This window comes from Streptomyces sp. NPDC098101 (genome assembly GCF_044760185.1).
GTDB lineage: Bacteria > Actinomycetota > Actinomycetes > Streptomycetales > Streptomycetaceae > Streptomyces.
In genome coordinates this window covers 1-57,671 of the sequence record NZ_JBIWAS010000009.1, presented here as the reverse complement: position 1 = coordinate 57,671, position 57,671 = coordinate 1, and the positions used below count along the sequence as shown (strand labels likewise).

47 protein-coding genes (1 of these 47 running past the window's edge) are annotated in these 57,671 nt (G+C 72.4%); 25 read left to right on the top strand and 22 right to left on the bottom strand.

What is annotated here, in order from left to right:
• From ACIQVI_RS30545 to ACIQVI_RS30530, 4 genes are all read right to left on the bottom strand, one after another.
• Window positions 1-670, bottom strand: the 5' portion of a protein-coding gene (locus tag ACIQVI_RS30545) for a slipin family protein (RefSeq protein WP_403601736.1). Its footprint begins 248 nt before the window's first position; the window shows 670 of its 918 coding nt (coding positions 1-670); the start codon lies at window positions 668-670; the stop codon falls past the left edge of the window.
• A gap of 120 nt (window positions 671-790) precedes the next feature.
• Entirely contained in the window at window positions 791-1,687 is an 897-nt protein-coding gene (locus ACIQVI_RS30540; RefSeq protein WP_351972360.1) for an aminoglycoside phosphotransferase family protein, read from the bottom strand.
• 32 nt (window positions 1,688-1,719) lie between these two features.
• On the bottom strand, window positions 1,720-2,136 hold the full coding sequence (locus tag ACIQVI_RS30535) for a ferritin-like domain-containing protein (protein WP_351972359.1): 417 nt from the start codon (window positions 2,134-2,136) through the stop codon (window positions 1,720-1,722).
• Complete coding sequence (locus ACIQVI_RS30530) at window positions 2,133-2,684, bottom strand: hypothetical protein (protein WP_351972358.1); 552 nt, start codon at window positions 2,682-2,684, stop codon at window positions 2,133-2,135. Before ACIQVI_RS30530 ends, ACIQVI_RS30535 begins: the two co-directional genes overlap by 4 nt.
• Window positions 2,685-2,869: 185 nt before the next feature.
• Between ACIQVI_RS30530 and rimP the strand changes: the two genes are divergently transcribed.
• From rimP to ACIQVI_RS30485, 9 genes are all read left to right on the top strand, one after another.
• Window positions 2,870-3,367: a ribosome maturation factor RimP gene (gene rimP / locus ACIQVI_RS30525; protein WP_351972357.1), complete on the top strand. Its 498-nt coding sequence runs from the start codon at window positions 2,870-2,872 to the stop codon at window positions 3,365-3,367.
• Between the two features lie 2 nt (window positions 3,368-3,369).
• Window positions 3,370-4,371 (top strand): transcription termination factor NusA, encoded by a 1,002-nt coding sequence (gene nusA / locus ACIQVI_RS30520; RefSeq protein ID WP_121833982.1) that lies wholly within the window; start codon window positions 3,370-3,372, stop codon window positions 4,369-4,371.
• A 74-nt stretch (window positions 4,372-4,445) separates the two neighbouring features.
• Window positions 4,446-4,727 carry a YlxR family protein gene (locus ACIQVI_RS30515; protein WP_078489512.1) on the top strand — a complete coding sequence of 94 codons (282 nt, stop codon included), beginning with the start codon at window positions 4,446-4,448 and terminating at the stop codon, window positions 4,725-4,727.
• Window positions 4,728-4,872: 145 nt separating this feature from the next.
• Entirely contained in the window at window positions 4,873-7,956 is a 3,084-nt protein-coding gene (gene infB, locus ACIQVI_RS30510; RefSeq protein ID WP_403601730.1) for a translation initiation factor IF-2, read from the top strand.
• Between the two features lie 148 nt (window positions 7,957-8,104).
• A complete protein-coding gene (locus ACIQVI_RS30505) occupies window positions 8,105-8,398 on the top strand; it encodes a DUF503 domain-containing protein (RefSeq protein WP_030217805.1) in 294 nt (97 codons plus the stop codon).
• A gap of 29 nt (window positions 8,399-8,427) precedes the next feature.
• On the top strand, window positions 8,428-8,868 hold the full coding sequence (gene rbfA / locus ACIQVI_RS30500) for a 30S ribosome-binding factor RbfA (protein WP_053643343.1): 441 nt from the start codon (window positions 8,428-8,430) through the stop codon (window positions 8,866-8,868).
• Window positions 8,865-9,764: a tRNA pseudouridine(55) synthase TruB gene (gene truB, locus ACIQVI_RS30495; RefSeq protein WP_403601725.1), complete on the top strand. Its 900-nt coding sequence runs from the start codon at window positions 8,865-8,867 to the stop codon at window positions 9,762-9,764. Before rbfA ends, truB begins: the two co-directional genes overlap by 4 nt.
• Window positions 9,765-9,969: 205 nt before the next feature.
• A complete protein-coding gene (locus tag ACIQVI_RS30490) occupies window positions 9,970-13,740 on the top strand; it encodes a trypsin-like peptidase domain-containing protein (protein WP_403601722.1) in 3,771 nt (1,256 codons plus the stop codon).
• A 31-nt stretch (window positions 13,741-13,771) separates the two neighbouring features.
• Window positions 13,772-14,740, top strand: coding sequence for a bifunctional riboflavin kinase/FAD synthetase (locus ACIQVI_RS30485; protein ID WP_161371341.1), 969 nt, complete (start codon window positions 13,772-13,774; stop codon window positions 14,738-14,740).
• A gap of 13 nt (window positions 14,741-14,753) precedes the next feature.
• On the opposite strand, the gene ACIQVI_RS30480 is transcribed toward ACIQVI_RS30485, so the two are convergent.
• The 9 genes from ACIQVI_RS30480 to eccE form a co-directional block, all read right to left on the bottom strand.
• Window positions 14,754-15,794: an ABC transporter ATP-binding protein gene (locus ACIQVI_RS30480; RefSeq protein WP_403601719.1), complete on the bottom strand. Its 1,041-nt coding sequence runs from the start codon at window positions 15,792-15,794 to the stop codon at window positions 14,754-14,756.
• On the bottom strand, window positions 15,791-16,756 hold the full coding sequence (locus tag ACIQVI_RS30475; protein WP_351973435.1) for an ABC transporter ATP-binding protein: 966 nt from the start codon (window positions 16,754-16,756) through the stop codon (window positions 15,791-15,793). The genes ACIQVI_RS30480 and ACIQVI_RS30475 overlap by 4 nt, the downstream gene beginning before the upstream one ends.
• Window positions 16,753-17,727, bottom strand: a complete 975-nt coding sequence (locus ACIQVI_RS30470; protein ID WP_351973434.1) for an ABC transporter permease — start codon at window positions 17,725-17,727, stop codon at window positions 16,753-16,755. Before ACIQVI_RS30470 ends, ACIQVI_RS30475 begins: the two co-directional genes overlap by 4 nt.
• Window positions 17,724-18,785 (bottom strand): ABC transporter permease, encoded by a 1,062-nt coding sequence (locus tag ACIQVI_RS30465; protein WP_403601715.1) that lies wholly within the window; start codon window positions 18,783-18,785, stop codon window positions 17,724-17,726. The genes ACIQVI_RS30470 and ACIQVI_RS30465 overlap by 4 nt, the downstream gene beginning before the upstream one ends.
• Before the next feature lie 3 nt (window positions 18,786-18,788).
• On the bottom strand, window positions 18,789-20,636 hold the full coding sequence (locus tag ACIQVI_RS30460; RefSeq protein WP_403601938.1) for an ABC transporter substrate-binding protein: 1,848 nt from the start codon (window positions 20,634-20,636) through the stop codon (window positions 18,789-18,791).
• Between the two features lie 192 nt (window positions 20,637-20,828).
• A complete protein-coding gene (locus ACIQVI_RS30455) occupies window positions 20,829-23,966 on the bottom strand; it encodes an SCO5717 family growth-regulating ATPase (protein WP_403601712.1) in 3,138 nt (1,045 codons plus the stop codon).
• Between the two features lie 386 nt (window positions 23,967-24,352).
• Complete coding sequence (locus tag ACIQVI_RS30450; protein ID WP_053643325.1) at window positions 24,353-24,586, bottom strand: DUF397 domain-containing protein; 234 nt, start codon at window positions 24,584-24,586, stop codon at window positions 24,353-24,355.
• Window positions 24,587-24,735: 149 nt separating this feature from the next.
• Window positions 24,736-25,455 (bottom strand): hypothetical protein, encoded by a 720-nt coding sequence (locus ACIQVI_RS30445; protein ID WP_121830590.1) that lies wholly within the window; start codon window positions 25,453-25,455, stop codon window positions 24,736-24,738.
• Window positions 25,452-26,840, bottom strand: coding sequence for a type VII secretion protein EccE (eccE, locus tag ACIQVI_RS30440; protein WP_403601934.1), 1,389 nt, complete (start codon window positions 26,838-26,840; stop codon window positions 25,452-25,454). The genes ACIQVI_RS30445 and eccE overlap by 4 nt, the downstream gene beginning before the upstream one ends.
• A gap of 140 nt (window positions 26,841-26,980) precedes the next feature.
• On the opposite strand from eccE, the gene eccB reads away from it, so the two are divergent.
• The 7 genes from eccB to ACIQVI_RS30405 all read left to right on the top strand — a co-directional run bounded on the left by eccB (window position 26,981) and on the right by ACIQVI_RS30405 (window position 34,344).
• Entirely contained in the window at window positions 26,981-28,504 is a 1,524-nt protein-coding gene (gene eccB, locus ACIQVI_RS30435; RefSeq protein ID WP_403601707.1) for a type VII secretion protein EccB, read from the top strand.
• The gene (gene mycP / locus ACIQVI_RS30430) at window positions 28,501-29,763 is read left to right on the top strand and encodes a type VII secretion-associated serine protease mycosin (protein WP_403601704.1); all 1,263 of its coding nucleotides are present in this window, start codon (window positions 28,501-28,503) and stop codon (window positions 29,761-29,763) included. The genes eccB and mycP overlap by 4 nt, the downstream gene beginning before the upstream one ends.
• Before the next feature lie 201 nt (window positions 29,764-29,964).
• Entirely contained in the window at window positions 29,965-30,435 is a 471-nt protein-coding gene (locus ACIQVI_RS30425) for a hypothetical protein (RefSeq protein WP_403601701.1), read from the top strand.
• A 6-nt stretch (window positions 30,436-30,441) separates the two neighbouring features.
• The gene (locus ACIQVI_RS30420; protein ID WP_403601698.1) at window positions 30,442-32,241 is read left to right on the top strand and encodes a hypothetical protein; all 1,800 of its coding nucleotides are present in this window, start codon (window positions 30,442-30,444) and stop codon (window positions 32,239-32,241) included.
• Between the two features lie 25 nt (window positions 32,242-32,266).
• Window positions 32,267-33,514: a S8 family serine peptidase gene (locus ACIQVI_RS30415; protein ID WP_403601695.1), complete on the top strand. Its 1,248-nt coding sequence runs from the start codon at window positions 32,267-32,269 to the stop codon at window positions 33,512-33,514.
• 112 nt (window positions 33,515-33,626) lie between these two features.
• The gene (locus ACIQVI_RS30410; protein ID WP_383318045.1) at window positions 33,627-33,989 is read left to right on the top strand and encodes a WXG100 family type VII secretion target; all 363 of its coding nucleotides are present in this window, start codon (window positions 33,627-33,629) and stop codon (window positions 33,987-33,989) included.
• A 55-nt stretch (window positions 33,990-34,044) separates the two neighbouring features.
• Window positions 34,045-34,344, top strand: coding sequence for a WXG100 family type VII secretion target (locus ACIQVI_RS30405; RefSeq protein WP_121830596.1), 300 nt, complete (start codon window positions 34,045-34,047; stop codon window positions 34,342-34,344).
• Window positions 34,345-34,408: 64 nt separating this feature from the next.
• Here the strand turns inward: ACIQVI_RS30405 and ACIQVI_RS30400 are convergent, their stop codons facing one another.
• From ACIQVI_RS30400 to eccCa, 7 genes are all read right to left on the bottom strand, one after another.
• Window positions 34,409-34,894, bottom strand: coding sequence for a hypothetical protein (locus ACIQVI_RS30400; RefSeq protein WP_403601691.1), 486 nt, complete (start codon window positions 34,892-34,894; stop codon window positions 34,409-34,411).
• Between the two features lie 161 nt (window positions 34,895-35,055).
• Entirely contained in the window at window positions 35,056-37,359 is a 2,304-nt protein-coding gene (locus ACIQVI_RS30395; protein WP_403601688.1) for a hypothetical protein, read from the bottom strand.
• Between the two features lie 11 nt (window positions 37,360-37,370).
• Window positions 37,371-37,868, bottom strand: coding sequence for a hypothetical protein (locus ACIQVI_RS30390; protein WP_403601686.1), 498 nt, complete (start codon window positions 37,866-37,868; stop codon window positions 37,371-37,373).
• A 28-nt stretch (window positions 37,869-37,896) separates the two neighbouring features.
• Window positions 37,897-38,517 carry a hypothetical protein gene (locus ACIQVI_RS30385; RefSeq protein ID WP_403601683.1) on the bottom strand — a complete coding sequence of 207 codons (621 nt, stop codon included), beginning with the start codon at window positions 38,515-38,517 and terminating at the stop codon, window positions 37,897-37,899.
• Window positions 38,518-38,578: 61 nt separating this feature from the next.
• Complete coding sequence (locus ACIQVI_RS30380) at window positions 38,579-40,756, bottom strand: hypothetical protein (protein WP_403601680.1); 2,178 nt, start codon at window positions 40,754-40,756, stop codon at window positions 38,579-38,581.
• The gene (locus tag ACIQVI_RS30375) at window positions 40,756-41,211 is read right to left on the bottom strand and encodes a hypothetical protein (RefSeq protein WP_403601678.1); all 456 of its coding nucleotides are present in this window, start codon (window positions 41,209-41,211) and stop codon (window positions 40,756-40,758) included. Before ACIQVI_RS30375 ends, ACIQVI_RS30380 begins: the two co-directional genes overlap by 1 nt.
• Window positions 41,212-41,320: 109 nt before the next feature.
• On the bottom strand, window positions 41,321-45,286 hold the full coding sequence (eccCa, locus tag ACIQVI_RS30370) for a type VII secretion protein EccCa (RefSeq protein WP_403601675.1): 3,966 nt from the start codon (window positions 45,284-45,286) through the stop codon (window positions 41,321-41,323).
• Between the two features lie 269 nt (window positions 45,287-45,555).
• Between eccCa and eccD the strand changes: the two genes are divergently transcribed.
• The 6 genes from eccD (at window position 45,556) to ACIQVI_RS30340 (ending at window position 52,727) form a co-directional block, all read left to right on the top strand.
• Window positions 45,556-47,055, top strand: coding sequence for a type VII secretion integral membrane protein EccD (gene eccD / locus ACIQVI_RS30365; RefSeq protein ID WP_403601672.1), 1,500 nt, complete (start codon window positions 45,556-45,558; stop codon window positions 47,053-47,055).
• A gap of 175 nt (window positions 47,056-47,230) precedes the next feature.
• Window positions 47,231-47,521, top strand: coding sequence for a 30S ribosomal protein S15 (gene rpsO, locus ACIQVI_RS30360; protein ID WP_015036567.1), 291 nt, complete (start codon window positions 47,231-47,233; stop codon window positions 47,519-47,521).
• Between the two features lie 376 nt (window positions 47,522-47,897).
• On the top strand, window positions 47,898-50,114 hold the full coding sequence (locus ACIQVI_RS30355) for a polyribonucleotide nucleotidyltransferase (RefSeq protein ID WP_403601668.1): 2,217 nt from the start codon (window positions 47,898-47,900) through the stop codon (window positions 50,112-50,114).
• Window positions 50,111-51,490 carry a pitrilysin family protein gene (locus tag ACIQVI_RS30350; protein WP_351971495.1) on the top strand — a complete coding sequence of 460 codons (1,380 nt, stop codon included), beginning with the start codon at window positions 50,111-50,113 and terminating at the stop codon, window positions 51,488-51,490. The genes ACIQVI_RS30355 and ACIQVI_RS30350 overlap by 4 nt, the downstream gene beginning before the upstream one ends.
• 26 nt (window positions 51,491-51,516) lie before the next feature.
• Complete coding sequence (dapB, locus tag ACIQVI_RS30345) at window positions 51,517-52,269, top strand: 4-hydroxy-tetrahydrodipicolinate reductase (RefSeq protein WP_403601664.1); 753 nt, start codon at window positions 51,517-51,519, stop codon at window positions 52,267-52,269.
• Window positions 52,270-52,274: 5 nt separating this feature from the next.
• Window positions 52,275-52,727 carry a hypothetical protein gene (locus ACIQVI_RS30340; RefSeq protein WP_403601661.1) on the top strand — a complete coding sequence of 151 codons (453 nt, stop codon included), beginning with the start codon at window positions 52,275-52,277 and terminating at the stop codon, window positions 52,725-52,727.
• Here the strand turns inward: ACIQVI_RS30340 and ACIQVI_RS30335 are convergent.
• Both ACIQVI_RS30335 and ACIQVI_RS30330 read right to left on the bottom strand, forming a co-directional pair.
• Window positions 52,717-53,280 carry a hypothetical protein gene (locus tag ACIQVI_RS30335; protein WP_351971498.1) on the bottom strand — a complete coding sequence of 188 codons (564 nt, stop codon included), beginning with the start codon at window positions 53,278-53,280 and terminating at the stop codon, window positions 52,717-52,719. The two genes, ACIQVI_RS30340 and ACIQVI_RS30335, sit on opposite strands and share 11 nt — an antisense overlap.
• A 54-nt stretch (window positions 53,281-53,334) precedes the next feature.
• Window positions 53,335-53,574 carry a hypothetical protein gene (locus ACIQVI_RS30330; protein ID WP_121830615.1) on the bottom strand — a complete coding sequence of 80 codons (240 nt, stop codon included), beginning with the start codon at window positions 53,572-53,574 and terminating at the stop codon, window positions 53,335-53,337.
• Between the two features lie 198 nt (window positions 53,575-53,772).
• Between ACIQVI_RS30330 and thyX the strand changes: the two genes are divergently transcribed.
• The 3 genes from thyX to ACIQVI_RS30315 all read left to right on the top strand — a co-directional run bounded on the left by thyX (window position 53,773) and on the right by ACIQVI_RS30315 (window position 57,395).
• Window positions 53,773-54,513 (top strand): FAD-dependent thymidylate synthase, encoded by a 741-nt coding sequence (gene thyX, locus ACIQVI_RS30325; RefSeq protein WP_351971499.1) that lies wholly within the window; start codon window positions 53,773-53,775, stop codon window positions 54,511-54,513.
• A 178-nt stretch (window positions 54,514-54,691) separates the two neighbouring features.
• Window positions 54,692-55,591, top strand: coding sequence for a 4-hydroxy-tetrahydrodipicolinate synthase (dapA, locus tag ACIQVI_RS30320; protein ID WP_351971500.1), 900 nt, complete (start codon window positions 54,692-54,694; stop codon window positions 55,589-55,591).
• A 118-nt stretch (window positions 55,592-55,709) separates the two neighbouring features.
• Complete coding sequence (locus ACIQVI_RS30315) at window positions 55,710-57,395, top strand: ribonuclease J (protein WP_351971501.1); 1,686 nt, start codon at window positions 55,710-55,712, stop codon at window positions 57,393-57,395.
• Window positions 57,396-57,671 lie beyond the last annotated feature (276 nt).

The following is a 57,671-nucleotide window of genomic DNA, read 5'->3' as shown; positions in this document are numbered from 1 at the left end:
TCTGCAGCAGCCGCAGCTGGAGCGCCGCCGGCTGGTCGGACATCATCGCCGCCGCCTCGGACAGCTTCTTCGACGCCTGGAGCTCCGCGTCCGCGTTGATCACCCGCGCCCGCCGCTCCCGGTCCGCCTCCGCCTGCCGGGCCATCGACCGCTTCATGGTCTCCGGCAGCGACACGTCCTTGATCTCGACCCGGTCGATGGCGACGCCCCACCCCATCGCCGGGCTGTCGAGCATCAGCTCCAGGCCCTGATTGAGCTTCTCCCGGTTGGACAGCAGGTCGTCGAGGTCGCTCTTGCCGATGATCGACCGCAGCGAGGTCTGCGCCATCTGCGAGACCGCGAACCGGTAGTCCTCCACCCGTACGAGGGCGTCCGCCGGGTCGACCACCTTGAAGTACACGACCGCGTCCACCCGGACCGTCACGTTGTCCCGGGTGATGCCCTCCTGCGCGGGCACCGGCATCGTGACGATCTGCATGTTCACCTTGTGCATCCGGTCGACCACCGGAACGATCATCGTGAACCCGGGGGAGCGCACCCGGCCGCGCAGCCGGCCGAAACGGAAGACGACCCCGCGCTCGTACTGCTTGACCACCCGCGCCGCCGCGCCCGCGTACACCGCCGCCGCCGCGCCCGTGGCGCCCACCGCCATGAGCAGCTCTTCGATCATCACGGCCCCCTGGAGTCGGGCCGAACGCCGATGCCCGGCTGCCCGGCGAACGGTACAAAAGGGGTATTCCCCTCCAGTCCGCCCGTGAACAGTCCGTCTGCGAACAGCCCGTCCGCGCCCTTACAGCCAGCCCGCGAACTCCAGGAGCAGCTCCGCGTCCTGCCGCCGCCCCGCCGTCAGCGCCCGCGTCCCCGACTCCACCGCGCGGAACAGGGTCCAGCCCCGCAGCCGCTCCCGGTCCAGGTCCAGGGAGTCCGCCAGCTTGTTCACCCGCCGCCGGGCCGCCGAGGCGCCCGCCGAGGCCGCCACCAGGTCCTCCACCCGGTCCCGCACCAGCCGGGCCAGGTCGTAGGCCCGCTCGCCGACCAGTGGCTCGGGCCCCACGGCCAGCCAGGGCGCCCGGTCGCCGGCCAGGACCTTGCCCTGCCGGAAGTTGCCGTGCAGGAGCGCCGTCTCGGCCTCCCCGGCCACCAGCTCCTCGCGCGCCGCGAGCGCCGCCGCCGTCAGCCCGCCCGCCACCGGGTCGGACCGGTACGGCTCCATCGCCTCCGCCTGCCGGGCCGTCCGCACGGCCACCGACTCGAAGCCGTGCTCCGCCGGGGGCTCGACCCACAGCTTCCGCACGGTCCCGGCCGCCTCCAGGAGCGCCTTCGCCTCCGGCAGGGAGCGCAGGGACACCTCGGGGTGGAGCCGTTCGAGCAGGATCTCCTGACCGGTGCCTCCGAGCAGCCGCACCGCGCCCCAGCCGTTCCAGTGGGCGAGCGCCTCCCGCTCCCGGTCGGGCCGGGCGAACGGCGGCGCCACCTTGAGCGCGGCGGGGGAGCCGTCGGGCCGCCGGACGAGCACCACCAGGCTGCTCCGCCCGCCGGGGGCCATCACCCGCCCGGCCTCCAGGGAGCCCCGGTCGAGCGCGGTCCGCGCCCGCTCCGGCAGCTGCCCGAGCCACTCGGCCGCGAGGGCCTCCCCGTACGTCTCACCGAGCGTCCGGACGAGTCGCTGCGGTGGTTCGAAAGCCATGCGTACGCTGTTCCATTCGGTCGGGGCGGGGCTCAGGCCCGCTCGGCGAGCCCAGGAAAGGTTACGTCGCCGCCGCGCCAGCGCACGGCGCGTACCGCCGCCTCCCTGAGCGCGGCGGCCGCCTCCCGCCGGGCCGGGCCCTCGGTGGCCCGCACCAGGTCGGAGTAGACGCCCGCCACCCGGTCCTCCAGGACGGCGGCGAGCCGCACCGCGTCCGCCGGGTCCGTCACCCGGAACGGCAGCGCGTACGCGGCGGCCGCCACCACCGGCGCGCCACCGAGGTCCCGCACCGCGCGGCGCAGCACCTCCCGGCGGGCCCGGTGGGCCTCGTACGCCGCCGTGGCCTCCGCCCGGCGCTCCGCGCCGATCCGGCCGCCGACGGCCCCGTACCCGTACACGGCCGCGTGCTCGGCGGCCAGCGCGGCCTGGGTGGCGTCGAGGGCGCTCACGCGCGGGCTCCTTCGCTCAGCAGGTAGGCGTGGACGGCGCCCGAGGCCGCCACCGAGGCGAGCAGCCGGGCGTACTCGGGCGGGGCGGCGAGCAGCGCGTCCGCGTGTCCGTCGGAGGAGGTCCGCTCGGCCGCCGCCAGCTCCTTGAGCGCCGTCGCGGGGTCGGACGCGACCGGGACGGGCGCGGGGGAGGGCGTGGGGCGCGCGGAGGCGGAGGGCGTCGGGGAGGCCGCGGCGGGCTCCACCGCGCCCGTGCCGCCCTCGCCGAGCGCCTTCACGTGCGCCGCCACCGAGCGCCGCAGCGGGGCCAGCCGGGGCGCCAGGGCGGGGTGCGCGGCGAGCACCGCGTCGTACCGTTCGAGCAGTCCGCGCGCGACCGTCACCGAGCGTGCCCGCAGCGCCGCCTCGGCGCGCGCCACCCGTTCGGCCTCCCGCTCGGCGGCGCTCGGCCGCCGGGGCCCCTCCTCACCGGAGGTACAGCCCACCAGGGCCGTCGCCCCGGCGGCCGCCCCCGCCGCGAGGAGCGCGCGTCTGCCCGTCGTCGTCACGCCTTCTCCCTCGGCCGCCGTCCACCGTCGAGGATCCGTACGCATCGGAAGACCGTTCGGATCACCGCAGGCGAGCGTACCCGCGGGCCCCCGGGCGATGGACGGCAACACCCTCCCGGACCGGATACCCTTTGGTCTGACACGCGACGACACACAACAGCACACGCGGCCGAGGAGTCACCCGGATGAGCACCACCCAGAGCGACAGGCTGCGCGGACTCGTCGAGCCGCTCGTCCGCGCAAAGGACCTGGATCTGGAAGAGATCGAGGTGTCCCGGGCGGGCCGCCGCGGACTGCTGAGGATCGTCGTCGACTCGGACGAGGGCGTGGAGCTGGACGCCTGCGCCGAGCTGAGCCGCGCGATCTCCGAGAAGCTGGACGAGACCGACGCGATGGGCGAGGGCGAGTACGTCCTCGAAGTCAGTTCCCCCGGCGCCGACCGCCCCCTCACCGAGCACCGCCACTACGTGCGCGCCACCGGCCGGCTCGTCCGGCTCCAGCTGGCCGACGACGGCGAGCTGGTCGCCCGGATCCTCGCCGTGGACGAGGACGGCCTCGACCTCGAAGTGCCGGGCGTGAAGGGGCGCAGGCCCACCGCCCGCCGGGTCGAGTTCGCCGACGTCTCCAAGGCGCGTGTCGAGATCGAGTTCAACCGCAAGGACAAGAAGGAAGAGGAGGCGTAGCCGTGGACATCGACGTGAAGCTTCTCAAGGGCTTGGCGCATGAGAAGGAGATCTCCTTCGACCTGCTGGTCGAGGCGATCGAGTCGGCCCTCCTCATCGCCTACCACCGCACCCCCGACGCCCGCCGCCACGCGCGCGTGGAGCTGGACCGGCACACCGGCCACGTGACCGTCTGGGCCAAGGAGGACCCCTCCGAGCTGGAGGAGGGCCAGGAGCCCAAGGACTTCGACGACACCCCCTCCGACTTCGGCCGGATCGCGGCGAGCACCGCCCGCCAGGTGATCCAGCAGCGGCTGCGGGACGCCGAGAACGACGTGACCTTCGGCGAGTACGCGCGCCGCGAGGGCGACGTCGTCGCCGGTGTCGTGCAGCAGGGCAAGGACCCGAAGAACGTCCTGGTCAAGCTGGACGACAAGCTGGAGGCCATCCTCCCGGTCCAGGAGCAGGTGCCGGGCGAGGAGTACACCCACGGCCTGCGCCTGCGGACGTACGTCGTCCGGGTCGCCAAGGGCGTCCGCGGCCCCTCCGTCACCCTGTCGCGCACCCACCCCAACCTGGTGAAGAAGCTCTTCGCCCTGGAGGTGCCGGAGATCGCGGACGGCTCGGTCGAGATCTCGGCCATCGCCCGCGAGGCCGGCCACCGCACCAAGATCGCCGTCCGCGCCACCCGTTCGGGCCTGAACCCCAAGGGCGCCTGCATCGGCCCGATGGGCAGCCGCGTCCGCAACGTGATGGCGGAGCTGCTCGGCGAGAAGATCGACATCGTCGACTGGTCGGACGACCCGGCCGAGATGGTGGCGAACGCGCTCTCCCCGGCCCGGGTCTCCAAGGTCGAGATCGTCGACCTGGCCGCCCGCTCGGCCCGGGTGACGGTGCCGGACTACCAGCTCTCCCTGGCGATCGGCAAGGAGGGCCAGAACGCCCGCCTCGCCGCCCGGCTCACCGGCTGGCGGATCGACATCCGTCCGGACACCGAGCAGACGGACCAGGACGACCGGGCCTGAGACCGTTTTTGGCCAACGACTGTTCGATTCTTGCCCCGAACGGGCGGGGTCGGTACGGGGAGGTAGACTTAATCGTGTCTGGCCGGACGCACGCCCGCGTGTGCCCTGAGCGAACCTGTGTGGGATGCCGGGAGCGAGCGGCCAAGAGCGATCTGCTGCGGATCGTGGTGAATAAGGACGAGTGCGTTCCGGATCATCGCGGTACGCTGCCCGGCCGGGGTGCGTACCTGCACCCCGCCGTGGTCTGCCTCGATCTGGCGGTCCGCCGCCGAGCGTTCCCGAGGGCCTTCAGGGTCCAGGGCCCGCTCGACACCGCGGCACTCCGCCACCACGTCGAGCGATCGGCACAGCAGTGAAGAAGTACGGCACGGAACACCGTGCGGTCAGGTACCTCGCGAGTTGGAAGTAGGTCGAGATTGCGATGAGCACTCGATGAGTACGCGATGAGTACGCCCATGAAGTAGCGACGGTCCGGCGGTAACCGGACCTCAAAGGAGCGAAGTGGCTAAGGTCCGGGTATACGAACTCGCCAAGGAGTTCGGCGTGGAGAGCAAGGTCGTCATGGCCAAGCTCCAAGAACTCGGTGAATTCGTCCGTTCGGCGTCCTCGACGATCGAGGCGCCGGTCGTGCGCAAGTTGACTGACGCTTTGCAGGGTCCCGGCGGCAACGCCGGCAAGACCGCTGCCAAGCCCGGCGCGCCCCGCAAGGCGACGCCCACCCCCGCCGCGCCGAAGCCGGCGCAGGCGTCCCCCGCGCCGTCCCCGGCGCAGACGGCTCGACCCGCCGCCCCGAAGCCTGGCGCGCCCACCCCGGCGCCCAAGCCCGCGGCCGCGGAGAAGCCCTCGACCCCGGCCCCCGCCGGCGGTCGTCCCACTCCGGGTCCGAAGCCCCCGGCCGCGCCGAAGCCGGCGCCGGCCTCCCCGGCTCCGACGACCCCGGAGTTCACCGCGCCTCCGGCGGCCCCGGCCGCCCAGCAGCAGCGTCCCGCCGGCGCGACCCCGGGCCCCCGCCCGGCCGCCCGTCCGGGCCAGCAGGCGCCCCGCCCGCAGGGCCAGGGCGCTCCGCGCCCCGGCGGCCAGCAGGCCCCCCGTCCGGGCGGTGCCCGTCCGGCCGGTCCCCGTCCGGGCAACAACCCGTTCACCTCGGGCGGCTCCACCGGCATGGCGCGTCCGCAGTCGCCGCGTCCCGGTGGCGGTGCCCCGCGTCCCGGCGGCCCCGGTGCCGTTCCGGGCGCCCCGCGTCCGCAGGGCGGCCCCGGCGGCGCCCCGCGTCCGCAGGGTCAGGGCGGCGCCCGTCCGACCCCGGGCGGTATGCCCCGTCCGCAGGCTCCCCGTCCGGGCGGCGCGCCCGGCGGCAACCGTCCGAACCCGGGCATGATGCCGCAGCGTCCCGCTGCCGGCCCGCGTCCCGGCCCCGGCGGTCGTGGTCCCGGTGGCCCCGGCGGCCGTCCGGGTGGTCCCGGCGGTGGCGGCGGCGGTCGTCCCGGCTTCGCCGGTCGTCCGGCCGGTCCCGGCGGTGGCGGCGGCGGCTTCGCCGGCCGTCCCGGTGGTCCCGGTGGCGGCGGCGGTCGTCCGGGTGGTCCCGGCGGTGGCGGCGGCTTCGGCGGTCGTCCCGGCGGCTTCGGCGGTCGTCCCGGTGGTCCCGGTGGCCGTGGTGGCACGCAGGGCGCCTTCGGCCGTCCCGGCGGTCCCGCGCGTCGCGGTCGCAAGTCGAAGCGTCAGAGGCGCCAGGAGTACGAGGCCATGCAGGCCCCGTCCGTGGGCGGCGTGATGCTTCCCCGCGGTGGCGGCGAGGTCATCCGCCTGTCGCGCGGTGCGTCCCTCACCGACTTCGCCGAGAAGATCGGCGCCAACCCGGCGTCGCTCGTCGCGGTGATGATGAACCTCGGCGAGATGGTCACGGCCACGCAGTCCGTCTCCGACGACACGCTGCAGATGCTCGGCGACGAGATGAACTACACCGTTCAGATCGTCAGCCCCGAGGAGGAGGACCGCGAGCTCCTCGAGTCCTTCGACATCGAGTTCGGCGAGGACGAGGGCGGCGAAGAGGCCCTGGTCTCCCGTCCGCCGGTCGTCACCGTCATGGGTCACGTCGACCACGGAAAGACCCGACTGCTCGACGCGATCCGCAAGACGAACGTCGTCGCGGGCGAGGCCGGTGGCATCACCCAGCACATCGGCGCCTACCAGGTGGGCACCGAGGTCAACGGCGAAGAGCGTCGCATCACCTTCATCGACACCCCGGGTCACGAGGCGTTCACCGCCATGCGTGCCCGTGGTGCGAAGTCGACCGACATCGCGATCCTCGTGGTCGCGGCCAACGACGGCGTCATGCCGCAGACGATCGAGGCGCTCAACCACGCCAAGGCCGCCGGCGTCCCGATCGTCGTCGCGGTCAACAAGATCGACGTCGAGGGCGCGGACCCGACCAAGGTCCGCGGTCAGCTGACCGAGTTCGGTCTGGTGGCCGAGGAGTACGGCGGCGACACGATGTTCGTCGACATCTCCGCCAAGCAGGGTCTGCACATCGACTCCCTGCTCGAGGCCGTCGTCCTCACCGCCGACGCCTCGCTCGACCTGCGGGCCAACCCGAACCAGGACGCGCAGGGCATCGCGATCGAGTCCCACCTCGACCGCGGCCGCGGTGCGGTCTCGACCGTCCTGGTCCAGCGCGGAACGCTGCGCATCGGCGACACCGTGGTGGTCGGCGACGCGTACGGCCGCGTCCGGGCGATGCTCGACGACAAGGGCAACAACGTCGAGGAGGCGGCCCCGTCGACTCCCGTCCTGGTGCTCGGTCTCACCAACGTGCCGGGTGCCGGCGACAACCTCCTGGTGGTCGACGAGGACCGTACGGCGCGTCAGATCGCCGAGAAGCGCGCGGCGCGCGAGCGCAACGCGGCCTTCGCCAAGCGCGTCCGCCGGGTGTCCCTCGAGGACCTCGACAAGGTGCTCAAGGCCGGTCTCGTCCAGGAACTCAACCTCATCATCAAGGGCGACGCGTCCGGTGCGGTCGAGGCCCTGGAGGCCTCGCTGCTCCAGCTCGACGTCGGCGAAGAGGTCGACATCCGCGTCCTGCACCGCGGTGTGGGTGCGGTCACGGAGTCGGACATCGACCTGGCCATGGGCTCCGACGCCATCGTCATCGGCTACAACGTCCGCGCGGCCGGCCGTGCCGCGCAGATGGCGGAGCGCGAGGGCGTCGACGTCCGGTACTACTCGGTCATCTACCAGGCGATCGAGGAGATCGAGGCGGCGCTCAAGGGCCTCCTCAAGCCGGAGTACGAAGAGGTCGAGCTCGGTACGGCGGAGATCCGCGAGGTCTTCCGCTCGTCCAAGCTGGGCAACATCGCCGGTGTCCTCATCCGCTCCGGCGAGGTCAAGCGCAACACCAAGGCGCGCCTCGTCCGCGACGGCAAGGTCATCGCCGAGGACCTCACGATCCACGGTCTGCGCCGCTTCAAGGACGACGTCACCGAGATCCGCGAAGGCTTCGAGGGCGGTATCAACCTCGGAAACTTCAACGACATCAAGATCGACGACGTCATCGCGACGTACGAGATGCGCGAGAAGCCGCGCGCCTGATCGCGTCCGATCGCAGCAGTGAGCCGGGGCCGGTCGGCGGAAAGTATTCCGTCGATCGGCCCCGGCCGTTGCGTGTAGCGTTTCCGGTGTCCCCGCCGAGTGGTCGGCGGGAGCACCGAACCCGAACCGGCGGGACATCCGGACACACATGTACGTGGGGACACTGTCCTTCGATCTGCTCCTGGGCGACGTACGGTCGCTGAAGGAGAAGCGCTCCGTCGTCAGGCCGATCGTCGCCGAGCTCCAGCGCAAGTTCGCGGTGAGCGCGGCGGAGGTCGGCGGCCAGGACCTCCACCGGCGGGCCGAGATCGGCGTCGCGATGGTGACGGGGGACCCGGGACACCTCAGCGACGTGCTGGACCGGTGCGAGCGGCTCGTCGCCGCCCGGCCGGAGGTGGAGCTGCTGTCGGTGCGCCGCAGGCTCCACACTGATGAAGACTGATCGAGCAAGGCGAAGAAGGAGAAGGACCAGTGGCCGACAACGCGCGGGCGAAGAAGCTGGCGGACCTCATCCGGGAGGTGGTCGCCGAGAAGCTGCAGCGCGGCATCAAGGACCCCCGCCTGGGTACGCACGTGACCATCACGGACACCCGCGTCACCGGTGACCTGCGGGAGGCCACGGTCTTCTACACGGTCTACGGCGACGACGAGGAGCGGGCGAGCGCCGCCGCCGGCCTGGAGAGCGCCAAGGGCGTCCTCCGTTCGGCCGTGGGCCGGGCCGCGGGGACCAAGTTCACCCCGACGCTGACCTTCGTGGCCGACGCCCTCCCGGAGAACGCGCGCACCATCGAGGACCTCCTCGACAAGGCGCGGGCCTCCGACGCCCAGGTGCGGGAGGCGTCCTCGGGCGCCGGTTTCGCGGGCGACGCCGACCCCTACAAGAAGCCGGGCGAGGACGAAGCCGCCGAATGAGCAACGCAGCCCCCACGCCCGACGGCCTTGTCATCGTCGACAAGCCGTCGGGCTTCACTTCGCACGACGTCGTGGCCAAGATGCGCGGGATCGCGAAGACCCGCCGCGTCGGCCACGCCGGAACGCTCGACCCCATGGCCACGGGCGTCCTCGTCCTCGGCGTGGAGCGGGCGACCAAACTCCTCGGCCACCTCGCGCTGACCGAGAAGGAGTACCTGGGCACCGTCCGCCTGGGCCAGAGCACGATCACCGACGACGCCGAGGGCGAGATCACGGCGTCGGTCGACGCGTCGAAGGTCACCCGCGAGCGGATCGACGCCGGAGTCGCGGAGCTGACCGGCGCCATCATGCAGGTGCCGTCGAAGGTCTCCGCGATCAAGATCGACGGCAAGCGGTCGTACGCGCGCGTGCGCGGCGGCGAGGAGTTCGAGATCCCGGCCCGCCCGGTCACCGTCTCCTCCTTCCACGTGTACGACGTCCGCGAGGCCGTCGCCGAGGACGGCACCCCCGTGGTCGACCTGGTCGTCTCGGTGGTCTGCTCCTCCGGTACGTACATCCGGGCGCTCGCCCGTGACCTGGGCGCCGGGCTCGGCGTGGGCGGCCATCTGACCGCGCTGCGCCGCACCCGGGTCGGCCCGTACAAGCTGGACTCGGCCAGGACCCTGGACCAGCTCCAGGAGGAGCTGACGGTCATGCCGGTCGCGGACGCGGCCTCGGCGGCGTTCCCCCGCTGGGACGTCGACGAGAAGCGGGCCCGGCTGCTGCTCAACGGCGTCCGCCTGGAGATGCCGGAGTACCCGAAGGGCCCCGTCGCGGTCTTCGGGCCGGAGGGGAAGCTGCTCGCGCTGGTCGAGGACCAGCGGGGCAAGGCGAAGAGCCTGGCCGTCTTCGGCTGAGGAGCCGACGGGCCCCGGGCCCAGGAGTGGGGCGGGTACGCGCGCGCGTACCCGCCCTACTCTCGTTCCCCCACGGCACCCTGTCCGCGAAAGTCACGGAAATTCACTCCACCGGGGAGGCGCTCGGAGCGAAAGGGGGAGTGCGAGGGGGCGCGTTCGCCCTCGCGCGCCGTCGTGCGATCGCGGGCCGCCTACCGTCGTCACCATGGGACGCGGGGACCTGGCGACGCTGGTGCGGATCTGCGATCAGGCGGGCCGGACGCGCGGCACCGGATTCCTCGCCGACCACCACGGAACGGTCGTCACCAGCCACGAAGCCGTCGACGGGCTCAGCCGCGTCCTGCTGCGCGCGCCCGGCGACCGCAGCTGGCTCGCCGAGGCCGGGGCCGTCACCGCCCTGCCCGAGAGCGGGCTCGCCCTCGTCCGCAGCGAAGGGCTCGGCGTCCGCCCCCTGCCGCTCGCGACCCGCCCCGAGATCGAGCCCGGCACCTACGTCCGGATCGAGGCCCACGGCTGGCGCGAGGCGCGCGTCCTCGGCCCCGCCACCGTCACGTACACCGCCGCCGACCGCTTCCACGACCTCGACGAGGCCCTCGAACTCGCCATCGGCACCGAGGGCGCCGAGGCGCTCCGGCGCGGCGGCCGGGCCGCGGGGAGCCCCGTCCTCGACACCGCCACCGGCACCGTCCTCGCCGTCCTCGGCACCGCCCTGCACGGCGGCCGCAGGGCCGCCGGATACGCGGTCCCGCTCCGCCCCGACGGCCCGCTCACCGCCCTGCTGCGGCGCAACGCCGCCACCGTCCCCGCCTACGGCCCCGACCTCAACCTCGCCGGGATCCTGGAGCTCACCGCCACCTCCACCGGCCCCGTACGGGACCCCGGCCCCTGGCCCGAGCCCGTCGAGCGCGCCGACTGCGCCCGCGAACTCGACCGCTTCGCCGCCGGGGACGCCCCCGTCCTCGCCCTGGTCGGCACCCCCGGCAGCGGCCGCACCACCGCCCTCGCCGCGCTCTGCGACCGCCGCGCCCGGGGGGAGGCCCCGGCCCCCACCGTCCGGCTGCGCGGCGCCGACCTGCGGGCCGAGGACCACTCCCTCGCCGACGCCGTCGGCCGCGCCCTGGACCAGGCCGGCCGCATCGTCGCCGCTTCCGGGGCCCTCGGCGACACCACCACCGCCACCCCCGAGCGGGCCGCCGCCCTCGCCCGGGAGGCCGGCCGGCCGCTCCTGGTCGTCCTCGACGGCCCCGAGGAGATGCCCCCGCTCCTCGCCCACCGGCTCCCCGCCTGGACCGCGGCCACCGAGCGGTGGCTCCGCGCCCACGGCGCCCGGCTCGCCACCGCCTGCCGCCCCGAGCACTGGGAGCGGGCGGGCGCCCTCTACGGCCCGGAGGCCCTGCACCGCCCCGCGACCGGGCACAACGGGAGCGGACTCCCGCCGGCCGTCGTCCTCGGCCCGTACACCGAGGCGGAGGCGCGGGCCGTGCGCGAGGGGTACGGGCTCCGCGGGACGGACCTCGCCGAGGCGGACGCCCGGCACCCGCTTGCCCTGCGGCTGCTGGCCGAGGTCCGGGCCGCGCTGCCCGGCGAGGTGCCGGGGCGGCCCCGCCGCGAGGAGATCTTCACCGCCCACCTCGACCTGATGTGCCTGCGGACCGCCGTCCGGATCGCCGCCGGGACCCGGCCCCTGGTCCGGGGGACCGCCGTCCGCCGGCTCGCCGCGCGCGTGACCGGCCGGGTCCACGAGGCGGCCCGCCGGTGCCTCGGCCCCGGCCACGGCGTCCTCGACCGGGCCTCCTTCGAGGAGCTGTTCCCCTGGCGGGAGGGCTGGGCCCCGGCCGTCCTCACCGAGGGCCTCCTCGTCCCGGCGGGCTCCGGCTACCGCTTCGCCCACGAGGAACTCGCCGACTGGCTCCAGGCCGCCCACCTCGACCTGGACACGGCCCTCCACGCCCTGGTCCACACCCACCACGAGAACGCCCCCGCACCCGGCGCGTCCACGGACCCGGGGGCCGTACTCGGGAACCCCGCGCCGGGTCCGGGACGCGCGCCCGGGAGCACGGGCCCGGGCCTCGGGACCGCGCCCGGCAACCCCGCCGGGGGCCTCTGGCACGTGCCCGGAAGCACTGGCTTGCCCCCCGGGCCCGTGAGCACCGGCCCAGGCGCCGGGTCGCTGCCCGGGAGCACCGCCCTGGACCTCGGGCCCGCACCGGGGGACCCCGCCCCGGGCCCAGGCCCCGCACCGGCGAGCACCGCCCCGGACTCCGGGCCCGTCCCCGGAAGCACCGCCCCGGCCGCCCCCACTGCCCCGGCCGCCCCCGGCGACCCCGCCCCCGAGGCGCCCCCCGTCCCCCGGCACCGGATCGGGCCCGTGCTCCAGGCGCTGCTCCTGGAGTACGGGGAGCGGGGTGCGGGCGGGTTCGTGCCCCGGCTCGCCGGGCTCGTCGAGGCGCTCGCGCGGTTCGCGGACGCCGGGGAGGACGGGGACGGGGCCTGGTGGGCCGCGCGGCTCCTCGGGGAGAGCCTGCGCCGGGTGCCGGACCCCCGGCCCTGCCTGCCCGTCCTGCGGCTGCTCGCCGACCGGATCGGTGCCCGCCCGGGCCGCCGCCCCGCCTTCGCCGCCTTCGGGCCGGACTTCTGGCGGGGCCTCGCCGTCGGGGAGGACGAGCGGATCGACCTGCTCCGGCGGCTGGTCACCGCCGACCCGCCGGGCGAGGACCGCTGGTTCGGCACGGTCGCGGAACTGCTCGCGGCAGACCCCCGGGGCGTCCAGCCGCTCCTGTGCCGCTGGTTCGGCGACGCCCGGCCGCTGCCCGCCGCCCCGCACGCCACCGTCGCCACCGCCGCCCAGGCCCTCCTGCACGCCCACCGGGCGCTCGCCGTCGACGACCTGTGCGAGGTGCTCGTCGCCACCGCCCACCCCCTCGCCGAGGCCCTCCTCGCCACGCTCGCCCGGGACGAGACCTCCGCCCTCTGCCGGGCCGTCGACCGCTGGGCCCACGACGACGGGCGCCCGGAGCGCCGCGCCGCGGCCGCCGCGTACGGACGGCTGGTCACCGGCCGCGCCACCGCCCCCGCCGACCGCGAGCTGCTGCGCTACGCGGCCCTCGCCCTCCTCGCCCGCCCCGCCGACCGGGCCCTGCACGGCGCCGCCCTCGGCCTCCTGATCCGCGACCCGGAGAGCCGCGGCCGCCACCTGCCCCGCGCCGCGACCGAGCCCGGCGTCCCCGTGGACGCCCTCGTCGAGGCCCTCGCCACCCACCCCGAGCAGGTCCTCGACGCCTTGCGGACCCGGCTCGACGCCCCCGGCGGGGACCCGGCCGCGATCCTCGCGGCCCTCGCCGGGGTCGACGCGCCCGCCCTCGCCCGCCGCGCCGCCGCCCTCGTCCGCGACCACGCCCTCCGCCACCCCGGGGACGCCCTCCCCGTGGCCGCCTTCGTGGACCGGCGCCTCGAAGCCGGACCCGGGGCCAGGGCGGTCCTCTTCCCCCTGACCCGCGACCTGATCCGCGACCGGTCCGTCCTCCTCCGCCGCGCCCTCGCCCCCGTGCTGGCCGCCCCCGGCACCGGCGCCTCCCGCCACCTGCGCGACGAGCTGCTCGACGTACTCCTGGAGCAGGAGGAACACGAGGGGGACGGGGCCGGGGACGGGGAGCCCTCCGTCCCGGAGGTGCTCCTGACGGCCGCCGCCGGGGAGGCCGAGCGGAACGGCGGGGCCCGCACCCGGCGGCTCACCCACCGGGCCGGCCTCCTGTGCGTCCGCACCCCCGAGGGCGCCGCACGGCTCGACCGGCTCCTCGCCGCCCTCGTCGACGAGCGGCCCTTCTTCACCGAACTCCTCTGCGGCTGGATCGTCGCCGCCCCCGGCGACTGGGCGCCGCTGCTCGGCATCGCGACCCTCGACGCGCTGCGCGGCCCCGGCACTCCCATGCCGATGCGTGCCGACGGGCGTGGGCATGGCAGTCTTAGACCTGCTTAATCGGCGAACAGGCGGACGAGGAGCGGTCACAGTGCAGCGCTGGCGTGGTTTGGAGGACATCCCCCAGGACTGGGGGCGCAGCGTCGTCACCATCGGCTCCTACGACGGGGTGCACCGAGGGCACCAGCTGATCGTCGGACGCGCCGTCGAGCGAGCCCGCGAGCTCGGCGTCCCCTCCGTCGTGGTCACCTTCGACCCGCACCCCTCCGAGGTCGTGCGGCCCGGCAGCCACCCGCCGCTGCTCGCCCCCCACCACCGGCGCGCCGAGCTGATGGCCGGGCTCGGCGTGGACGCGGTGCTCGTGCTGCCGTTCACCGCCGAGTTCTCCCAGCTCTCCCCGGCCGACTTCATCGTCAAGGTGCTCGTCGACAAGCTGCACGCCCGGGCCGTCATCGAGGGCCCCAACTTCCGCTTCGGCCACCGGGCCGCCGGAAACGTCGCCTTCCTCGCCGAGCTCGGCGCCACCTACGACTACGAGGTCGAGGTCGTCGACCTGTACGTCAGCGGCAGCGCGGGCGGCGGCGAGCCCTTCTCCTCCACCCTCACCCGCCGCCTGGTCGCCGAGGGCGACATGGCCGGGGCCGCCGAGATCCTCGGCCGCCCGCACCGCGTCGAGGGCGTCGTGGTCCGCGGCGCCCAGCGCGGCCGCGAGCTCGGCTTCCCGACCGCCAACGTCGAGACCCTGCCGCACACCGCGATCCCGGCCGACGGCGTCTACGCGGGCTGGCTGACGGCCGCCGGCGAGCGGATGCCGGCGGCCATCTCGGTCGGCACGAACCCGCAGTTCGACGGCACCGAACGGACCGTCGAGGCGTACGCGATCGACCGCGAGGGACTCGACCTGTACGGGCTGCACGTGGCCGTCGACTTCCTGGCGTACGTGCGCGGGATGCTCAAGTTCGACACCCTGGACGACCTGCTCCGGGCGATGGCGGGCGACGTGGAGCGCTGCCGCGAGCTGACCGGGGAGTACGACCGGGAGCACCCGGAGCGGGCCTGACCCGCCGGGGCGGTCAGTCCGCCTTCCCCCGCCCCGACGGCCCCCGTCCCGCCTTCTCCCGCCCCGCCCAGTGGCAGGCCACCGCGCCCGCCCCGCCGCCGGGCAGGACCGGCAGGTCCTCGCCCCGGCAGCGGTCCGCGACCTCCGCCGCCGCGCCCGAGGCGAGGACCTGGCAGCGGACGTGGAAGCGGCACCCCGAGGGGATCCGCGACGGGTCCGGGGGCTCCCCGGTCAGCACCACCGGCGCCCCCTCGGACTCCGGGAGCACCGACAACAGCGCCCGCGTGTAAGGATGCTGAGGATTCGTCAGGACGGACTCCACCGGGCCCGTCTCCACGACCCGGCCCAGGTACATCACCGCCACCCGGTCCGCGATGTTCCACGCGAGGCCCAGGTCGTGCGTCACCACGAGCGCCGACAGGCCCAGTTCGTCGCGCAGCCGCAGCAGCAGCGCCAGGATCTCGCCCCGTACGGACGCGTCCAGGGAGGCCACCGGCTCGTCCGCGACGATCAGTTCGGGCTCCAGGACCAGCGCGCCCGCGATGACCACCCGCTGCCGCTGCCCGCCGGACAGCTCGTGCGGGTAGCGCAGGAAGAAGCGCTCCGGCGGACGCAGCCCGGCCCGCGCGAGGGCCCCGGCGACGGCGGCCCGCTCGTCCCCCGCGTACCCGTGGATCCGCAGCCCCTCCGCCACCGCGTCGTACACCGTGTGCCGGGGGTTCAGCGAACCGCTCGGGTCCTGGAGGACCAGCTGCGCCCGCTTCCGGTACGACTTCAGCGCCCCGGAGGAGTACGCGAGCGGCTCCCCGTCGAAGGCGACCGTGCCCGAGGTGGGCCGGACCAGGCCGAGCAGCGAGCGGGCCAGGGTCGTCTTGCCGCAGCCCGACTCCCCGACGAGGGCCACGATCTCGCCCGCGCCGACGTCCAGGTCCACCCCGTCCACCGCCCGCGCGGGCGGCGCGCCCCGGCGTCCGGGGAAGACCACGCGCAGGTCCCGGGCCGAGAGCAGCGCCCCGGTCGCCGTCTCCGGGCGCGCGGTGGTGTCCGTACTCATGAAGCGCTCCCCACGTGCACGCAGGCGGCCCGGCGCCCCGCGCCCGCCTCCCGCAGTTCCTGGTCGAGGTCCCCGCAGGCGTCGAGCGCCACCGGACAGCGCGGGTGGAAGGTGCAGCCGCCCGGCAGGTCGGCCGGGTCCGGCGGATCGCCCGGCAGGCCGCGCGGCGCCCGCCGGGAGGCAAGGTCCCCGATGCGCGGGAACGCCGAGGACAGCGCCCGCCCGTAGGGGTGCGCGGCCGCCTCGTACACCTCCCGCGCCGGGCCCTCCTCGACGACCCGGCCCGCGTACATCACGGCGAGCCGGTCGCAGGTGTCGGCGAGGACCGCCAGGTCGTGGCTGATCATCAGGAGGCTGATGGACTGCTCGGCGACCAGGCCCTCGATCAGGCGCAGGATCTGCGCCTGGATCATCACGTCCAGGGCGGTCGTCGGCTCGTCCGCGACGATCAGCCGGGGGTCGCAGGCGAGCGCCATCGCGATCATCACGCGCTGCCGCTGCCCGCCGGACAGCTCGTGCGGATAGGCGGCGGCGCGGGCGGCGGGCAGGCCGACGTGGTCGAGCAGCTCGCCGACCCGCTTGCGGGCCGCCGCCGGGGTCGCCCGGCCGTGCACCAGCAGCGGCTCCGCGATCTGGTCCCCGATCCGGTGCACCGCGTTCAGCGAGTGCATCGCGCCCTGGAAGACGATCGACGCGCCCGCCCAGCGCACGGCCCGCAGCCGTCCCCACGACATCGCGAGGACGTCCTCGCCGTCGAGCAGGATCTCGCCCTCCAGGCGCGCCGACGCCGGGAGCAGCCGGAGCAGCGCGAGCGCGAGCGTGGACTTGCCGCAGCCGGACTCCCCGGCCACGCCCAGCTTGGTGCCCGCCTCCAGGGTCAGGTCGACCCCGCGCACGGCGGGCACGGCCGCCGGGCCCGAGCCGTACGTCACCCTGAGGCCGCGTACTTCCAGGAGGCTCATCGCCCCACCCCCAGCTTCGGGTTGAGCACGGACTCGACGGCCCGGCCGCACAGCGTGAAGGCGAGCGCCACCAGGGCGATCGCGATCCCGGGCGGGGCCAGGTACCACCAGTGCCCGGAGGAGACCGCGCCGGCCTCCCGGGCGTCCTGGAGCATCCCGCCCCAGGAGACCACCGTCGGGTCGCCCAGGCCGAGGAAGGCGAGGGTGGCCTCGGTGAGGATGGCGGTCGAGATGCCGAGCGTGGTCTGCGCGAGGACCAGCGGCATCACGTTCGGCAGCACGTGCCGGGTCATGACGTGCCGGTGGCCGCCGCCGAGCGCGGTCGCCCGCTCGATGTACGGACGGGACTCCACCGCGATGGTCTGCGCCCGCACCAGACGGGCGGTGGTCGGCCACGAGGTCACCCCGATGGCCAGGACCACCGTCCACATCGAGCGGGACATGACGGTGGCGAGCACGATCGCCAGGACGAGCGTCGGCATCACCAGGAACCAGTCGGTGATCCGCATGACGACGGTCGAGAACCAGCCGCCGTAGTGCCCGGCGACGACCCCCACCAGGGTGCCGATGGCGACCGAGAGGGCCGCCGCGAGCAGGCCGACGAGCAGCGAGATCCGCGCGCCCCAGATCAGCAGCCCGAGCAGCGAGCGCCCGAACTGGTCGGTGCCGAGCGGGAACTCGGCGCTCGGGGACTCCAGGGCCGTGCCCGGCGCCGCCGTCACCGACTGCACGTCGGCGCCGACGAGCAGCGGGGCGGCGAGCGCGAGCAGGGCGATCAGGACGAGCCCGGCGAGACCGTAGAGGCCGGCCCGGTGGGTGCGGTACCGCTTCCAGAAGCGGACCGCCGAGGCCTTGCGGCGCTGCCGGGCGAGGGAGGCCGCCGAGGGCGGCTTCCGCGCGGGTTCCGGGACGGCGGGAGGGGGTTCCAGGGGCTCCGGCGCGGGCGTCGCGGAGGTCGTGGAGGAGGTCATCGGCCCACCCGGGGATCGAGCAGCGGATAGAGCAGGTCGGCGAGCAGGTTCATCAGGATCATCGCTCCGGCGAAGACCACGAACAGGCCCTGCACGAGCGGCAGGTCGGGCACACTGAGCGCCTGGTAGAAGAGCCCGCCGAGCCCCGGCCAGGAGAACACCGTCTCCACCAGGATCGAGCCCGCCGCCACGTGGCCCAGATTGATGAAGATCATGGTCACGGTCGGGAGCAGCGCGTTCGGCACGGCGTGCTTGCGGCGCACGGCGTCGTCGCGCAGCCCCTTGGCCCGCGCCGTCGTCAGGTAGTCGCCGCCCATCTCGTCCAGGAGCGAGGAGCGCATCACGAGCAGCGTCTGCGCGTAGCCGACCGCCACCAGGGTCACCACCGGCAGGACCAGGTGGTGGGCGACGTCCAGGACGTACGCGAAGCCGGTCTCGCCCGTGCCCGACTCCATGCCGCCGGTCGGGAAGAGCCCCGGGACCGGGCCCGCGCCGACGGAGAAGACGATGATGAGGAGCAGCCCGAGCCAGAAGGACGGCACCGACCACAGGGTCAGCGCGACCCCGGTGTTCAGCTTGTCCCCGAGGCCGCCGTGGCGCCAGGCCGAGCGGGTGCCGAGCCACAGCCCGAGCGCCGAGTAGATCACCACGGCGACCCCGGTGAGCAGCAGCGTCGCCGGGAGCTTCTCCCAGATCAGCTCCCCGACGGGGGCGCGGAACTGGAACGAGGTGCCGAGGTCGCCCGTCAGGGCCTTCGCGCAGTAGTCGGTGAACTGCTGCCAGAGCGGCAGGTCGAGCCCGAACTGCCTTCTCAGCGTCGCCAGTTGCTCGGCCGAGGTGGGCAGGCCGTGGGTCATCGCCTTCACCGGGTCCCCGGGGATGATCCGGAACAGGAAGAAGCTGGTGACGAGCACGGCGAAGAGCGAGACGAGCGCGCCGCCCAGCTTCCCCGCCGCGTGGCGGAGGTAACCGGAGGCGGCGCCGGTGCGGGACGCGCCGTCCGTGGTGCGGGCCGGGTCGGCCCGCACCACGTCGGCGGGGGTGCTGGTCGTCGTCACGGACTACTCGCGGTCGTCGGCGGTGGACCGGCGGCGCAGACCGAGCAGGACGCCGAGGCCGACCACGACCACCACGGCCGCGCCGATGCCGACGATCACCCCGGTGGAGGAGCCGCCGCTCTCGGACCCGCCGGAGGCGGAGGCCGCGGGGACGGCCGACCACCAGCTCCAGTAGCCGTCCTGGCCCCACAGGTTCCCGGCTGCCTCGGGCATGGTCGTGATGGACGCGATCTGGTCCGTGCGGTACGCCTCCAGGGCGTTCGGATAGGCCATGACGTTCATGTACCCCGTGTCGTACAGGCGGGACTGCATCCGCTTCACCAGATCCGCCCGCTTGGCCGTGTCGTACTCCACCGCCTGCTGCGCGTAGAGCCCGTCGAACTCCTTGTCGCAGATGAAGTTGTCGGTGGCCCCGCTGTCCTTCGGGGTGGCCGGGAGGGCGCCGCAGGTGTGGATGGAGAGGACGTAGTCCGGGTCGGGGTTGACCGACCAGCCGTCGAAGGCGAGGTCGTAGTCGCCCTTCACCCACGGGTCCGAGACGCTGTCCAGACACTCGACCTCCAGGCCGATGCCGAGCTCGCCCCACCACTCCTGGAGGTACTTGCCGACCGCCTTGTCGTTGGGGTCGGTGGCGTGGCAGAGGATCCGGAAGTCCAGCGGCTTCCCGTCCTTGCCCGCCCGCTTGCCGTCGGCGTTCTTCCGGTACCCGGCGGCGTCGAGGACCCTGGCCGCCTCCTCCGGGTCGTACGTCCGCTTCTGGTCCCCGTCGGGCCGCCAGAAGTACGAGCCGAAGCGGGGCGGGATGTATCCCTCGCCCTCGACGGCGTGGCCCTGGAAGACCTTGTCGACGAGGGTGGCGCGGTCGACCGCGAGGAAGAGCGCCTTGCGCACCGCCGGGTCGAGCAGCGCCTTGTGCCCGTTGCCGAAGGTCCTGCCGTCCTGCGCCCGGGCGCCCGGGTTGGTGGCGAGGGCGAAGAAGCGGCGGCCGGGGGCGTCGTTGACCTTGACGTTCTTCTGGGTCTTCAGCGCGTCGGCCTGGGCCGGCGTCAGGTTCGGTACGAAGGACACCTCGCCCTTCTGGAGGGCGGCGACGGCGGCGTCCCCGTCCTTGTAGTACTTGAAGACCAGCTCGTCGAACTTGGGGGCGCCCCGCCAGAACTTCTTGTTCGGCTTGAGCTTGATGTACTGGTCGACCTTGTAGTCGGTGATGACGAAGGGCCCGTTGCCCACGATGGGGAACTGCTGGTCGTTGTTGAACTTCGAGAAGTCGCCGACCTTCTCCCAGACGTGCTTCGGCACGATCGGCACGTCGAGCGCGGTCATCGTCGCCTGGGGCTTCTTCAGCTTGACGACGAGGGTCTGCGGGTCGGGCGCGGTGACCTTCTCGAAGTTGGCCGTGAAGCTGCCGTTGGCGGTGGCGGCGTTCGGGTCGGTCATCATCTTGTTGAAGGTCCAGGCCGCGTCCGCGGCGGTGGCCTGCGTCCCGTCCGACCAGAACGAGTCCCCGCGGATCGTGTACGTCCACGTCAGCTTGTCGGGCGAGGGCTTCCACGCGGTCGCCAGACCCGGGACCGTACGGGCGTCCTTCGGGTCGTAGTTCGTCAGGTACTCGTAGGCCAGGCGGTGGATGCTCGTCGAGGTGAGCTTCTGGGCGAGGAACGGGCTCAGCGAGTCGATGCTCTGCGAGACCGCCACCGTGAGGGTGGTGCCTCCGGACTTCCCGTCCTCCGCCTGCGCGGTGCCGGGGACGACGACGAGCGAGGTGGCGGCGACGCCGGAGGCGAGCAGGAGCCGGAGGGCTCCGCGGGCTCTGCGCGCGGGCGCGGGACGGGGTGGAACCTTCGTGACCATGACCATGGGACGTGACCTCGCGTCGGAGTTTCTGTCGTGGATCTTGGGCTGACGGTGAGTGAAGCGAAGGTGTATCAGCGGTGGTCTGCCGTCGTCAACGATGACTCAAACCCCTTGTGGACTGCGGGAACGCCAAGAGGCTCCGTATCGGATGACCGATACGGAGCCTCATTGGTCTACTCCTGTGAAGCCCTACTGCTGAGGGGCTGGCGGCGCCTGCGGAGGGGCCTGCGGGCCGGCCTGCGGGGGCAGCGGCTGTCCGGCGTGCCGCTCGGGAAGCTCCTGCGACGGAGCCTGCGCCGGGGCCTGCGCCGGGGCCTGCTGCTGCTGCCAGGCCGGGGGCACGCCGGGAACGCCGGGCTGTCCGGAATGCGCCGGGTAGGGCTGACCGGGGTACGGCGCCTGGGGCGCGTACGGCTGACCGGGTGCGGGGTGGCCGGGCGGGGTCTGTGCGGGTACGGGCTGACCGGGGTTCGGCTGACCGGGTACGTGCTGGCCGGGGTTCGGCTGGGCCGGGGCGAACTGACCGGGCATCGGGCCGGGGCCCTGTCCCGGCGCCGGGTACGCCTGCGGGGGATAGGGCTGGCCGGGCTGGGGCGCCTGGGGGGTGTACGGCTGACCGGGGGAGGGCTGACCGGGCGCGAACTGCCCCGGGGGGAACTGTCCGGGGAGCGGCTGGCCGTGCTGTCCGGGCCGGCCGTGTGCTTCAGGCTGTCCCTGCGTGAACTGACCGGGGACCGGCTGTCCCGCGTACGGCTGACCGGGAACAGGCTGACCGGGGACGGGCTGTCCCGCGTACGGCTGTCCGGGGTACGGCTGCCCCGGGCCCGGTTGGCCGGGCATCGGCGGGGCCATGTGCGGAGGCACCGCCCCCTGGCCGTCGCCGGTCCACAGGCCCTGCGCCTGCTGCGCCCGTACGAAGTCCTCGGCCACCATCGCCGACAGGTGGAAGTACGCCTCGCGGGTCTTCGGCCGCATCATGTCGAGGTCGACCTCGGCGCCGGCCGCCAGGTGCTCGTCGAAGGGCACGACCACGACCCCGCGGCAGCGGGTCTGGAAGTGCTGCACGATGTCCTCGACCTTGATCATCTTGCCGGTCTCGCGGACGCCGGAGATGACGGTGATGGAGCGCTGCACCAGGTCCGCGTAGCCGTGCGCGGAGAGCCAGTCCAGGGTGGTCGACGCGCTGGAGGCGCCGTCCACGGAGGGGGTCGAGATGATGATGAGCTGGTCGGCGAGGTCGAGCACCCCGCGCATCGCGCTGTAGAGCAGGCCCGTGCCCGAGTCGGTGAGGATGATCGGGTACTGCTTGCCCAGGACGTCGATCGCCCGCCGGTAGTCCTCGTCGTTGAAGGTCGTCGAGACGGCCGGGTCCACGTCGTTGGCGAGGATCTCCAGACCCGAGGGCGCCTGCGAGGTGAACCGGCGGATGTCCATGTACGAGTTGAGGTACGGGATCGCCTGCACCAGGTCGCGGATGGTCGCCCCGGTCTCGCGCCGCACCCGGCGGCCGAGGGTGCCGGCGTCCGGGTTGGCGTCGATCGCCAGGATCTTGTCCTGCCGCTCGGTCGCCAGGGTCGCGCCGAGCGCGGTGGTCGTCGTGGTCTTGCCGACGCCGCCCTTGAGCGAGATGACCGCGATCCGGTAGCAGGAGAGGACCGGCGTCCGGATCAGGTCCAGCTTCCGCTGCCGCTCCGCCTCCTCCTTCTTGCCGCCGATCTTGAAGCGGGAGGCGGCGCCGGGGGTGCGGCTGGACTTGGGCTTCTGCTTGTTGTTGCGGAGCAGTCGGTCGGAGGAGAGCTCGACGGCCGCGTTGTAGCCGAGCGGGGCGCCCGGCACGGACCGCTCGCGCTGGTCGTGCGTCACGGGCGAGGGCCAGGCGGCACCGGTCCGGGGGTCGACGGGCTGCTGCGCGTCGTAGGGGGACGGGGACTGCGGCTGCTGCGGCTGCGCAGGGGCCTGGGGCTGGGCCTGGGGAGCCTGCGCGGGTACGGCGCCGGGGTGCGGGTAGCCGTATCCGCCCTGCTCCTGGGCCTGCGGCGGCACGCCGCCGGGCTGCTGCGGATAGCCGTAACCGGGCTGCTGCGGGGGAGTCCCGGGGTGCGGGAAGCCGTAACCGCCCTGCGGGGCCGGGTGCTGGGGTGCCTGGGGAGGCTGCGGGGCCTGCGGGTAGCCGTACCCGCCGGGTTCCTGGGCCTGCGGCGGCACGGGGCCGGGCGGCGCGGCGGGCGCTGCCGCGGGCGACGGCCAGGGGGCGGTGGGCGGCAGCGGCGCGGCCGGGGGCACCGGCTGGGCCCCGGCGACCGGCGGCGCGGGCCACTGCTGCGCGGGCGCGGGCGCGGCGGGCTGGAACGACGGCGGCAGCGGGGGCAGTCCGGGCGCGACCCCGGGCTGCGGGCCGGGCGCCGGAGGGGCCTCGGGCGCCGGGGCGCTCTCGGCGGGGGCGCCACCGGAGGAAGTACCGCCGGGCGGGGTGCCCTCGGAGGAAGTGCCGACAGGTGAGGAAACCCCCTCGACGGAAACGCCCTCGACGGAAGCGGCATCGGGGGAAGCGTCGTCGGCGGCCGGGCCGGCCTCGTCGCGGGCCTCGCCCGGGGCGGAGTCCGTCACGTCCTCGTCGTCCCGGTCCGCCGGGGCCGTCGTGCCCTCGCCGTCCCCGGAGACCTGTCCGGACGGAGCGACGGCGTCATCGGCCGGCTCCTCCCGTACCGCGTCGGGGGTCGTGTCGGCCTCGGGCCGGTCGTCCGTACCAACGGAACCGGAACCGGAACCGCCACCCGAACCGGCACCGGCACCGGGCGACGGCTCGGCGGCCGGACCCGCCGACGGTGCCGCCGACGCCGTCGGCGCGGAGCCCGCGTCCGGAGAATCCGCCGGGGTCCCGTCCCCGCCGTCCGCCGACGCGGCCCGCGCCGCCGCCGCGCGCTCCGCGATCTCCTCCATTTCCCGCCGCATCGTCACGGGGGAGAACCGCATGGTCGCGCCGCTCTCCAGATCGCCGCCGCCGAAGGGCTGCGAGGACGCTTCGACCGGCGGGGGCGGGGCCGGGGCGGCCGGCATGGTGGCGGGCGGCACGGGAACGGCCGGCGGGTTCGGCTGGAAGCCGCTTCCGGCGGGCAGGCCGGGCACGGCGACCGGCGCGCCCGTCGGCGGCGGCGGATACTGCTGTCCGGCGACCGCGCCGGAGGCTTCGCCCGACGCGCTCTGCGCGTACCAGGCGGGCGGCGTGTAGTCGATGGTGAACTCGCCCGTGAGCTCCACGGGGTCCACGTCGGAATCGTCGGCAGGAGGGTTCCAGCCCCCGTGGATGTCGTCCCGATCGCCGCTCACTCTTGCCTCCTGGTGTGGTCGAGCACCCTTGTGCCGTCGTGGGTGGGGGCCACCGTTCACTTCCGATGGGCCCGGCTCTCCCCCTGGAGCACGGCGGACGGGTCCGAGGGTTCTCCTGCCGTGCCCCGACCCAGCCTAATCGCCCGCGCCACCGCCGCGGCAGGCCCGTCCGCCCCCGTCCGCACCCCCGCGCCCCGAGGTGCCCCGAAGTGACGCGGGTACGGCGGAGCGTGAGGGAGAAACCGGGCAAAGTGGTACGACCGCGCACGATTTCGGGCCCGTGACGACGGACCGGCGGCCGTGGGCCCCTTCGGCCGCACGACCGCCGGTCCGCGGAACCGTCCGGAGACCGCCGGAACTCCCCGGCTCCCGAACGCCCCGACGCCTCAGCGGAGGTCGAACTCCCCGTCCCGCGCGCCCAGTACGAAGGCCCGCCACTCGGCCTCGGTGTACCGCAGCACGGTGTCGTGGTCCAGCGAGGAACGCATGGCGACGCCTCCGCCCGGCAGATGGGCGATCTCGACGCGCTCCTCGTCCGGGCTGGTGCCCGGGGCGCCCTGCCATTCGACGCCGGAGATGTCGAGGGCGTACAGCTCGTCCTTTTCCTGCGCGCTCCCCATGGGGATTCCTTTCGCTCGCGGCCGGCGGAACGGCCCACGTCCCGCACGGTGCCGGGCCGTTCGCCGTGGCCCGGCGGTCACCGGGGCCATAGTAGGCAGCCCGGGTTCCGGGCGGGGGCGGTTCGGCCGCCCGCTCACCCGGTGGTGGCTCAGTCCATCCGGCGGGCGGTCCCGAGCAGGCCCGCCTCCGCGTCCGTGGGGCTCGTCATGACCCACTGCCGCTCCCCGCCGGAGGACCAGAGCGTCACCCCGTCCGCCAGCGTCGGCAGCGCCTCGACCTCGCCCCGCGTCAGCCCCAGGATGGTGCCGATCTGCTGCGCCTCCTGCGGGGAGACCCGCTGGACGCCCACGAGCGTCGCGGACCGCATGAGGCGCGGTGCCACCGGGCTGAGGTAGGGGAGGAGGGTCAGCACCGACTGCCAGGGGGAGGAGACGACGCGTCCGCGCGGCGGCCGCATCCCGCAGTCGCGCACCACCACGGCGGGACTGCCGACGGTCGCGCCCAGCGGCGGCACCCGCCCCACGTCGTGGAGGGTGATGCACTCCAGGCCCGCCCCGGCCGCCTGCGCCAGGCCGACCCACCCGTGCGGCCGCCCGGTCTCCACGACCACGCGCGCCCCGGTGCCGGCCGCGCGCAGCGCCAGCACCTGCGCCGTCCACAGGCCGCCGATGAGAAGTACGTCGTACGGCGTCGAGCGGTGGAACCCCACCAGCTGCGACCGCCCCTCGGCGTCCTCGCCGATGACCACGCCGTCGTCGCCCACGGGCAGGGACAGGGCGGAGAGGTGGTCCGCGGGCAGGGTGTGCCCCGCCTGCCGCGGGCCGATCAGACCACGCGGCCGGCTCTGCTTCCGGCCACGTCCGATCATCGGGCGCCTCCCAGCGGCATCGTCGCCAGTACGCCCGGCAGTTGTTCGCGGTCCAGGCGCAGCAGGCCGACCTTCGCGGCGCGCGCCGCCTGTTCCAGGGTCCGGCGCACCCGGACCAGTTCGTTGTCGGAGCCGCCGGTGACCCGCACGTGGCCGTCGAGGTCCATGGCGCCCTGGCGGGTGCCGCGCCGGACGGTGAGGCTGAACGTCGTGGCGTACGCCGGTACGGAGGTCAGCAGCGAGACCAGCCGGGGCAGCGGCGTCGCCCCCCGCCCCAGCTCGGGCCAGCGGCCGATCGCGTACGTGGTGTGCCAGCGGTCGTCGCACCGCCAGACCCGGGAGGTCTCGGCCGTCCGCCGCTGCGGGGCCGCGTCGGGCCGGCCCGCGCGGGCGACGGCGCGCGGGTTCGTGCAGACCGCCGTGGCGATGGTGGAGTTGAGCTCCTCCTGGTCCATCACGGTGGCCTGGAAACCCGCGCCCGTGATGCGGCTGGCCAGGTGGTCGGCGATCCGCACCAGACAGCGCTGCGCGCCCTCCAGCCCGCCGCCGCGGGCCTCCACGGCCTCCCGGCACAGCTCCGGGTCCAGCTTCACGGCCACCCAGGTCAGCCGCAGCGCGGGGGCGCCGGTCCGCTCCTGGAGCGGGGCGTACGAGAGCCGGGCCACGGCCTGCTGGGGAAGGTGGAGGGCCGGGGCCGGGCGCACCTGCTGCACCAGCTGCACCGACTCCACCACGATGTCGTCGACCTCCAGGGCGCCGCCCAGGACGGAGAGCGGGAAGGCGCGCGCGCCGAAGACCGGACGCAGCGCCGAGCCGCTCGCCTCGACGCGCAGCACGGCGGTCAGGAAGGTGCCGTCGCCCAACATGCCGACGGTGCGGTGGTTGCGGTCGACGTAGGGCGAGGCGCGGAAGCCCGGCACGTTCTCGCCCACCGGGGCGAGGGCGGGGTCCGCGTCGACCGCGGCGGGGGCGGCGGCGCTCCGGCGCGCGCGGAGCGCGAGCACGGTCCCCAGCCAGTCCTGCACGGCCTGCCCCCGGCGGCGTATGACGGCCAGCAGGACCAGGACGCCGGCGACCACACAGGTGGGCACGAGCCAGAGGCCGCCCATCACCAGGCCGACCGCCACGAGGGCCAGCGCCGACTCCACCAGGACGAGTTGCCGCAGCTGGAACGGACCCACGCGGCCGGCGCGCGACAGCGGGCGGGGGGTGGTGGTCGCGGGGACGCCCCGGGGGGCGGCCGTCGTTCGAACGTCGCCCCGGTCATTGCTGCGTTGCCGTCGGGAAGTTCCGGGTGCCGGGTCGCCGGCCTGCCCGTGCCGTGCACGCGTCGCCGTACCCGTCGCCACGTTGCCCCCTCGTGTCCGTAATAGCCGAATTCCCATGGGCGTTGACTGGGCGATCACCCTACCTGAGCAGTGGGACGCAAGCGCCGACAGGCATAGTAGGGGGCGGCGGGACGGCTGACCGGGCCCGTGGGTCGTGGGACCCTGGTCGCCCATCGGGGAGAGGGACGAGCGAACAGATGGCATCACGTCGGGACGAACTGAACGCCTACACCTTCGCGAAGCGGAGGCTGATCGCACAGTTCGTGCAACCGAACGCGACGGGCTCGGAGGAGGGCGCCCCCCGCCCCCTGCGCGCGGTGGTGCCGGGGGCCATCGTCGGCGCGGTGGTCCTCGCGGTCTTCGGGGCCTGGGGCATGTTCAAGCCCGTCGCCCCCAAGGACTGGGACAAGCCCGGCGAGAACGTCATCATCGCCAGCAAGTCGACCACCCGTTACGTCGTGCTCAAGACCGGCGAGAAGACACAGCTCCACCCCGTCCTCAACATGTCGTCGGCCAAGCTGCTCCTCGACCCCGACAAGGGCAAGGTCATCAACGTCGACGAGTCCGTGCTCGACAGCGGCAAGATCCCGCACGGCGCCACGCTCGGCATCCCCTACGCCCCCGACCGCCTCCCCGGCGACAAGGAGGCCGGCGCCGCCAAGCGCTGGGCCGTCTGCGAGCGTCCCGGCGAGGGCGGCCGGGCGATCCAGAAGGCCGCGTTCGTCCTCGCCGCCCGCGAGGAGGGCAGGACCGACGGCGCGGAGCGCCTCACCGGCGGCGAACTGCTGTACGTCGAGGGCTCCGACCGCAAGCGCTACGTGGTCGACGCGAAGGGGACCGCGTACCCCGTGGAGAAGGACGAGCTGCTCCTGCGCCAGCTCGTCGGCCAGGGCCGCGCCGCCCAGCGGGTCTCCGAGGCGTGGCTGAACACCCTCCACAAGGGCGACGCCATCTCCTTCCCGGAGGTCCCGGGCCGGGTCGGCGAACCCGCCGGAATCTCCGACCTCCCCTCCGGGGCCGACAGGATCGGGACGGTGCTGTCCGCGACGGACGGCACCCGGAAGCAGATGTACGTCGTGCTCCGGGGCACGGTCGCGCCCGTCTCGGACTTCACGGCCAAACTGCTGCTCAACAGCCGGCAACTGGTCGAACTCGGCCAGGCCGGCCAGGCGACCTCGGTCAGCGGCGGCGCCTTCCGGCCGGGCCGCGCCTTCGGCCGGGACAAGAAGTGGCCCGAGGCCGTCCCGGTGCCCGTCAACGAGGCGAGCACCGACGAGGGCAGCCGGAACACCGTGTGCAACGTGCTGCGCGAGGTCGACGCGGACAACGGGTCGACCACGCTGAGCACCTGGGCGGGGAAGGACTTCCCCGCCGCCCTGCCGACCGGCTCCAGCAGCGCGTACGTCACCCCCGGATCCGGGCAGCTCTTCCGGCAGTTCAAGGGCTCCACGACCTCCAGCGGCTTCCTCTTCCTCGTCACCGACACCGGCCTGCGCTACGCGATGCAGTCCAACGGCGACAGCGCCACCGACGACTCCGGGATCGGCTCGTCCGGCTCGGAGGAGGAGAAGAAGGCCCGGCAGGCGGAGGCGCAGCAGGCCCAGAACCGCCTCGGCTACAAGAACGTCGAGCCGCTTCCCGTCCCCGCCGAGTGGTCGACCTTCCTGCCCACCGGCCCCCGCCTCTCCACGGGCGGCGCACGTCAGCCGCAGGGCTCATGAGGACCGGGACGCCGGCGAACCGGCTCTCCGGACCCTCCCGGCGCGCGCTGGCCGTCGGGGCCGCGACGACGCTCTGCGCCCTCGGCCTGCCGCTCTCCACGGCGGCGGCGGACGACGGCTCCCAGTGCACCTACCCGGGCAAGACGTACGAGGGCCGCCCCTGGTCGCTCCAGCGCGTCCTGCTGGACGAGCTGTGGTCGCAGTCCACCGGCAAGGGCGTCCGGGTCGCGGTCATCGACACGGGCGTCGACGTGAAGAACCCGCAGCTCGCCAAGGCCGTCGACGTCAAGAGCGGGATCAACCTCCTCCCCAAGGACGCCAAGGACGCCAACGGGTACAAGCTGAAGCGGGGCAACGAGAACGGCACCACCGACACCGTCGGCCACGGCACCAAGGTGGCCGGCATCATCGCCGCCCGCCCCGCCAAGGGCACCGGATTCGTCGGCCTGGCGCCGGACGCCGTGATCATCCCCGTCCAGCAGAACGACGCCGAAGGCCACGGCACCGCGGAGACGCTCGCGACGGCGATCCGGCACGCCATCGCCAAGGAGGCCGACGTGATCAACATCTCCCAGGACACGGCCGACGCCGTGAAGCCCACCAAGCTCCTCGAAGACGCCGTGAACGAGGCCCTGAAGCGGGAGATCGTGGTCGTCGCGTCGGCGGGCAACGACGGCCTCGGCGGCAACGTCAAGCGCACCTACCCGGCCTCGTACGAGGGCGTCCTCGCCGTCGCCGCGTCGGACCGCAACAACGAACGCGCGCAGTTCTCCCAGTCCGGCGACTTCGTCGGCGTGGCCGCGCCCGGCGTCGACATGGTCTCCACGGTGCCGGGCGGCGGCCACTGCGCCGACAACGGCACCAGCTTCTCCGCGCCGTACGTCGCCGGCCTGGCCGCGCTCGTCAAGGCCGAGCACCGCGACTGGACGCAGGAGCAGATCGTCGCCCAGATCCAGCAGACCGCCGAACGCTCGGTCGCGGGCCACGACCGCCTGGTCGGCTGGGGCGTGGTCGACCCGGTCAGGGCCCTGACCGAGGACGACAAGCCGATCGAGAAGCCCGTCGCCCACGAGGGGGTGACCCGCGCCGAGGCCCCGACCCCGGCCGCCCTCCACCTGGGCGAGACCCCGGAACAGCGCGCGTCCCGCCTGGCGACCTACGTGGTGGTCGGCGGGGGCGTCCTGGTGGCGGCGATCGCGGGGACGGCGGTGGCCCTGCGGGACCATCGCCGCAGGACCGTGCGGGAGTCCGCCCGGTGAGGGTTGCAGCCGCACACGGCTGATAGCGTCGATGCGGAGAAGTCTTGTGCGGCGCAAGTCACTTGGGACTGTCGGTCCCAGTCATTACAGTGATAGGCGCGCGATCGGTGGACGGGGAGTCGTCACGATCGCAATGTGGGGCAGTAGGAGTGAACGGGGAGGAATGGCTCGTGTGTGAGGCGACGGGGGACGGGGGCGACGGTGACGAGTGACCTTGAGCGCGGTGTCGGCGAGCTGAAGAAGTTCCGTGACCGGGTCGACGGGATCATCACGGACCTTGCGAGCGGCGCGGGCGGCGCGACCCGGCTGGGCGCGAACCGGGTGACGCGCGACTCCCTGGGCGTCGGAATCCCCTTCAAGGAGGCGGACGGCTTCTTCGGGGAGTACGACCGGGTGCAGAAAGCGCTCGTGGCGCTGTCGAAGTCCCTCGGCGGCCAGATCGAGCTGCTGCAGATCGGGGTCCACGCGGCCGACGTCGGCTACGACAACGTGGAGGACGACCAGCGCCGGCGTTTCCACGAGATCCAGACACGCCTCGCGGACGAGCGCAGGGACGCGATCGAGTCCGAGAAGAAGGAGATCGAGCGCCAGCAGCAGGAGCGGAGCGGCGACCCCGCCCAGCCCGCCCCGGCTCAGCAGGCCGACAAGACCGGCGAGGAGAACCTGCGGTGACGACCCATGAGTGACGAGAAGCAGCCCAGTGCGACGCCGAACCTGACGCCCCAGGAGCAGCAGCAGGCGAAGGACACGACCGACATCCAGCGGCGTTACGCGGTCACGAACTTCCTGGAGAACATGGAAGAAGTCCTTCCCTTCAACGTGGGGTTCAAGGGAAGCGTCTACGGTTCGACGTCGTTCGAGGGCCACCGGCTCAACGCGATGCTCGACCTCCTCGACAGCGCGAACCCGTCCGACCTGGAGCAGGCCGGCGAAGCCCTGGAGAAGGCGACGACCGCCCTCAACCAGGCCGCGAAGGACCTGAACACCTTCGTCCGCGGCGTCGACTGGAAGGGCGTCGCCGCCACCGAGTTCCAGCGGTACGGCTCCGAGGTCGTGTCCTACGCCTGGGGCATCGGCAAGGTCGCCAACGCGGTCGGCGCCCAGATGAAGGTGGCCAGCACCGGCCTCTCCTCGGTCCGCAACGCCAAGCCGCCCCGCGACCACCGCCTCGTCCAGAAGAAGCCCGAGGACTTCGCGCCCCCGGAGCGCACCCAGGACAACAAGGACTACCAGAAGGCCCTCCAGGTCGAGAAGGACCGCCAGGAGGCCATCAACCAGATGAACCGCCTGGCCTCGTTCTACGTGGTCTCCCAGGAGGTCCTGGGGGCCCAGACGCTGCCGAAGCCGCCGAAGTCGTACCGGGCGGCGGTGCCGCCGCCGGCCGGTGGCATCGGGAACGTGAGGGATTCCGCCGCTTCGCGTGACGGAGGCCTGTCGCGTGACGGCAGCCTGTCCCGGGAGGTACCGGGCCACATCGGTGCCAGTGAGGACCGCGCCACCCCGACGACGCCCCGCACCGGGCACGAACTCGACGGCTCCGAGCCGATCCGGGAGGGCCGGCCGGGCACGAAGGTGCAGATCGACTCGGTCGCCACGCCTCCGGCGCCCCCGATCACGACCACCGCGCCCACACCGACCGCGCCCACGAACACCCCGGGCCCGACCGGCCCCACGCTGCCGCCGCCGGTCGCGCTCGGCACCCCGCCGCGTACCACGGGCCCCCGGATCACCGGAACGCCCGGCGGACAGCAGCCCATCGGGCGGACCGCCGTGGGGCGTTCGGGCGGACCGACGAGCACCTCTCCGGCCGTGGGCCGCTCGGGCGGACCGGGGACCTCCCCCGCCGTGGGCCGCTCGGGCGGACCGGCGGGCTCACAGGCCGTGGGACGTTCCGGCGGCCCGACGAACGCGCAGGCCATGGGACGTTCGGCCGGTCCGGCGGGCTCGCAGGCGATGGGGCGCTCCGGCGGCCCCGTGGGACGGGCGGGCGGGCCGCAGGCCACCGGTCAGTCCACCCCGGCCGGACGCGCCACGCCCCAGACCGGCCGCCCCGGCGGCCCGGGGCAGTCCGCCACCGGCCGTACGGGCGGCGGACGGTCCAACCCCATCGTCGGCGGCACTCCGCAGCGCACCTCCGCCGGGGGCACCGGATCGCGGATCCCCAAGGGCACCGTCGTCGGCGGCGACGGCCCGGCGGCGGGCCGTACGGCCGCGGCCCGGCCCACCCAGGCGGGAGTGGTGGGCGCCCCCACCGGCAAGGGGACCGCACGCCCCGCCGGCCGTGGCACCCCCAGCACCAACGGCGTCGTCGGAAGCCCGCGCGGCACCGGCACGCCCGTCGGCGGCGGGCGCGGCACCCGGCGTCCGGACCGTGACGAACAGGACCGCGAAGGCTCCTCGCGCCCCGACTACCTGACGGAGGACGAGGAGACCTGGACGAACCGACGGCACGGCACCGTGCCGCCGGTGATCGGCTAACCACCCGGAAGGCTCGGAAGTCAGGATGACGGCAGGAATGATCGGGAGCGGCAGGCTTCGGCGAGCGCTGCTCGGCGCCACGGCGGCAACGGCGCTGACGGCGGCTCTCGTCGGAGCCGCCCCGGCGGCGGTCGCCGCCGACGCCCATCCAGGGCAGTGGTACCTGGACGCCATGGGCGCCGAGGACATCTGGAAGAAGGCGACCGGCAAGGGCATCAAGGTCGCCGTCATCGACAGCGGAGTCAACCCGAACACGCCCTCGCTCAAGGGCAAGGTGCTCAAGGGCTGGGACGCCTCCGGGACGAAGGGCGACGAGACCGACGACTACACGGGCCACGGGACGACCATGGCCGAGTTGATCGTCGGCTCCGGGGCGAACGGCGGTATCAGAGGTCTGGCGCCGGACGCCCAGGTGATCCCCTACCGGGTGAGCGACACCGAGCGGCAGCACGAACGCGGCATCAATGCCTTCGACATGGAAGAGTCGATCAAGGCCGCGGCCAACAGTGACGCGCAGATCATCAGCATCTCCTGGGCCTCCGATTACTCCAACACCTACACCCAGGATGCCCTCCGACTCGCGAACGAGAAGGGGAAGCTGGTCTTCGCGGGAGCGGGAAACACCGCCAAGAAGGGCAACAAGCCGCAGTACCCGGCGGCCTACCCCGAGGCGGTCGCCGTCGCGGCGACCGACCGGAAGGGCGTCGTGGCGGACTACTCGCAGCACGGCGACTACATCGACATCGCCGCACCGGGCAGCGACATTCCCGCCTGGTGCGACAAGGAGCTCAAGCGCTACTGCACGAGTGACGGCACCAGCAACGCCACCGCCATCGCCTCCGCCACCGCCGCCCTCGTTTGGTCCGTGCACCCCGACTGGACCGCCAACCAGGTCCTCCGGGCCATGCTCGAGTCCGCGGCACGCGGCAGCGACTGGACGCCGGGAACGATCAGCAGCTACCTCGGCCACGGGATCGTCCGGCCCAACGCCCACATCAACCGCGGCCTCGGCAAGCCGGGCGACCCGAACGTCAACCCCCTGACCAACACGAGGACCATCGGCGCACCCGGGCCGACCCCGTCATCGGACCCGTCTGCATCAGATGTGACACAAGCTCCCGACGGCAAGCCGACTTCCGACCCCGTTGTGGCAGGCTCCAGCGGGAGCACGGAGGGCGGCGGACGGACGGGACTCGTCATCGGCGCCGTCGCTGCCGTCGCCGTCGTGGCCGGAGCGGGCTTCGTGATCGTGCGCCGACGGCGCACCGCCTGACCCGTGTCCGGCGCCGACGGAGCCGGCGGCACGGGCCGAACCGACCGAACCACGTGCGCGTGAACCGGGCGCACGCGATCTCAACGAGAAACCCAGAGAGGGAGAGCGACACATGTCAGTCTTGAAGGTTGGCGATCAGAGTCTCAAGGATTTCCAGGACGAGCTCACCCGCAAGTTCGACGACGTCAAGGGGCAGCTGCAGTCCCTCCAGGGCGTCATCGACAGCCTCGAAGGCCGCTGGAAGGGCATCGGCGCCGGCGCCTTCGACGTCAAGCAGAACGAGATCAACCAGGGCATGGTGCGCATCGCCAAGCTGATGCTCAACTTCCAGGAGGCCATCCAGGTCACCCGGACGACCTCCAGCAACACCGACGACGAGGTCGAGGCGGCCCTGCGGGGCGTCGACGTGACCGCGGGCTTCTCCGGCGACGCCGGGGCCGAGCGTGCGGCCAGGTCGAACATCGCCGGTCTCTGACCCGGCGCGACCCGGCACCAGCCAACCCGTACACCCACCGACACCCGGAGGAACCATGTCGTCCAAGAACGACGGCGTCATGCTCGTCACGTACTCCTCGCTCGATGACGCGGCGAACACCATCGAGGCGCAGGCGAAGCGTCTGGACCAGGCTCTGGAGGACATCCAGACGAAGATCCGCTCCGTCTCCAACACCTGGGAGGGTGAGGCGAAGATCGCCGCGGACGGCGCTCACGCCAAGTGGGACAAGGAGACCCGCGCCATCCACACCGCCCTCCAGGGCATCTCCAAGGCGGTCCGCCAGGCCTCCCCGGCCTACCAGGCGGGCGACAAGCGCGCCGCGGGCTTCTTCTAAGCCGAGACGGCACCGGCAGCACACGGGGTGGACGCGCGCGGGAGGCGTCCACCCCGTTCCGTGCCTACCGGCCCAGGACCTCGTCACAGGCGCCCGACGCGCCGACGGCGTCGGCGTACGCCGTGACGAGGTCCTTCATCTGCTCCCCGGTCGTCCCGTCGCGCGTCGTCCTGACCGTCGCCCACACGGACCTGCCCGCGTCGTCCGCGGCCCGGCAGTCCACCCTCCCGACCGCGCCCGCGGCCGAGTAGACGAACCGACCGTCCTCGCTCCGCGCGTCGCCGGGACCGACCGACTGCGCCGGACCGGCCACGTCCCGGGCGGACGCGTCCTTCTCCCACCGCTCGACACTGGCCGAGAACACCGACTTCCCGTCGACGTGCAGCCGACAGCGCGCGATTCCGGTGCCCTCCGGGTCCGTGGGATGCGCGCTGATCTCCTTGCCGGGCGGCAGCACCGGCTCCAGCACCGAGGCCGGAACCCCGACACCACACAGCTCGGCGGGCACGGCGTACTCACGCGCGGGGGACGAGCACGAGACCGTCAGCACGAGCACGGCCCCCGCGCAGGCACCGGCCCCCAACAGACGCGCCAAACGACGCGGAGCTGTACGCATCGGCTTCATGAACCCTTCCGGTTCGCCCGATCGCCGAACGGCCCGGAGGCCGACGGCGCGGGCAGTGCCGTACTTCCGCGGTGTACGGGCACGCATCAGATGTCCGTCTGCAGTTCCGGCGCGACCCGGCCCGAGAAGTCGCCGCCGTGCTGGTAGCCGTCGCGCGCGCCCGTGCGGGCCCACTCGGCTATGTCGTCGGCGTCCGTCAGGCCATGGGCCTTGGCGGCCTCGGCCGCCGCTGCCTGGGTGTACTTGATGTTGTTGTCCAGACCGTTCTCCCAGTGCTCACCCATCTTCGCGCCCGCTTCCTCCTTGGCGCTCCCCTCGGCGTCCTTGAAGACCGCTTCGAGAACGGAACCGCTCACGGTGGTGGCGACACCGCCCACCGCCGCACCCACGATCGGGCTCGCGATGAAGGAGGTGCCGACGCCGATGCCCGTGCCGATGCCGCCGGAGATGCCGTTCTTCCACTGCGCCACGGACTGCTCGTACTTCTTGTCGGACTCCTCCGCAGGGCCCGCCACGGCCTCCTGCCGTCCCACGTTGAGCGTGCCGGAGACCTCGCCCGACGCGTGGGCGATCTCGCCGATCAGCAGCTGCTTGTTGCCGCTGTAGCGCTGGTCGGCCGGAAGGTCGGGGTTGAGGTGGTAGTCCATGAGGTTGGCCATGTACTCCTTCTGCCGCACCTCGACGGCCGCGTACCCCTCCGGGTCCTGGCCGACGGTCAGCAGGAAGCGGGAGACGTCCCTGTGGTCCATGACGGCCTCCGTGCCGGCCACGGGGAAGAGCTTCTCGATCCTCTCCCGGGCCTCCTTCTCGGTCGCGGTGGCGTCGGCGGCGGGGTTGGTGTCGGTCGTCGCCCGGTTGATGTCCGGAAGGTACTCGGAAGCGATCTGCCCGATGCTGTCCGACATATAGCCGTGGTCCGTCAGGCGCTTGTTGTCATCGGAGATCGACTTGACCAGGCTCTCCATCAGTTTGGCCTGGTCCGCGTTGTGCGGCGGAGTGTTCGCGGTCGGCAGCTCGCCCGCCGGGTGTCCGGTCGTCGCCGCCTCCAGGGCCTGGGCGAGGTTGTTGCGGCCCTCGATGCTGTCCTTGCCCTTGTCGTCCTGTTCCTGGGGCCAGTGCCGCTCTTCGAAGAGGTAGTCGAAGTTGCTCAGCTCGCGCTTCTCGTTCTTGCCGTTGTCGTCGGCGTCCTCCTCGAAGTCGTGGTCCTCGTCCTTGGTGACGAAGTCCGCGTTGAAGAAGTCCGTGGCGGCGTCGGGGCTGTTGGAGAGCGCCTTGAGGAAGCCGGTCATGGGGTCCGAGCCGGAGTCGGTGCCGGTGCGGTTGAGGTACGGATCCATGCCCATGCGCTGCCAGCCGATCGGCACGTGGCGACCGTTGTCGCTCATCTTCTTCTCGGTGTCGATGAGCTTCGTGCCGTAGTCCGTGAGGAACCGGTCGTCGAAGTTGCCCCAGCGCATCAGGTTGCTCATGACCTGCGCCCCGAACGTGGTGCTGTTCTTGGAGAGCGGCTGGTCCGCCAGGTTGACCATGTCGTACTTCCAGCGCGACATCTCGGGCGTGTCCGCCTGGGACGCGGTGGCCAGTGTGAGGCTCAGGTTCTTCTGGAGCTCGGCGTACTTCTCGTGACGGTCCGGGAAGACGTCCCTGTTCTTCGGCATCTCGTTCAGGCCCGCCCAGAGGTCGAGGGTCCCCTTGGGGCCCACCGTCGAGGCGAAGTGCTCGGCGAAGATGGGATCCCCGGAGTACTTCCCGAGCCCGGCGTTGAGCGCGTCGAAGTCCGCCGGCGTGAGGTCCTCGGGCTTCTTCTTCGCGATCGCCGCCAGCTTCTCGGCCTCCTTCACGGCGTTCGCCGCCGAGTCGCGGTCCTTGTACACCGCGTCGGAGAAACCGTGGTCGGTGAGGTCGACCAGCGCCTTCAGGGAGGTGGAGGCAGAGGTGTCGATCTCCGTCGCCTTGTTCAGGATCCCCTGGAGCTCGTCCCGGAGGCCGTCCACGTCGCTCTGCCCGTTGGGGGCCTTCTTGTCAGGGTTCTCCCGTACGGTGAACCCGCCGCCGTTCGCGGTGACGGTGAGGTTCTTCCCCCGGCCGCGCTCGACGGCCTCCTTCAGGAGCCGCTGCTGCGTCTTCAGCTCGTCCCGGGTGTCGAGCATGATGTTGCGTATCGACGTCGCCTGGGTGAGGGCGTCGCCGAACTCGCCGGCGGTCTTGCCCACGAACGCACGGCCGATCACCGCGTTGTCGCCGGCCCAGTCGGCCTTCAGGGCCTTGCCCTGCAGGCCGTCGTGGGCGTCCTTCTTCAGGGACCGGAGTTTGGTGAGCATGGCCGTCCAGTCGGAGACCGTGTCGTCGAGCAGCTTGAAGTTCGCCGAGTGAAGGGCTTCGAAATCCATCGGGGTCTCCTCTAGTCCTTCTTGTCCTTCTTCTCGGCGTAGACCGGATTGGGCTTCCCGCGGCCCGCCCAGTCCTCGTCGAAGCCCGCCTCCAGTGTCTGAATGCCGGAGACGTGCCGCTCGATGAAGATCTCGTCGCCCGCGTGGGCGTTCTTCGTGAAGTCCATGTGGTTCGAGATGAGCGCGCAGGCGTCCATCACCGAACCGAGCTGCTTGTCCCAGCGCGTCGACACGTGCTGGAGGGCACCGCCGAGCGCGAAGCCCTGGGAGGAGAGGTCGGACGCGGCCGTGTCCGTGGAGGTGACCCGCGCCTCCTTCCACAGCCGGTTGTACAGCTTGAACGCCTCGTCACCGATGGCGGCGAGGTCCTGCTGGTCGACCTCGAGGAACCCTCCGGACGGATTGCCCGCGTTGGGCCTGTCCTCGGGCGGCAACCCGTTCAGCTGCATCCGTGCCGCGTCCTTGCCGGCCGCGGAGGCCTTCAGCTGTTCCCACTCGTCCCATGCCATGGACGTCACATCTCCTTGCGGTTGCAGGCTATTCGGAACCTATTCGGGGGAGTTCCTCGGGAAACGTCCGCTGCTCCTGGCATTCACCCGCCTCGTACGAATGCCGCGCGAGCTGATAGGCGAAGTCAAGCACCACCCGGCGCAAGGCGTCACCGTGCAGCCGGGTCTCTCCGATGGTCCTGGCTTCGACGGTCAGGGATCGCGGTCTTTTCGTTTTCTCCGTGAACCGGCGAGGAGTGCAGGGCACGTACACCCAGGCGACGGTCGGCAGGGCCAGCGCCTGCACTCCGCCCTCCGACACCGCGACGGCGCCTTCCGCCAGGTCGGACCGGTGCGCCTCTCGCCAGTCGGCTTCCGTCCCCCCTCCGGACTGAGCCTCGCCGGAGATAGCCGAATCGGCGGTGCGCACGTAACAGGCGAACAGGAAATCCCCGTCCCCATGCGTGTTGAGCTTCCCGCGCTCCTCCGCCTTCCGCGCGGAAGGCAGCGCGTCGGCCGCGAGACCGCGGTCGACGGCGCCCCCGCACGGCCTCTCGGGAAGCCGGTCGATCCCCTTGGTGAAGACCTCCACGTACCCGAAGACCGCCCCGGCCACGACGACGCAGGCCGCTCCCGCCGCCGCCAACCGCTTCCTGATCACGATCCGCATCGCCTTCCTGGTCCCTGGGCCCTCCGTACGGGGAGACTCGTCGACCGCGCCGGGCGCGGGATCACGCCGCCGGCCGGACATGGGCGTCCTCGAGGATCGAGTCACTGTCCACCCAGCCGTCGTTCACCGCGTCGCGGACCTGGTTGCCCGTCGACTGGGGCGGCAGGTCGGAGCCGTACTTCTCGATGGCGTCCAGGGCCGACTGCCTGGTCTGGCTCTGCGCCGAGGCCTGGTAGTCGTTGAGTTCCCGGCCGGTCTGGTAGAGCGCCCGGTCCGTCGCGCCCTGCGCCTGCTGACCGTCCATGAGCCGGTCGATCGCCATGCCGGCGATCCCGCCGAAGTAGCCACTGGCCCCGGCCCCCGCCAGCGATCCGGCCGCGGTCGCCGGGGCGAGCGCCACCGCGCCCACGCCGATGGCCGCTCCGGCCAGCGCCTTCATGTAGTCGCCCTTCGCCTTGAGGGCATCGTTCTGCTCCTTCTCGCTGGCGATCTCGGCACTGATGCCCTCGTCCGCGTTGGCGTGGCCGACGATCCCCTGGATGACGCCGGTGCTCTCCGAGATCGTGCGGATGGCCTCGGCGGGCCCTCCGTCGTACAGGGACGGGTCGGAGACGTGGGCCTCCATCAGGCTGGAGGTGTAGACGCCCTGGCCGAGGATGATGCCCGCCCGGCCGTTGGGGTCCTGGGAGACCTCGTACAGGAACCGCGTCACGTCCGTCTTGTCGAGTCCGTCGGGGAGGGCGCTGTCCGTCAGGAAGATCGACTCCGCGCCCTTGCCGGCCATGGACCTGCTGATCTCCGGCATGTAGGCGCTCGCCATGTTCCCGAAGCTGTCCCCGAGCCCCTTGCTCACCAGGTCCGAACCGCCGTCCGGCTGCGCCACCATGTGCATGACGTTCTTCATGATGCCGACCTGGGTCGCGGTGTGCGGAGCGGGGCCGTCCGGCTTCTCGCCCACGCCGACGCCCATGACGGCGGCCTCCAGGGCATGGCCCACCGAGGCGTCCCGGTCGGTGTACCGGGTGCTCTCCAGGACGTGCTCCAGGACCTTCTTGTCGTCGAAGGTGTTCGTCGCGGCCTCGGAGTTGTGGGACAGCGCGTCCATGAACCCCACCAGGGGGTCGCGCCCGTCGTCCTTGCCGAACACCAGGTCCGTGAGCTGGTGGTTGTCGCCGTGCCACAGGTTCTTGGAGCCGATGCCGGGCGGGCCGGCCGGTGCCATGTCCTGCTTGAGGAGCTGCTTGCCGTACGCGTCGAGGAACTCCGCGTCGTACTTCCCGTGGTGCATCAGACTGCTGATCACCTGGTAGCCGTACGCACCGACCGTCCGCCCCGGCACGTTGACGGCGTCGGAGACGAAGTTCTTGTTCGACTGGTCGACGAGCTCCTTCTTCCAGGACTGCATCGCATCGGTGTCGGAGAGCGTCGCGGTGGCGAGCGTCATGCTCAGGTTCTTCTGGAACTCCTCCATCCGCTTGAGCTCGCCGTCGCGGGCGCCCATGTGGATGTCCGACATCTCGGTCCAGAACCGGAGCGTGCCCTCGGCCCCCAGCCGCGTCGCGAACCGGGCCGAGAAGAGCTGGTCGTCCTTGTACTTCGCCAAGGTGTCGTTGAACTCCTTGAGCTCCGCGTCGGACATCTTCTCGGGGTGCTTCGCCAGCTTCGCCAGGTCGTCGGCGCGCTGCATCGCCTCGGCGGCGGAGTCCCGGTCCTTGTACGAGACGCCGGAGAAGCCGTAGTCGGCCTGCTCCGCGATGGCCCGCAGCACCTGGGAGGCGGTCGAGTCGCTGGTCGTGGCCTTCGTGAGGATGCCCTGCAACTCGTCCCGCAGGTCCTTGACGGCCTGCTCGCTGTTCGGCGGCTCGGGATGGACGTTCACGAAGACCCGGAAGCCGCCGCCCTGCTCGCCCACGACCGAGAGCTTCTTCTCCCAGCCCCGGTCGATGGCCCGGTTGAGCTCGTCGCGGTATCCCACGAGCTCGTCGCGGGTGTCCCGCAGGATGTCCCGGATGCTGGTGGCCTGCGCGAGCGCGTCCGCGAACTCGCCGGCCGTCTTGGAGATGAACTGCCGCGACACCGTGGCGTTCACCCCGGCCCACTTGGCCCGGTCCGCCTTCGCCTTCAGGTCCTCGCGGGCGTCCTTCTCATAGCCCTTGAGGTGACCGACGACCTTCGTCCAGTCGTCGATCGCCGTGCCCAGTGCCGCGAAGTTGCCTTGGCGCAGTGCTTCGAGGTCCATCAGCGCTTCACTCCCTCGTCGAAGCCCTTGTCCAGCGTCGCGATGCTGCTGACGGTCGTGGCGATGAAGTACTCGTCGCCGGCGTGCGCGTTCTTGGTGAAGTCCATGTGGTTGGAGATGTGCGCGCACGCGTCCAGCAGGGTCTTCAGGGACTTTTCCCACCGGTCCTGCACCACCTGCAGGGCGCCGCCCAGCGCGAACTCCTGCGCCGTGAGGTCCTTCGCCGCCGCCTGACTGCTGGACCACGCGTCACGGCCGTGATTCCCCAGGCCCTCGAACAGTTTGAACGCGCTGTTCCCGACCGCGGCGAGGTCCTGGTCGTCCACCGCGAGGTCGCCCCCGGTGCCGCCGCCGCGGTTCTCCTCCCGCTCGTCGGGCAGCCGGTTCAGCCGCATCCGCGTCGAATCCTGATCGGCGGCCGAGGACTTCAGCTGTTCCCACTCGTCCCATGCCATGTCGTGATTCCTTCCCCCGTGTGTACGTATGGATGGATCGTTCCAGGGCCGCCCCCGCGGCCCCCGTCATCAGCCGGGCCCCGGACGAGAACGCGGCCGGCCGTCACCCTCACACCTCCGGCACACGACCGGTCTGCACCAGCGGATTCCCCCGCTGCCGCGACACGTAGATGCCCCGGCCCGCCGGCATCGGCCTCATGCGCACGCCGCCGAGCACGTCGCCCTCCTGCGGGTCGCCGGAGAGCAGCACGCCCTGGGCGCCGAGCTCCATCATCCGCTGCATGAAGGACTCGTACGCCGCCCGGCTCGCACCGGCCGCGCTGCGGGCGATGATGAAGCGGACGCCGACGTCCCGCGCGAACGGCAGCAGCTCCGTCAGCTTCGACAGCGGGTTGCCGCTGGACGTGGACACCAGGTCGTAGTCGTCCACGACCACGAAGAGGGACGGGCCCTGCCACCAGCTGCGCTCCCGCAGCTGCTGCGCCGTGACGTCCGCCGACGGGGAGCGGCGCCGCATCAGGTCGGCGAGCGCGTCCACGTGGTGCTCCATGTTGTTCGACATGGGCACGTACTCCGCGAGGTGGCTCGCCGGGGCGACGTCGAGCAGCGCCCGCCGGTTGTCGATCACGAAGAACTTCGCCGCGCTCCCGTCGTACCGCTCCGAGATCTGCTTGATCAGCAGCCGCAGCAGGTTCGACTTGCCCGACTCGCTCTCGCCGAAGACCAGGAAGAACGGATCGCGGTCGAAGTCCACGAAGACCGGCTCCAGGCCGTTCTCGTCGATGGCGAACGCGACCCCGCGCCCCGGCTCCGCGTGACCGGCCGGCAGCTCGCGCACGTCCAGCTCGCGCGGCAGCAGACGCACCTCCGGCGCGCCCGGCGCCGTCCAGTGGCGCGTGACCTCCTGCGTCATCGCGGCCGTCGCCTCGGACAGGTCGCTGTCCGAGCTGATGCCGTCGATGCGCGGCACGGCCGCCATGAAGTGCAGCTTCTCCGGCGTCAGACCGCGGCCGGGCACGCCCGTCGGCACGTTGGCGGCGATCTTGCGGTCCAGCTCGGAGTCCATCGTGTCGCCGAGCCGCAGTTCCAGCCTGTTCATGAGGTGGTCCTTGAGGTTGGCGCGGACCTCCATGGAGCGCGAGGCCGTCAGGATCACGTGGATGCCGTAGCCGAGCCCGCGCGCGGCGATGTCGACGACGGCGGCCTCCAGGCCCTCGTACTCGGTGCGGAAGTTGCCCCAGCCGTCGATCACGAGGAAGACGTCGCCCCACGGCTGGTCCTTCACCGAGATGTCGCCCCGGCCCCGGAGCCTGCGGTACGTCGCTATGGAGTCGATCCCGGCACTGCGGAAGTACTCCTCGCGGCGGGACAGGACGCCGTAGACCTCGGCCACCGTGCGCCGCACCCGCTCCGGGTCGAGCCGGGACGCCACCCCGCCGACGTGCGGAAGGCCCGCGACAGACGACAGACCGCCACCACCGAAGTCGAGTCCGTAGAACTGCACCTCGTGCGGGGTGTGGGTCAGCGCGAAGGCGGAGACGATCGTCCGCAGCAGCGTCGACTTGCCGGACTGCGGACCGCCGATGATCTGCATGTGGCCCGCGGCGCCGGAGAAGTCCCGGTAGAGCGTGTCGCGGCGCTGCTCGTACGGCTTGTCCACCACGCCCAGCGGTACGACGAGCCTGCCGGCCCCCTCGTACCCCTGCTGCGTCAGGCCCCGGCCCTCCACGCCCGCGAGACCGGGCAGGACCGAGTCGAGCGGCGGCGGGTTGTCGAGCGGCGGCAGCCACACCTGGTGCGCCTCGACCCCGCGCCCCTCCAGCCGGCGCACGATCACGTCGAGCACCGAGTCGGCCAGCGCGTCGTCCTCCGGCCTCCGGGCCTCGGGCACCCGCCCCCGGGCGGCCGGTTCGACGTGGTGCACCGGCACGTGCGCCGCGGTGAACAGGGCGGGCCGCCGGTCCACGGGCAGCGGCCCGCCCGGCACGACGGCGTGCTGGTTCGCGCGGTACACCCCGGAGACGTACGCCGCCTTGAAGCGGACCATCTCGTCGGTGCCGTACTTGAGGTACCCGGAACCGGGCACGTTCGGCAGCGTGTAGGCGTCGGGAACGCCGATGGCCGCGCGGGACTCGGCCGCGGAGAAGGTCCGCAGACCGATCCGGTACGACAGGTACGTCTCCAGACCGCGCAGCCGGCCCTCCTCCAGGCGCTGCGAGGCCAGCAGCAGGTGCACGCCGAGCGAACGCCCGATGCGGCCGATCTGCACGAACATCTCGATGAAGTCCGGCATGGCCGTGAGCAGCTCGCTGAACTCGTCGATGACGAGGACGAGCGACGGGATCGGCTGGAGCGGCGCGCCCGCCGCGCGGGCCTTCTCGTAGTCGTGGATGTTGGCGTAGTTGCCCGCGTCGCGCAGCATCTCCTGGCGCCGGTTCAGCTCGCCCCGGATGGAGTCGCCCATGCGGTCCACCAGCGTGAGGTCGTCCGCCAGGTTGGTGATCACCGCGGCGACGTGCGGCATCTGCGACATGCCGGCGAAGGTCGCGCCGCCCTTGAAGTCCGCGAGGACGAAGTTCAGCGTCTCGGAGGAGTGCGTCACCGCCAGGCCGAGGACGAGCGTGCGCAGCAGCTCCGACTTGCCGGAACCGGTCGCGCCCACGCACAGGCCGTGCGGCCCCATGCCCTCCTGCGCCGCCTCCTTGAGGTCGAGCATCACCGGGACGCCGTCCTCGCCGACACCGATCGGCACCCGCAGCCGCTCCGAGCGGGAACGGGGCCGCCAGGTGCGGGCGACGTCGACCGAGGCCGCGTCGCCGAGGTTCAGCAGGTCGGTGAAGTCCAGGTTGGCGAGCAGCGGTTCGTCGTCGTCCGAACCGGACGCGACCCGCAGCGGGGCGAGCTGGCGGGCGAGCGCCTCGGCGACGTCCGGGTCCAGCCGGTCGGGCGTCCCGTCGTACACGTGCCCGTGCCCGGACTCCAGGCGCAGCGAGTCGCCCTCCACGACCACGGCCAGGTCGCCGCGGGCCCCGGTGTTCCGGCCCTGCACGACCTCGATGATCGTCACGCCCTGGATGCCCTCGGGGGAGGCGAGCGCCGAGGTCTGCGGGACCGACTGGCCGTCGAGCACGACGACGAGGTGCGGGTGGTCGAGCAGCGGATGGCCGGCGCCCTGGAAGCGAGGGCGTCCTTCGAGCCGGGCGTCCAGCATCTCCTGGAGCTCGCGCGCGTCCGTGGTGATCAGACGCCGGCTGCCCGCGCCGTCCCCGGGCCCCGAAGCCTGCGCGTGCGGCAGCCACTTCGCCCACTCCCAGGCGGGCGCCGCCCCGCCGTCCGCGGCGACGGCGACGACCAGGTCCTCGGGGGAGTGCAGCGCCGCGAGCGAGCCGATCATGGCGCGCGCGGTGGAGCGGGCGGAGTCACCGTCCCCGCTCACGGTGAGGTGGTAGAAGGCGCGCAGCGACACGGCCATGGGCAGGCCGTCCAGGGTGCCGTGCGCGGTGAGGAACTGCCGCATCGCACCGGCGGTCAGCGGCTCCAGCTCGTCGACGGGGGCGGTTTCGGGGGCCACGAGCGGAGTCGCGAGCTGCTGGCTGCCGAGCCCGACGCGGACCTGCGCGAAGTCGTCGTCGCCGATGCGCCGTTCCCAGACCCGGCTGCCCTCGGCGACCAGCGCCCACAGCTGCTCGGGCGCCGGGTGCAGATAGAACTGCGCGTCGCGCTGGAGGCGGGCGGTCCGCAGGACGGCGCGCCGCGTCTGGGTCAGGTACTTCAGGTAGTCGCGCCGCATGTCGGCGAGCTGCCCCTGCGTCCCGCGCCGGTAACGCACCAGCATCGCGATGGCCATGGCGACCGTCGAGGCGATCATGATCATGCCCATGATGCGCATGATCGGGTTCGGCGTCATGAAGAAGAAGACCACCGAACCGCCCATGCCGAGCATCGGCAGGAGCTGCATCAGGGCGCCCTCCTGCTGTCCCCGGGGGAGCTCCGGAGGAGGTTGCAACTGCACCTGTTCGCTCGGCACTTCGGAGGGCAGGGCCCGTGGTGGGCGCTTGACGACGATCTGACTCACAGCTCACCAATTTCCGTTGCCGGACGGAAAGTTCCTCTGGGCGCCCCCGTGGCGACGAGATCCATCCGCGGGGACGGATCTTACTTTGGTGCGGAGTCACGGGTGGGCGGTAGGGTGACCCGAAACGTTTGCGCACCCATGAGCTATCGCAAAATAAAGGGTCATTCGGAGCGCATCGTCCGGAGCGCGGCGCACCCGGCCCCACGGCGCCCGGAGCGCGCGCCGGGCCTGCCGGCCAGGATCACCACGAGGGGAAGCAGCAGGTGAGTATGACGGCCCCAGCCACGGCCAGCGGACCGGGCCAGTCGGCCCCCGCGCCCGTCTTCCACGGCGGCACCGGCTTCTGCCGCGTCACGGTCGTCGCGCCCGACGGCCGCGTCGACGTCGCCCTGCCCGAGGACGTCGCGGTCGCGGACCTCTACCCGGAGGTCCTCCGCCTGTCCGGCCAGACCCCGGAGCCGGGCGCCCCGGTCGGCTACCACCTGGTGCGCCGCGACGGCACCGTCCTCGACGCCGGCCGCTCGCTCGCGGCCCAGCGCATCCTCGACGGCGAACTGCTCTCGCTGCGCCCCTTCGCCGAGTCCCTGCCGCCCGCGGTCTTCGACGACGTCTCGGACGCCGTCGCCTCCGCCGTGGCCCGCGACCGCACCCTCTGGTCCGACGCCCTGATGCGCGGCGCCGGACTCCTCGGCGGCTCCGTCCTCCTCGTCCTCCTCGCGTTCGTGCTGTGGACGGCCGACCCCCGGCACGACACCCACGGCCTGCCGGGCATCCTCGCCGCCGTCACCGGCGTACTGCTCCTGGCGCTCGCCGGCGTCCGCGCCCGGGTCTACGACGACCGGGGCTCCGCCGTGGCCCTCGGCACCGGCGCCATGGCGAACGCCGCCGTCGCCGGCGCCGGACTGCTGCCCCTGGCGGCCGGACAGGGCATAGGAAAGCTCCAGTTCCTCCTCGCCTGCGCCGCCGTCCTCGTCTTCGCCGTGATCCTGACGATCGTCTCCCCGGGCGGCGACGGCCCGTTCGTCGCGTTCGTCCTCGCCTCCGCCGTCGGCCTCCTCGTCGGCTTCGTGGCCGTACTGACGAACCTGAAGCCGTCCGAGACCGCCGCCGTCTGCGCGCCCCTCGCCGTCGGCGCCCTCGCCTTCCTGCCCGGACTCTCCACCCGCTTCGCCCGGCTCCCCATCGGCTTCGACCCGCCCAGGACCGCCGTCGGCGGCTACGGCACCGAGGCCGAGCCGCAGGGCCCGGTCGACGCCGTCCGCATCGCCGCGCAGGCCCGCCGCGGCCACGAGCTCCTGGTCGGCCTGGTCGGCGGCTGCGCCCTCGTCGCCGTCGCCGCCGCGGCCGTCCTCGGCTTCTCGGAGAACGTCTGGGGCCAGCTCCTGGCCCTCGCCACCGGCGTCGCCATGCTGATGCGCGCCCACCTCTTCCGCTACACCGCGCAGGTCGGCTGCGCGCTCGGGGCCGGCCTCGGCGCCCTGGTGCTGCTCGGCCTCGGCCTCTGCCTCAATCCGCCGCCGGAGCTGATCCAGGAGGCCCTCAAGGGCGACGGCACCGGCCTGGACATCCGGACGATCTGGCTCTCGGCCGCCGTCGCGGGCGTCGCCGCGCTGATCACCGCCATCGGCCTGATCGTCCCCCGCAAGGGCGTCACCCCCTTCTGGGGCCGTTTCCTGGAGATCGCCGAGACCTTCGTTCTCCTCACGCTGCTGCCGCTCTGCCTGGCGGTCTTCGACGTCTACCACTCCGTCCGGGCGATGACGTCCTGAGCCCTGGTACGCTGTGTGACGGCCGTTTGTGTACGCGCTCCCGGAAGACCCCCGACCCGCTCGGGAACCCTCTGGAAGCTGCGCCCATCGGACCTTCGCCCGTCGAGTCACGGAAGCTTCCCCTGAGACCTAGACCAGGGGCACTCGCGGGCGCACGAACCAAGAGGAGATCCGCGTGGCTCTCGACGCCGCCGTCAAGAAGCAGATCATGGCCGAGTTCGGCACCAAGGAGGGCGACACCGGCTCCCCCGAGGTCCAGGTCGCGATGCTGTCCCGCCGCATCTCGGACCTGACCGAGCACCTCAAGCAGCACAAGCACGACCACCACTCCCGCCGTGGTCTGCTGATCCTGGTCGGCCAGCGCCGCCGCCTGCTGCAGTACCTGGCCAAGAAGGACATCCAGCGCTTCCGTACGCTGGTCGACCGCCTCGGCATCCGCCGCGGTGCGGCCGGCGGCGCCAAGTAAGACGCCGTGGAGGGAGCGGTTCCCGCGTTCAGGGGGCCGCTCCCTTTGCCGTACACGCGCCCGTACACACGCCCGTACGCGCCGCACACACGGTCGTACGGGCCGTCGCACACGACCGTACGGTCCGTCGCACGCGCTGCCGTACGTGCGCGAAGTGCACCCGGACATTTAGTCTGGTAGCTACAACCCCATAACGACGAGCGAGAAGCCGCCGGCCAGCCGCCGGTCCTCGGTAGTGGCCCCCGGAACCGAATCCCGGGTGCTTCGATCGAAGACCGGCCCGCCCTCCGAGTGCGAGCTTCTCCGCCGCCGTCGCACACCGTCCCCGGCCACACGGGCCCCGGACGCAAAGACGAACACGTAGGAGAACCCCATAGTGGAGAACGAGACCCACTACGCCGAGGCCGTCATCGACAACGGCACCTTCGGCACCCGCACCATCCGCTTCGAGACCGGCCGCCTCGCCAAGCAGGCCGCCGGCTCCGCCGTCGCCTACCTGGACGACGACACGATGGTCCTTTCCGCGACCACCGCCTCGAAGCGCCCCAAGGACCAGCTCGACTTCTTCCCCCTCACGGTGGACGTCGAGGAGCGGCAGTACGCGGCCGGCAAGATCCCCGGCTCCTTCTTCCGCCGCGAGGGCCGCCCCTCCGAGGACGCCGTCCTCACCTGTCGCCTGATCGACCGCCCGCTGCGCCCCTCCTTCAAGAAGGGCCTGCGCAACGAGATCCAGATCGTCGAGACGATCATGGCGCTCAACCCCGACCACCTGTACGACGTGGTCGCGATCAACGCCGCCTCCGCCTCCACGATCCTGGCGGGCCTGCCCTTCTCCGGCCCGATCGGCGCCACCCGCGTCGCCCTGATCAAGGGCCAGTGGGTCGCGTTCCCGACGCACACCGAGCTCGAGGACGCCGTCTTCGACATGGTCGTCGCCGGTCGCGTCCTGGAGGACGGCGACGTCGCGATCATGATGGTCGAGGCCGAGGCCACCGAGAAGACCGTCCAGCTCGTCAAGGACGGCGCCGAGGCGCCGACCGAGGAGGTCGTCGCCGCCGGTCTCGAGGCCGCGAAGCCCTTCATCAAGGTCCTCTGCAAGGCCCAGTCGGACCTCGCCGCCAAGGCCGCCAAGCCCACCGGCGAGTTCCCGGTCTTCCTCGACTACCAGGACGACGTCCTGGAGGCGCTCTCCTCCGCCGTCAAGGGCGAGCTCGCCCAGGCGCTCACCATCGCCGGCAAGCAGGAGCGCGAGGCCGAGCTCGACCGCATCAAGGAGCTCGCCGCCGAGAAGCTCCTCCCGGCCTTCGAGGGCCGCGAGAAGGAGATCTCGGGCGCCTACCGCGCGCTGACCAAGAAGCTGGTCCGCGAGCGCATCATCAAGGACAAGGTCCGCATCGACGGCCGCGGCATCACGGACATCCGTACGCTCGCCGCCGAGGTCGAGGCCATCCCGCGCGTGCACGGCTCGGCGCTGTTCGAGCGTGGCGAGACCCAGATCCTGGGCGTCACCACCCTCAACATGCTCCGCATGGAGCAGCAGCTGGACACCCTCTCCCCGGTGACCCGCAAGCGCTACATGCACAACTACAACTTCCCGCCGTACTCCGTCGGCGAGACCGGCCGCGTGGGCTCGCCCAAGCGCCGCGAGATCGGCCACGGCGCCCTCGCCGAGCGCGCCCTCGTGCCGGTCCTCCCGACCCGCGAGGAGTTCCCCTACGCGATCCGCCAGGTGTCCGAGGCCCTCGGCTCCAACGGCTCGACGTCGATGGGCTCGGTCTGCGCCTCCACCATGTCGCTGCTGAACGCCGGTGTGCCGCTCAAGGCCCCCGTCGCCGGCATCGCCATGGGCCTGATCTCCGAGGACGTCGACGGCCAGACGCACTACGTCGCCCTCACCGACATCCTCGGTGCGGAGGACGCCTTCGGCGACATGGACTTCAAGGTCGCCGGCACGAAGGAATTCGTCACCGCCCTCCAGCTCGACACCAAGCTGGACGGCATCCCGGCCTCCGTCCTGGCCGCGGCCCTCAAGCAGGCCCGCGACGCCCGCCTCCACATCCTCGACGTGATGATGGAAGCGATCGACACGCCGGACGAGATGTCCCCCAACGCCCCGCGGATCATCACCGTCAAGATCCCCGTGGACAAGATCGGCGAGGTCATCGGCCCCAAGGGCAAGATGATCAACCAGATCCAGGAGGACACCGGCGCCGAGATCACGATCGAGGACGACGGCACCATCTACATCGGTGCCCAGCAGGGCTCGCAGGCCGAGGCCGCCCGCGCCACGATCAACGGCATCGCCAACCCGACCATGCCGGAGGTCGGCGAGCGCTACCTGGGTACGGTCGTCAAGACCACCACCTTCGGTGCCTTCGTCTCCCTCATGCCGGGCAAGGACGGCCTGCTGCACATCTCGCAGATCCGCAAGCTCGCCGGTGGCAAGCGCGTGGAGAACGTCGAGGACGTGCTCGCGATCGGCTCCAAGGTCCAGGTCGAGATCGCCGAGATCGACCAGCGCGGCAAGCTCTCCCTGGTCCCCGTGATCGCGGACGAGGACGCCGAGGGTGACAAGGACGACACCGCCAAGTGACGTCCCGTAGTTCCCGCGCGACGGCCCGCCCCTCCTCGGAGGGGCGGGCCGTCGCCCGTACCCAAACGCTTCTCCCGGGCAAGGACGGCATCGGCACGGTCCGTCGCACGACCCTCCCCGGCGGCCTCCGCATCGTCACCGAGACCCTCCCCTCCGTGCGCTCCGCCACCTTCGGCATCTGGGCGCACGTCGGCTCCCGCGACGAGACCCCGGCGCTCAACGGCGCGACCCACTACCTGGAGCACCTCCTCTTCAAGGGCACCCACAAGCGGTCCGCCCTCGACATCTCCGCCGCGATCGACGCGGTCGGCGGCGAGATGAACGCCTTCACGGCGAAGGAGTACACCTGCTACTACGCGCGGGTCCTCGACACCGACCTGCCGCTCGCGATCGACGTCGTCTGCGACATGCTCACCGGCTCGCTCGTCCTCGACGAGGACGTGGACGCCGAGCGCGGCGTCATCCTCGAAGAGATCGCGATGACCGAGGACGACCCCGGCGACGTCGTGCACGAGCTGTTCGCGCAGACGATGTTCGGCGACACCCCGCTCGGCCGCCCGGTCCTCGGCACCGTCGACACCGTCAACGCGCTCACCCGCGGCCAGATCGCCCGCTTCTACAAGAAGCACTACGACCCGACCCACCTGGTCGTCGCCGCCGCGGGCAACGTCGACCACGCCACGGTGGTGCGCCAGGTCCGCCGCGCCTTCGAGAAGGCCGGCGCCCTCACCCGCACCGACGCCGTCCCCGTCGCCCCCCGCGACGGCCGGCGCACCCTGCGCGCGGCGGGCCGCGTCGAGCTCCTCAACCGCAAGACCGAGCAGGCCCACGTGGTCCTCGGAATGCCGGGCCTGGCCCGCACCGACGAGCGCCGCTGGGCCCTCGGCGTGCTGAACACCGCCCTCGGCGGCGGCATGTCCTCCCGCCTCTTCCAGGAGGTCCGCGAGAAGCGCGGCCTGGCCTACAGCGTGTACTCGTACACCTCGGGCTTCGCCGACTGCGGCCTCTTCGGGGTGTACGCGGGCTGCCGGCCCGGCCAGATCCACGACGTCCTGAAGATCTGCCGGGACGAGCTCCACAAGGTCGCCTCCGACGGCCTCACGGACGAGGAGATCCGCCGCGCCGTCGGCCAGCTCTCCGGCTCGACCGTGCTCGGCCTGGAGGACACCGGCGCGCTGATGAACCGCATCGGCAAGAGCGAGCTGTGCTGGGGCAGCCAGATGTCGGTCGACGACATGCTGACCCGGATCGCCGCCGTCACCCCGGACGAGGTCCGGGAGGTCGCCCGCGATGTACTGGAGCAGCGACCCTCGCTCGCGGTGATCGGCCCGCTGAAGGACAAGCAGGCCGACCGCCTCCGGCAAGCGGTCTCCTGACCCACGAGTCCCCCTAAGGAAGAGCAATGAGCAAGCTGCGCGTGGCGGTCCTCGGAGCCCGGGGCCGCATCGGCTCCGAAGCGGTCCGGGCCGTCGAGGCCGCCGAGGACATGGAACTGGTCGCGGCCCTCGGCCGCGGCGACGGGCTGGAGAAGCTCGTCGAGGCCGACGCCCAGGTCGTGGTCGAACTGACCACGCCCGACTCGGTGATGGAGAACCTCGACTTCTGCCTGCGCCACGGCATCCACGCCGTCGTCGGCACCACCGGCTGGACCGAGGAGCGCCTCGCGCGGCTGCGGACCCTGCTCGACGCCGCCCCGGGGACCGGCGTCCTCATCGCCCCGAACTTCTCCATCGGCGCGGTCCTCACCATGAAGTTCGCCCAGATCGCGGCCCCGTACTTCGAGTCGGTCGAGGTCGTCGAGCTGCACCACCCGAACAAGGTGGACGCCCCCTCGGGCACCGCCACCCGCACCGCCCAGCTGATCGCCGAGGCCCGGTCGAAGGCAGGCTGCGCCCCGCAGCCCGACGCCACGACCACGGCCCTGGACGGCGCGCGCGGCGCCGACGTCGACGGCGTCCCGGTGCACGCCGTGCGCCTGCGCGGGCTCCTCGCCCACCAGGAGGTGCTGCTCGGCGGCGAGGGCGAGACCCTCACCGTCCGGCACGACTCCCTGCACCACTCCAGCTTCATGCCGGGCATCCTGCTCGGGGCCCGACGCGTGACCGGCACCCCCGGCCTCACCTTCGGCCTGGAGCACTTCCTGGACCTGGGCTGACGGCCGTGGGCGGAAAGATCACGTACGTCTTCCTCTCCACCGTGCTCGTGCTGGTCTTCGGCGTGGTGGGGATGGAGGGCGTCCTACTGCTCCTCACCGGCGAGCCGGCCGCCATGGGCATGGGCGCGGTGGCGTTCCTGCTGCCCCTGGTCGGCGGCTGGTTCCTCTGGAAGAACACCCGCTTCGCCCGCCGGGCGAACCGCCTCGCCGCCGAGCTGGAGGCGGAGGGCGGTCTGCCCGTCGACGAGCTGACGCGCACGGCGGGCGGCCGGATCGACCGGGACTCGGCCGACGAGGTCTTCGCCCGGCGCAAGGCCGAGACGGAGGACTCGCCCGAGGACTGGCGCTGCTGGTTCCGGCTCGCGGTCGCCTATCACGACGCCCGCGACACCCCCCGGGCCCGTCAGGCGATGCAGCGGGCCATCGCGCTCCACGAGGGGCGCCCGGTCAGCGCGTAGCGGCGACCGGGGCCGTGCCGTACTCGGCGTTCCATGCCTCGACCGTGTCGGCCGCCCGGTCGAAGGCCTCGACCCGGGAGAGGAAGTCGGCGTTGTGGTCGGTGAGCAGCAGCAGCTGCTCACCACCCTGCCGGCCGAGCACCAGGGCCTGTCCCTGGACGGTACGGGGGAGCCCCAGCCAGCGCACCGGCTGCTGGGCGGTCCGTACGGAGGTCACCTTGGCCCACGGCACGGTGACGGTCGAGAGGAAGCCCACGCGCCGCACGCCGGCCCGGCTCACCCAGGTGCCCATCCGCAGCATCCGCAGGGTGGCCAGGATGATCAGTCCGGCGATGCCGAAGGTGACGGTCGCGCCGCCGAAGGAGCCCGCCGCGGCGACGATCACCGCGGCGAGGAGGACGAAGGAGGCGAGCAGCAGCGAAAGCGCTGCCGCCCCGACCCGCCAGGACCCCGGCCGGTACGGACGACGCCACTGGTCGTGGTCGTCGAACGGCAGGGCGACCTGGTCGTTCGCGTCAAAAGCACGGTCGGCCGTCAGAAAGGGCAGGGGCACGACAGATCCTCACTCACAAGCACGCTCGAAGGGGCGATGCCCGGTGAGGCTACCTCAGCGGTTGTCGGAGGCCTCGGACTGCTGCTGACGAGTGGCCGAGTCACCCGACTGGAGCGAGGGCATCCCGAGGACCAGCGACCCGACGAGGCCGGCCACGACGGTCAGCCCGAGCAGGGTGCGGCCCACGAGCTGCGAGGCGCTGGGGCGCTCCCGGGGCGGTGGAGTGACGTTACTGCGAAAGTGGTCGGCCTCCGCGACGAACGCGAACGGTACGGGCTCTCGCCGGCGGAACATCAGGTCCACTCTCCTCGGGTGTCGTCGTGCTTCACAGGTACAGACGACAGAACCGGTCCTTTGGTGCCCGATTTCGCCAAGGATTTCACCAAACCGGCCGAATGTAGTCCTCCGGTAGGAGGGGGTCCGCCCTAGGGGGGATCCCCTCCCCGGCCCTCGTTAAAGTGGGCGGCTGCACCCCGACTGGAAGGACCGCTGGTGAGCGACAGCCCCACCGAGAACGTGAAGATCGACTTCCGGAGCGACGTCACCGTCGACCTGGTCAAGAGCGCGGCGGCCGACTCCGACGTCCTGTGGGCCGCCCGGGTCTCCACGGCGGGCGAGCAGTCCCTCGAAGAGCTCCAGAAGGACCCGGAGCGCTCGAAGGGCCTCATCAACTTCTTGATGCGGGACCGCCACGGCAGCCCGTTCGAGCACAACTCGATGACCTTCTTCATCAGCGCCCCGATCTTCGTCTTCCGCGAGTTCATGCGGCACCGCGTGGGCTGGTCGTACAACGAGGAATCGGGCCGCTACAGGGAGCTCCAGCCGGTCTTCTACGTCCCCGACGCCTCCCGCAAGCTCGTCCAGGAGGGGCGCCCCGGCAAGTACGTCTTCGTCGAGGGCACCCGGGAGCAGCACGACCTGGTGAGCCGCTCGATGGAGGACTCGTACCGGCAGGCGTACGAGACGTACCAGGAGATGCTGGCCGCGGGCGTCGCCCGCGAGGTCGCCCGCGCGGTCCTCCCGGTCGGCCTCTTCTCCTCGATGTACGCCACCTGCAACGCGCGCTCGCTCATGCACTTCCTGGGCCTGCGCACCCAGCACGAACTGGCCGCGGTCCCGTCCTTCCCGCAGCGGGAGATCGAGATGGTCGGCGAGCGGATGGAGGAGCACTGGGCCCGGCTGATGCCGCTGACCCACGCCGCCTTCAACAAGAACGGGCGCGTGGCCCCGTAGGGCACACATGTCCGACCTCGTCACGCGAAGTGTCCGTATTGCGACGTTTCACGAAGTTCATCTAGGCTGATCAAACGGACCCGGCGCTGTCTGAACCCCCGAGCAGGCAGCGCCGGGCTCCCTTTCTCCCGTCCCCCAGGGGGACACCCGGCGCTGAGCAGCGAGTAGCGTGTTACCCATGGCTCCGATCTCCACTCCGCAGACCCCCTTCGGGCGGGTCCTCACCGCCATGGTCACGCCCTTCACGGCGGACGGCGCACTCGACCTCGACGGTGCCCAGCGGCTCGCCACCCATCTGGTGGACGCGGGCAACGACGGCCTCGTCATCAACGGCACCACCGGCGAGTCCCCCACCACCAGCGACGCGGAGAAATCGGAGCTGGTACGAGCGGTACTGGAGGCGGTCGGCGACCGCGCCCACGTCGTCGCCGGCATCGGCACCAACGACACCCACCACTCGATCGAGCTCGCCCGCACGGCCGAGCGCGACGGCGCCCACGGCCTCCTCGCGGTCACGCCGTACTACAACAAGCCCTCGCAGGAGGGCCTCTACCGGCACTTCTCGGCCATCGCCGACGCCACCGAGCTCCCGGTGATGCTCTACGACATCCCCGGCCGCAGCGGCGTCCCGATCGACACCGAGACGATCGTCCGCCTCGCCGAGCACCCGCGCGTCGTCGCCAACAAGGACGCCAAGGGCGACCTCGGCCGCGCGAGCTGGGCCATCGCCCGCTCCGGCCTCGCCTGGTACTCCGGCGACGACATGCTCAACCTGCCGCTGCTCTCCGTCGGAGCCTGCGGCTTCGTCTCCGTCGTGGGCCACGTCGTCACCCCGGAGCTCCGCGCCCTCCTCGACGCCCACCTGGGCGGCGAGGTCCAGAAGGCGACCGAGATCCACCAGAAGCTGCTCCCGGTCTACACCGGCATGTTCCGCACCCAGGGCGTCATGACCACCAAGGCCGCCCTCGCCCTCCAGGGCCTCCCGGCCGGCCCCCTCCGGCTGCCGCTCGTGGAACTCTCCGCACAGGAGACGGAGCAGCTCAGGCTCGACCTGGCCGCCGGCGGGGTAGAACTCTGACAACGGACTTCACAACTGAACACGGTCTGGACAACTGAACACCCACAACAGCAAGTGCACGATTGTCATGCGCGCCACGTGCCAGGGGGTACGTGGCGCGCGTGGTGAGGAGAGTCTTTTGAGTCATCCGCATCCCGAACTCGGCGCCCCGCCCAAGCTGCCCAAGGGCGCCCTGCGCGTCATTCCGCTCGGCGGCCTTGGCGAGATCGGCCGCAACATGACGGTCTTCGAATTCGACGGCCGTCTGCTCATCGTCGACTGCGGCGTCCTCTTCCCCGAGGAGGAGCAGCCCGGCGTCGACCTGATCCTGCCGGACTTCACCATCATCCGGGACCGCCTCGACGACATCGAGGGCATCGTGCTCACGCACGGCCACGAGGACCACATCGGTGCCGTCCCCTACCTGCTCCGGCTCAAGCCGGACATCCCGCTGATCGGCTCCAAGCTGACCCTCGCCCTGATCGAGGCCAAGCTCCAGGAGCACCGCATCCGCCCCTACACCCTCGAGGTGAAGGAGGGCGACCGGGAGGTCCTGGGAGCGTTCGACTGCGAGTTCATCGCGGTCAACCACTCCATCCCGGACGCGCTCGCGGTCGCGGTCCGCACCCCCGCGGGCATGGTCGTCGCCACCGGCGACTTCAAGATGGACCAGCTGCCGCTGGACGGCCGCCTCACCGACCTCCACACGTTCGCCCGGCTCAGCGAGGAGGGCATCGACCTCCTCCTCTCCGACTCGACGAACGCCGAGGTCCCGGGCTTCGTCCCGCCGGAGCGGGACATCTCGAACGTCCTGCGGAACGTCTTCGCGAACGCGCCGAAGCGCATCATCGTGGCCAGCTTCGCCAGCCACGTGCACCGCATCCAGCAGATCCTCGACGCCGCCCACGAGTACGGCCGCCGGGTCGCCTTCGTCGGCCGCTCGATGGTCCGCAACATGGGTATCGCCCGCGACCTGGGCTACCTCCGGGTCCCGGCCGGCCTCATCGTGGACGTGAAGACCCTCGACGACCTGCCGGACGACGAGGTCGTGCTCGTCTGCACGGGCTCCCAGGGCGAGCCGATGGCGGCCCTGTCCCGCATGGCCAACCGCGACCACCAGATCCGGATCGTCCCCGGCGACACCGTGATCCTGGCGTCCTCCCTGATCCCGGGCAACGAGAACGCGGTCTACCGCGTGATCAACGGCCTGACCCGCTGGGGCGCGAACGTCGTCCACAAGGGCAACGCCAAGGTCCACGTCTCGGGCCACGCCTCGGCCGGCGAGCTGCTGTACTTCTACAACATCTGCCGGCCGAAGAACCTCATGCCGGTCCACGGCGAATGGCGCCACCTGCGCGCCAACGCCGAGCTCGGCGCGATGACGGGCATCCCCAAGGACCACATCGTCATCGCCGAGGACGGCGTCGTCGTCGACCTGGTCGACGGCCGCGCCCGGATCACCGGCAAGGTCCAGGCGGGTTACGTGTACGTCGACGGCCTCTCGGTCGGCGACGTCACCGAGTCCTCCCTCAAGGACCGCCGGATCCTCGGCGAGGAGGGCATCATCTCGGTCTTCGTCGTGGTCGACTCGTCGACCGGCAAGATCGTCGGCGGCCCCCACGTCCACGCCCGCGGCTCCGGCATCGAGGACTCCGCCTTCGACGCGGTGCTCCCGAAGATCGACCAGGCGCTCAACAAGTCCTTCCAGGACGGCGTCGTCGAGCCGCACCAGCTCCAGCAGCTGATCCGCCGCTCCGTCGGCAAGTGGGTCTCCGACACCTACCGCCGTCGCCCGATGATCCTTCCGGTCGTCGTAGAGGTCTGACCAGCGCGGGAACGGAGCGGGGCACCTCGATTTGCATCGGGGCGCCCTGCTCCAGTACGTTTACGGCTCCGCCAGAACAGGAAGCCCCGGCGCCGACGTGCGCCCGGAAGGTTGAACGGGAGGCGGGAAAACCGACTCAGAACTTCTGATAAAGTCGGAACCGCCGAAAGGCCCCCGGAGCGAAAGCGAAAGGGACCGGAAAGCACCGAGGAAATCGGATCGGAAAGATCTGATAGAGTCGGAAACGCAAGACCGAAGGGAAAAGCCCGGAGGAAA

Excerpts from the sequence above, each read along its gene's own strand:
- ACIQVI_RS30540 (WP_351972360.1), bottom strand. The coding sequence starts at position 1,687 with ATGGCTTTCGAACCACCGCAGCGACTCGTCCGGACGCTCGGTGAGACG.
- rimP (WP_351972357.1), top strand. The coding sequence starts at position 2,870 with ATGAGCACCACCCAGAGCGACAGGCTGCGCGGACTCGTCGAGCCGCTC.
- ACIQVI_RS30505 (WP_030217805.1), top strand. The coding sequence starts at position 8,105 with ATGTACGTGGGGACACTGTCCTTCGATCTGCTCCTGGGCGACGTACGG.
- truB (WP_403601725.1), top strand. The coding sequence starts at position 8,865 with ATGAGCAACGCAGCCCCCACGCCCGACGGCCTTGTCATCGTCGACAAG.
- ACIQVI_RS30490 (WP_403601722.1), top strand. The coding sequence starts at position 9,970 with ATGGGACGCGGGGACCTGGCGACGCTGGTGCGGATCTGCGATCAGGCG.
- ACIQVI_RS30480 (WP_403601719.1), bottom strand. The coding sequence starts at position 15,794 with ATGAGTACGGACACCACCGCGCGCCCGGAGACGGCGACCGGGGCGCTG.
- ACIQVI_RS30475 (WP_351973435.1), bottom strand. The coding sequence starts at position 16,756 with ATGAGCCTCCTGGAAGTACGCGGCCTCAGGGTGACGTACGGCTCGGGC.
- ACIQVI_RS30470 (WP_351973434.1), bottom strand. The coding sequence starts at position 17,727 with ATGACCTCCTCCACGACCTCCGCGACGCCCGCGCCGGAGCCCCTGGAA.
- ACIQVI_RS30460 (WP_403601938.1), bottom strand. The coding sequence starts at position 20,636 with ATGGTCACGAAGGTTCCACCCCGTCCCGCGCCCGCGCGCAGAGCCCGC.
- ACIQVI_RS30450 (WP_053643325.1), bottom strand. The coding sequence starts at position 24,586 with ATGGGGAGCGCGCAGGAAAAGGACGAGCTGTACGCCCTCGACATCTCC.
- ACIQVI_RS30445 (WP_121830590.1), bottom strand. The coding sequence starts at position 25,455 with ATGATCGGACGTGGCCGGAAGCAGAGCCGGCCGCGTGGTCTGATCGGC.
- eccE (WP_403601934.1), bottom strand. The coding sequence starts at position 26,840 with ATGGGAATTCGGCTATTACGGACACGAGGGGGCAACGTGGCGACGGGT.
- eccB (WP_403601707.1), top strand. The coding sequence starts at position 26,981 with ATGGCATCACGTCGGGACGAACTGAACGCCTACACCTTCGCGAAGCGG.
- mycP (WP_403601704.1), top strand. The coding sequence starts at position 28,501 with ATGAGGACCGGGACGCCGGCGAACCGGCTCTCCGGACCCTCCCGGCGC.
- ACIQVI_RS30420 (WP_403601698.1), top strand. The coding sequence starts at position 30,442 with ATGAGTGACGAGAAGCAGCCCAGTGCGACGCCGAACCTGACGCCCCAG.
- ACIQVI_RS30415 (WP_403601695.1), top strand. The coding sequence starts at position 32,267 with ATGACGGCAGGAATGATCGGGAGCGGCAGGCTTCGGCGAGCGCTGCTC.
- ACIQVI_RS30410 (WP_383318045.1), top strand. The coding sequence starts at position 33,627 with ATGTCAGTCTTGAAGGTTGGCGATCAGAGTCTCAAGGATTTCCAGGAC.
- ACIQVI_RS30405 (WP_121830596.1), top strand. The coding sequence starts at position 34,045 with ATGTCGTCCAAGAACGACGGCGTCATGCTCGTCACGTACTCCTCGCTC.
- ACIQVI_RS30395 (WP_403601688.1), bottom strand. The coding sequence starts at position 37,359 with ATGGATTTCGAAGCCCTTCACTCGGCGAACTTCAAGCTGCTCGACGAC.
- ACIQVI_RS30390 (WP_403601686.1), bottom strand. The coding sequence starts at position 37,868 with ATGGCATGGGACGAGTGGGAACAGCTGAAGGCCTCCGCGGCCGGCAAG.
- ACIQVI_RS30385 (WP_403601683.1), bottom strand. The coding sequence starts at position 38,517 with ATGCGGATCGTGATCAGGAAGCGGTTGGCGGCGGCGGGAGCGGCCTGC.
- ACIQVI_RS30380 (WP_403601680.1), bottom strand. The coding sequence starts at position 40,756 with ATGGACCTCGAAGCACTGCGCCAAGGCAACTTCGCGGCACTGGGCACG.
- ACIQVI_RS30375 (WP_403601678.1), bottom strand. The coding sequence starts at position 41,211 with ATGGCATGGGACGAGTGGGAACAGCTGAAGTCCTCGGCCGCCGATCAG.
- eccD (WP_403601672.1), top strand. The coding sequence starts at position 45,556 with ATGACGGCCCCAGCCACGGCCAGCGGACCGGGCCAGTCGGCCCCCGCG.
- dapB (WP_403601664.1), top strand. The coding sequence starts at position 51,517 with ATGAGCAAGCTGCGCGTGGCGGTCCTCGGAGCCCGGGGCCGCATCGGC.
- ACIQVI_RS30330 (WP_121830615.1), bottom strand. The coding sequence starts at position 53,574 with ATGTTCCGCCGGCGAGAGCCCGTACCGTTCGCGTTCGTCGCGGAGGCC.
- dapA (WP_351971500.1), top strand. The coding sequence starts at position 54,692 with ATGGCTCCGATCTCCACTCCGCAGACCCCCTTCGGGCGGGTCCTCACC.